The organism is Ruoffia tabacinasalis (assembly GCF_042652985.1).
Lineage (GTDB): Bacteria > Bacillota > Bacilli > Lactobacillales > Aerococcaceae > Ruoffia > Ruoffia tabacinasalis.
Genome location: NZ_JBHSHQ010000028.1, coordinates 57672 through 115342, shown reverse-complemented (window position 1 = coordinate 115342; position 57671 = coordinate 57672). Strand labels below are relative to the sequence as shown.

General features: G+C 34.1%; 52 protein-coding genes and 1 riboswitch (2 of these 53 cut by a window edge). Of the genes, 45 read left to right on the top strand and 7 right to left on the bottom strand.

All coding sequences use genetic code 11. The features are described 5' to 3' along the window. The 19 genes from ACFO5Y_RS04850 to nth form a co-directional block, all read left to right on the top strand. Positions 1 to 599, top strand: the 3' portion of a protein-coding gene (locus tag ACFO5Y_RS04850) for a purine-nucleoside phosphorylase (protein ID WP_197103289.1). The gene continues 202 nt to the left of window position 1, outside the view; 599 of the gene's 801 nt are visible here — the last part of the coding sequence; its start codon lies off the left edge, out of view; the stop codon is at positions 597 to 599. Positions 600 to 829: 230 nt separating this feature from the next. After that, positions 830 to 1237 (top strand): GNAT family N-acetyltransferase, encoded by a 408-nt coding sequence (locus ACFO5Y_RS04845; protein ID WP_197103291.1) that lies wholly within the window; start codon positions 830 to 832, stop codon positions 1235 to 1237. 27 nt (positions 1238 to 1264) lie between these two features. Continuing rightward, positions 1265 to 2011, top strand: a complete 747-nt coding sequence (locus ACFO5Y_RS04840) for a segregation and condensation protein A (RefSeq protein ID WP_197103300.1) — start codon at positions 1265 to 1267, stop codon at positions 2009 to 2011. A 5-nt stretch (positions 2012 to 2016) separates the two neighbouring features. Beyond that, positions 2017 to 2625: an SMC-Scp complex subunit ScpB gene (gene scpB, locus ACFO5Y_RS04835; RefSeq protein WP_138403711.1), complete on the top strand. Its 609-nt coding sequence runs from the start codon at positions 2017 to 2019 to the stop codon at positions 2623 to 2625. A 4-nt stretch (positions 2626 to 2629) separates the two neighbouring features. Next, on the top strand, positions 2630 to 3352 hold the full coding sequence (locus ACFO5Y_RS04830) for a pseudouridine synthase (protein WP_197103302.1): 723 nt from the start codon (positions 2630 to 2632) through the stop codon (positions 3350 to 3352). Between the two features lie 81 nt (positions 3353 to 3433). Continuing rightward, a riboswitch (FMN riboswitch) is annotated at positions 3434 to 3553 on the top strand. 113 nt (positions 3554 to 3666) lie between these two features. Next, entirely contained in the window at positions 3667 to 4272 is a 606-nt protein-coding gene (locus ACFO5Y_RS04825) for an ECF transporter S component (protein WP_197103304.1), read from the top strand. Between the two features lie 374 nt (positions 4273 to 4646). Beyond that, entirely contained in the window at positions 4647 to 5306 is a 660-nt protein-coding gene (locus tag ACFO5Y_RS04820) for a LysM peptidoglycan-binding domain-containing protein (RefSeq protein WP_197103306.1), read from the top strand. Positions 5307 to 5379: 73 nt separating this feature from the next. Further along, entirely contained in the window at positions 5380 to 6048 is a 669-nt protein-coding gene (gene cmk, locus ACFO5Y_RS04815) for a (d)CMP kinase (RefSeq protein WP_197103307.1), read from the top strand. Positions 6049 to 6184: 136 nt separating this feature from the next. Then, entirely contained in the window at positions 6185 to 7522 is a 1338-nt protein-coding gene (gene rpsA, locus ACFO5Y_RS04810) for a 30S ribosomal protein S1 (protein WP_138403716.1), read from the top strand. A 75-nt stretch (positions 7523 to 7597) separates the two neighbouring features. After that, positions 7598 to 8914, top strand: coding sequence for a ribosome biogenesis GTPase Der (der, locus tag ACFO5Y_RS04805; protein ID WP_197103309.1), 1317 nt, complete (start codon positions 7598 to 7600; stop codon positions 8912 to 8914). A gap of 153 nt (positions 8915 to 9067) precedes the next feature. After that, positions 9068 to 9343, top strand: coding sequence for an HU family DNA-binding protein (locus tag ACFO5Y_RS04800; RefSeq protein ID WP_138403718.1), 276 nt, complete (start codon positions 9068 to 9070; stop codon positions 9341 to 9343). Positions 9344 to 9575: 232 nt separating this feature from the next. Beyond that, positions 9576 to 10910 carry a tetratricopeptide repeat protein gene (locus ACFO5Y_RS04795; RefSeq protein ID WP_197103311.1) on the top strand — a complete coding sequence of 445 codons (1335 nt, stop codon included), beginning with the start codon at positions 9576 to 9578 and terminating at the stop codon, positions 10908 to 10910. Positions 10911 to 10914: 4 nt separating this feature from the next. Beyond that, the gene (locus ACFO5Y_RS04790; RefSeq protein WP_197103313.1) at positions 10915 to 11448 is read left to right on the top strand and encodes a YpiB family protein; all 534 of its coding nucleotides are present in this window, start codon (positions 10915 to 10917) and stop codon (positions 11446 to 11448) included. Between the two features lies 1 nt (position 11449). After that, positions 11450 to 12679, top strand: coding sequence for a CCA tRNA nucleotidyltransferase (locus tag ACFO5Y_RS04785; RefSeq protein ID WP_197103315.1), 1230 nt, complete (start codon positions 11450 to 11452; stop codon positions 12677 to 12679). 10 nt (positions 12680 to 12689) lie between these two features. Next, the gene (locus tag ACFO5Y_RS04780; RefSeq protein ID WP_197103317.1) at positions 12690 to 15224 is read left to right on the top strand and encodes an exonuclease domain-containing protein; all 2535 of its coding nucleotides are present in this window, start codon (positions 12690 to 12692) and stop codon (positions 15222 to 15224) included. Positions 15225 to 15315: 91 nt separating this feature from the next. Next, positions 15316 to 15792, top strand: coding sequence for a PepSY domain-containing protein (locus ACFO5Y_RS04775; protein WP_197103319.1), 477 nt, complete (start codon positions 15316 to 15318; stop codon positions 15790 to 15792). 33 nt (positions 15793 to 15825) lie between these two features. Continuing rightward, complete coding sequence (asnS, locus tag ACFO5Y_RS04770) at positions 15826 to 17109, top strand: asparagine--tRNA ligase (RefSeq protein ID WP_231606805.1); 1284 nt, start codon at positions 15826 to 15828, stop codon at positions 17107 to 17109. Positions 17110 to 17197: 88 nt separating this feature from the next. Further along, on the top strand, positions 17198 to 17923 hold the full coding sequence (locus ACFO5Y_RS04765) for a DnaD domain-containing protein (RefSeq protein WP_138403725.1): 726 nt from the start codon (positions 17198 to 17200) through the stop codon (positions 17921 to 17923). Positions 17924 to 17935: 12 nt separating this feature from the next. Beyond that, positions 17936 to 18550 carry an endonuclease III gene (nth, locus tag ACFO5Y_RS04760; RefSeq protein ID WP_197103321.1) on the top strand — a complete coding sequence of 205 codons (615 nt, stop codon included), beginning with the start codon at positions 17936 to 17938 and terminating at the stop codon, positions 18548 to 18550. A gap of 40 nt (positions 18551 to 18590) precedes the next feature. On the opposite strand, the gene ACFO5Y_RS04755 is transcribed toward nth, so the two are convergent. Next, positions 18591 to 19181: an ECF transporter S component gene (locus ACFO5Y_RS04755; RefSeq protein WP_197103323.1), complete on the bottom strand. Its 591-nt coding sequence runs from the start codon at positions 19179 to 19181 to the stop codon at positions 18591 to 18593. Between the two features lie 117 nt (positions 19182 to 19298). Here ACFO5Y_RS04755 and ACFO5Y_RS04750 point away from each other — a divergent pair, with 117 nt between their 5' ends. Continuing rightward, positions 19299 to 19952 carry a hypothetical protein gene (locus ACFO5Y_RS04750; protein ID WP_197103325.1) on the top strand — a complete coding sequence of 218 codons (654 nt, stop codon included), beginning with the start codon at positions 19299 to 19301 and terminating at the stop codon, positions 19950 to 19952. A 46-nt stretch (positions 19953 to 19998) separates the two neighbouring features. Here the strand turns inward: ACFO5Y_RS04750 and ACFO5Y_RS04745 are convergent, their stop codons facing one another. Beyond that, on the bottom strand, positions 19999 to 22542 hold the full coding sequence (locus tag ACFO5Y_RS04745; RefSeq protein WP_197103327.1) for a transglycosylase domain-containing protein: 2544 nt from the start codon (positions 22540 to 22542) through the stop codon (positions 19999 to 20001). A 27-nt stretch (positions 22543 to 22569) separates the two neighbouring features. Then, a complete protein-coding gene (gene recU / locus ACFO5Y_RS04740) occupies positions 22570 to 23163 on the bottom strand; it encodes a Holliday junction resolvase RecU (RefSeq protein ID WP_380706362.1) in 594 nt (197 codons plus the stop codon). 296 nt (positions 23164 to 23459) lie between these two features. Here recU and tig point away from each other — a divergent pair, with 296 nt between their 5' ends. The 6 genes from tig to rpoD all read left to right on the top strand — a co-directional run bounded on the left by tig (position 23460) and on the right by rpoD (position 31085). Next, positions 23460 to 24743 (top strand): trigger factor, encoded by a 1284-nt coding sequence (gene tig / locus ACFO5Y_RS04735; RefSeq protein WP_138403733.1) that lies wholly within the window; start codon positions 23460 to 23462, stop codon positions 24741 to 24743. A 126-nt stretch (positions 24744 to 24869) separates the two neighbouring features. Then, positions 24870 to 26114 (top strand): ATP-dependent Clp protease ATP-binding subunit ClpX, encoded by a 1245-nt coding sequence (clpX, locus tag ACFO5Y_RS04730; RefSeq protein WP_138403734.1) that lies wholly within the window; start codon positions 24870 to 24872, stop codon positions 26112 to 26114. 17 nt (positions 26115 to 26131) lie between these two features. Beyond that, positions 26132 to 26716, top strand: coding sequence for a ribosome biogenesis GTP-binding protein YihA/YsxC (yihA, locus tag ACFO5Y_RS04725; protein ID WP_138403735.1), 585 nt, complete (start codon positions 26132 to 26134; stop codon positions 26714 to 26716). A 20-nt stretch (positions 26717 to 26736) separates the two neighbouring features. Next, positions 26737 to 27993 (top strand): MFS transporter, encoded by a 1257-nt coding sequence (locus ACFO5Y_RS04720; protein ID WP_197103330.1) that lies wholly within the window; start codon positions 26737 to 26739, stop codon positions 27991 to 27993. A 25-nt stretch (positions 27994 to 28018) separates the two neighbouring features. Further along, positions 28019 to 29869, top strand: a complete 1851-nt coding sequence (gene dnaG / locus ACFO5Y_RS04715) for a DNA primase (RefSeq protein ID WP_197103333.1) — start codon at positions 28019 to 28021, stop codon at positions 29867 to 29869. 13 nt (positions 29870 to 29882) lie between these two features. Continuing rightward, entirely contained in the window at positions 29883 to 31085 is a 1203-nt protein-coding gene (gene rpoD / locus ACFO5Y_RS04710; protein ID WP_231606801.1) for an RNA polymerase sigma factor RpoD, read from the top strand. A 68-nt stretch (positions 31086 to 31153) separates the two neighbouring features. On the opposite strand, the gene ACFO5Y_RS04705 is transcribed toward rpoD, so the two are convergent. Then, complete coding sequence (locus ACFO5Y_RS04705) at positions 31154 to 32182, bottom strand: lipoate--protein ligase (protein ID WP_197103335.1); 1029 nt, start codon at positions 32180 to 32182, stop codon at positions 31154 to 31156. 172 nt (positions 32183 to 32354) lie between these two features. Here ACFO5Y_RS04705 and ACFO5Y_RS04700 point away from each other — a divergent pair, with 172 nt between their 5' ends. The 11 genes from ACFO5Y_RS04700 to addA all read left to right on the top strand — a co-directional run bounded on the left by ACFO5Y_RS04700 (position 32355) and on the right by addA (position 47787). After that, on the top strand, positions 32355 to 33368 hold the full coding sequence (locus ACFO5Y_RS04700) for an LLM class flavin-dependent oxidoreductase (protein ID WP_197103337.1): 1014 nt from the start codon (positions 32355 to 32357) through the stop codon (positions 33366 to 33368). A 423-nt stretch (positions 33369 to 33791) separates the two neighbouring features. After that, positions 33792 to 34523, top strand: coding sequence for an amino acid ABC transporter ATP-binding protein (locus ACFO5Y_RS04695; protein ID WP_138404992.1), 732 nt, complete (start codon positions 33792 to 33794; stop codon positions 34521 to 34523). A gap of 18 nt (positions 34524 to 34541) precedes the next feature. Further along, the gene (locus ACFO5Y_RS04690; RefSeq protein ID WP_197103338.1) at positions 34542 to 35369 is read left to right on the top strand and encodes a transporter substrate-binding domain-containing protein; all 828 of its coding nucleotides are present in this window, start codon (positions 34542 to 34544) and stop codon (positions 35367 to 35369) included. Positions 35370 to 35455: 86 nt separating this feature from the next. Next, complete coding sequence (locus ACFO5Y_RS04685) at positions 35456 to 36163, top strand: amino acid ABC transporter permease (RefSeq protein WP_197103340.1); 708 nt, start codon at positions 35456 to 35458, stop codon at positions 36161 to 36163. Positions 36164 to 36193: 30 nt separating this feature from the next. Beyond that, on the top strand, positions 36194 to 36838 hold the full coding sequence (locus ACFO5Y_RS04680; RefSeq protein ID WP_197103503.1) for an amino acid ABC transporter permease: 645 nt from the start codon (positions 36194 to 36196) through the stop codon (positions 36836 to 36838). A 174-nt stretch (positions 36839 to 37012) separates the two neighbouring features. Beyond that, a complete protein-coding gene (locus tag ACFO5Y_RS04675) occupies positions 37013 to 37732 on the top strand; it encodes a tRNA (adenine(22)-N(1))-methyltransferase (protein WP_197103342.1) in 720 nt (239 codons plus the stop codon). Then, positions 37725 to 38534 (top strand): Nif3-like dinuclear metal center hexameric protein, encoded by an 810-nt coding sequence (locus ACFO5Y_RS04670; protein ID WP_197103351.1) that lies wholly within the window; start codon positions 37725 to 37727, stop codon positions 38532 to 38534. The genes ACFO5Y_RS04675 and ACFO5Y_RS04670 overlap by 8 nt, the downstream gene beginning before the upstream one ends. A gap of 12 nt (positions 38535 to 38546) precedes the next feature. After that, on the top strand, positions 38547 to 39779 hold the full coding sequence (pepT, locus tag ACFO5Y_RS04665; RefSeq protein ID WP_197103353.1) for a peptidase T: 1233 nt from the start codon (positions 38547 to 38549) through the stop codon (positions 39777 to 39779). A gap of 20 nt (positions 39780 to 39799) precedes the next feature. After that, positions 39800 to 40159, top strand: a complete 360-nt coding sequence (locus ACFO5Y_RS04660; protein ID WP_138404999.1) for a thioesterase family protein — start codon at positions 39800 to 39802, stop codon at positions 40157 to 40159. Between the two features lie 109 nt (positions 40160 to 40268). Further along, positions 40269 to 43874, top strand: coding sequence for a PD-(D/E)XK nuclease family protein (locus tag ACFO5Y_RS04655; RefSeq protein WP_197103355.1), 3606 nt, complete (start codon positions 40269 to 40271; stop codon positions 43872 to 43874). Further along, positions 43864 to 47787, top strand: coding sequence for a helicase-exonuclease AddAB subunit AddA (gene addA / locus ACFO5Y_RS04650; RefSeq protein WP_197103357.1), 3924 nt, complete (start codon positions 43864 to 43866; stop codon positions 47785 to 47787). Before ACFO5Y_RS04655 ends, addA begins: the two co-directional genes overlap by 11 nt. A 48-nt stretch (positions 47788 to 47835) precedes the next feature. On the opposite strand, the gene ACFO5Y_RS04645 is transcribed toward addA, so the two are convergent. Both ACFO5Y_RS04645 and ACFO5Y_RS04640 read right to left on the bottom strand, forming a co-directional pair. Beyond that, on the bottom strand, positions 47836 to 49194 hold the full coding sequence (locus ACFO5Y_RS04645) for a putative glycoside hydrolase (protein ID WP_197103359.1): 1359 nt from the start codon (positions 49192 to 49194) through the stop codon (positions 47836 to 47838). 33 nt (positions 49195 to 49227) lie between these two features. Continuing rightward, a complete protein-coding gene (locus tag ACFO5Y_RS04640; RefSeq protein ID WP_197103361.1) occupies positions 49228 to 49860 on the bottom strand; it encodes a YkyA family protein in 633 nt (210 codons plus the stop codon). Between the two features lie 140 nt (positions 49861 to 50000). On the opposite strand from ACFO5Y_RS04640, the gene lspA reads away from it, so the two are divergent. The 8 genes from lspA (at position 50001) to ACFO5Y_RS04600 (ending at position 56404) form a co-directional block, all read left to right on the top strand. Beyond that, entirely contained in the window at positions 50001 to 50459 is a 459-nt protein-coding gene (lspA, locus tag ACFO5Y_RS04635; RefSeq protein WP_197103363.1) for a signal peptidase II, read from the top strand. After that, positions 50459 to 51397 (top strand): RluA family pseudouridine synthase, encoded by a 939-nt coding sequence (locus ACFO5Y_RS04630; RefSeq protein ID WP_197103365.1) that lies wholly within the window; start codon positions 50459 to 50461, stop codon positions 51395 to 51397. The genes lspA and ACFO5Y_RS04630 overlap by 1 nt, the downstream gene beginning before the upstream one ends. 75 nt (positions 51398 to 51472) lie before the next feature. After that, the gene (locus ACFO5Y_RS04625) at positions 51473 to 52174 is read left to right on the top strand and encodes a DUF2786 domain-containing protein (protein WP_138405007.1); all 702 of its coding nucleotides are present in this window, start codon (positions 51473 to 51475) and stop codon (positions 52172 to 52174) included. A 169-nt stretch (positions 52175 to 52343) separates the two neighbouring features. Continuing rightward, positions 52344 to 53846 carry a pyruvate kinase gene (locus ACFO5Y_RS04620; RefSeq protein ID WP_197103367.1) on the top strand — a complete coding sequence of 501 codons (1503 nt, stop codon included), beginning with the start codon at positions 52344 to 52346 and terminating at the stop codon, positions 53844 to 53846. Positions 53847 to 53938: 92 nt separating this feature from the next. Beyond that, entirely contained in the window at positions 53939 to 54670 is a 732-nt protein-coding gene (locus ACFO5Y_RS04615; protein WP_197103369.1) for a sortase family protein, read from the top strand. Positions 54671 to 54786: 116 nt separating this feature from the next. Next, a complete protein-coding gene (locus ACFO5Y_RS04610; RefSeq protein WP_197103371.1) occupies positions 54787 to 55068 on the top strand; it encodes a DUF503 domain-containing protein in 282 nt (93 codons plus the stop codon). 18 nt (positions 55069 to 55086) lie between these two features. Then, positions 55087 to 55521, top strand: coding sequence for a pyridoxamine 5'-phosphate oxidase family protein (locus ACFO5Y_RS04605; protein WP_197103373.1), 435 nt, complete (start codon positions 55087 to 55089; stop codon positions 55519 to 55521). A gap of 211 nt (positions 55522 to 55732) precedes the next feature. Continuing rightward, positions 55733 to 56404: a deoxynucleoside kinase gene (locus ACFO5Y_RS04600; protein WP_138403334.1), complete on the top strand. Its 672-nt coding sequence runs from the start codon at positions 55733 to 55735 to the stop codon at positions 56402 to 56404. Between the two features lie 64 nt (positions 56405 to 56468). On the opposite strand, the gene ACFO5Y_RS04595 is transcribed toward ACFO5Y_RS04600, so the two are convergent. Beyond that, positions 56469 to 57671, bottom strand: the 3' portion of a protein-coding gene (locus tag ACFO5Y_RS04595; RefSeq protein ID WP_197103375.1) for an FAD-binding oxidoreductase. Its footprint extends 156 nt past the window's final position; only the last 1203 of its 1359 coding nucleotides appear in the window; its start codon lies beyond the right edge, outside the window; the stop codon is at positions 56469 to 56471.

The following is a 57671-nucleotide window of genomic DNA, read 5'->3' as shown; positions in this document are numbered from 1 at the left end:
AAAAAGTTATCGCTTTAAAAGGACGTTTTCATTATTATGAAGGCTATGACTTAGACAAAGTAACATTCCCTGTGCGTATCTTTAAAGAATTAGGTGTTGAATCAGTTATTATTACAAACGCTGCAGGCGGAGTAAATGAATCATTTAATCCAGGTGATTTAATGATTATTACTGACCACTTGAACTTTACGGGCTCTAACCCCCTGATTGGTCAAAATATTAGCGAACATGGACCACGTTTTGTAGACATGACCGAAACATATAGTCAACGCGGTCAACAATTATTAAAAGACATTGCCAAAGATAATGACTTCCCGATTAAAGAAGGCGTTTATACTTGGTTTACAGGACCAACATATGAAACACCTGTTGAAATAAAAGCAACACGCGTGATTGGTGGAGATGCCGTTGGAATGTCAACTGTACCAGAAGCCATTGTTGCAAAACATTGTGGTTTAGAAGTATTTGGTATTTCTTGTATTACCAATCTAGCTGCTGGTATGCAAGCTGAATTGAATCACGAAGAAGTTGTAGAAGTTTCTACTAAAGTAAAACCAAGATTTAAATTACTTATTACAGAATTAATCAATCAAATTTAACCAATGCATTTGGAAAAAGACAGGGTAAATTTATAATGAGAAGATTTGTTTTGAAAGTGGCCAATTTTATATCTATGTCTACTAAAAAAACGAATTGAATTATAAAGGTATATCATGTCTTTTTTCAATGTGTTTGTTCATATATAGAATCAACTTAATATGCAATTTCTTGAAATAATTATCATTACATGGTAATATCACTCAAGTGATTAAGGGACGAGGAGGTTTCCATGTTAATTAGTTCAAAAAATAAAAACGAAAAAATTATATTAGGGTTACTTTCTTATACTTATGACGATGAGAAAGCGAATTTAAGTGAAATGAGCAATCTATTAGAGTCATACCGAGAGGATCCTAATTTTGATATTTTATTATATAAAAATGATGAAAGTGATAATTTTATCGGATTAATATGTATTGAAAAGAATACGTTAGAGTCTCAAAATGAAGATACACCATCATCGACAACGATTATCGTACATCGAATTGCGGTTGTGCCTTCTTTCAGAGATGAAGGTATCGGTTATAAAATGTATGAATTACTGCGTAAGCAACACCCTAATGCGACGGTTATTGGATCGATGAATACGGTGGATATCTTAGCTAAATGGAGTACAAAATATAATCAGTCATTATAGAATTTACGAATGTAATGGGGAGATTGTTTGCAAAACACAGAATTAAGAATTGAATTAGAGTCATTTCAAGGTCCTTTTGACTTACTACTTCATTTGATTAAGCAGATGGAAGTAGATATCAATGATATTCCCATGACTGCGATAACCAATCAATATATCAAGTATATTGAGGCAATGAATGAGTTAGAATTAGATATTATTGGAGAATATTTGGTTATGGCTGCGACGTTGCTAGAGATTAAAAGTAATATCTTACTTCCGATTGAGCCAAGTCCAGATTATGAAGAAGATTACGATGAGGGCGATCCACGAGATATTCTTGTTCAACAATTGCTTTTATACCAACAATTTCAAACCGTCGCGACTCAATTACAAATCAAACAAGATGAGAGGGCGCGACTATTTTCACGTCCGATGGCTGATTTAAGTTCGTATCAAGAATTTGTCCCATTAGATGAAGATGCACTTTCACTGACTGATTTAGCTGAGGCGATGGCCAGTGTTGTTGAAAAAGCAGCGAGTCGAGAACCACTTGAAAGGCAAATTCAACATGAATCATTAACGGTCTCAGATCAGATGGATAAGATTATGGCCGCATTTGAATTTGATACAGATAATGATTCAGTGACTCTTGATCAATTTTTCCAATACGGAACACGTAATGAAATTATAACGACATTTTTAGCGATGTTGGAATTAGTAAGAAAGCAACATCTAATCTTTCTTCAAAAGAGTAAAGATGATCCAATCCAAATGAAGAAATTAGAGGAGTAAGATTTGTGAATGAGTTAATAAAGAGAGTATTTGGTATATTATTTGTAGCAGGTGATGACGGAGTGAGTCGGCAAGAGTTGGCTCAAAGTTTAGAAGAGCCAATAAGTAACATTGACGACTGTCTTGAACAGTTAAAACTTAATTTTCAAACGGATGATTCATCAGCGCTTGAAGTTGTCAATTTCAATCAAAGATACCGATTAATTACAAAAAAAGAATTGGCAGAAGATGTAGAAAAATATGCTCAAGCTCCATTTTCACAAAACTTAACAAGAGCATCGATTGAAACTTTATCAATCGTAGCCTATCGCCAACCAATTACGCGTATGGCTATTGACGAGATCAGAGGAGTTTCTTCGAGTAGTTTAATCCAGAAACTAATATCTCGAGATTTGATCAAAGAAATTGGAAGGATTGAAGCACCGGGGCGTCCCGTATTATATGGGGTAACCGATTACTTTATGGATTATTTTGGTTTAAAGACATTAGATGATTTACCAGAAATTGAACCCATTGCATTAAATGCAGAACTTTCCTCCGAAGAATTGTTTGACTTGAAAGAATGGCCAATTGAATTATATGACGAAGAAAATAATCAGAATGAGGATGAGTAACTAAATGGAAAGATTACAAAAAGCAATGGCGAATGCGGGTGTCGCAAGTCGTCGTAAAAGTGAAGATTTAATCGTAGATGGACATGTAAAAGTAAATGGTGAATTAGTAACGGAACTAGGTACAAAAGTATCTAAGACGGATGTTATTGAAGTAGATGGCGTTCCAATTTATAAAGAAGAACCAAAATACATTATGTTATATAAACCAAAAAACGTTATCAGTGCTGTGAGTGATCCCACTGACCGTCAAGTAGTTGTGGATTTTATTCATGGTGTAGAAGAACGTATTTATCCTATTGGACGATTAGATTTTGATACAACTGGATTAATTTTATTAACAAATGATGGTGATTTTGCGAACTTATTAACTCACCCACGCTATAATATTGATAAAGTATATATTGCAACGGTCAACGGTATTGTTGACACAAAAGCACTGACTAAATTAGAGCAAGGTGTTATGATTGACGGTAAGAAAACTTCTAAAGCCCGTGCGAAAGTTATTTCAATAAATAAAGACAAGAAAACATCCGTTGTACAGTTAACAATACATGAAGGTTGGAATCACCAAGTGAAAAATATGTTCGAAGCCGTAGGGCATGAAGTATATCGCTTGAAACGTGAAAGATTTTCATTCTTAGATTTAGGTACTTTACAGCCAGGCGAGTGGCGTGATTTAACAGCTTTTGAAGTGGATAAGTTAAAGAAAATTGCTTTAGATGATTAAGCTTCAAAATTTTGTGTGATTATTCACAAAGGACTTGCCATATTCAAATGAATATGCTAAGATATAATTAAATAAAATACAATACGTCTTCAGGGCAGGGTGTAATTCCCGACCGGTGGTAAAGTCCACTAACTCGAGGCATCGAGCTGATCTGGTGAAATTCCAGTACCGACAGTAAAGTCTGGATGGAAGAAGATTAAATGATATACACTTTTTTTGAGTATATTCTTTTAAAGTACGTCTTTTTACCCTGGGAAAAATTAGGGTGAGAAGGCGTACTTTTTTAGTCTTGGGACGAAAAAGGAGAAGAAAAAATGCAAAAAAGATCACAGGTTAGAACGATGATGTTGTTGGCTATATTAGGTGCTTGGGGAGTTATTTTGAGATTCTTTGAATTCCCGATTTTACCAGCTGCACCGTTTCTAAAGATTGATTTTAGTGATTTAGCTGTTCTAGTTGGAATGTTAATTCATGGACCAGTTGGTATCGTTGTAGTCGCGTTTATAAGGGATGCAATTAACTATATTTTACAAGGTGGGCAGGCAGGTTTTCCAATTGGGGCTTTCATGAGTTTCACTGCTTCAGTTGTCATGTTTATTCCGACACACTTTATTTTAAATTCGCTTAAGAAAGTTAATTGGAAATTTAAAGCTGTTTTAATGAGTATTACTCTGACAGTTGGTTTAGTTGTTTCAATGTCGTTTATTAATTATTATGTTGCATTGCCCATTTATACAACGGTGTTGAATTTCCCAATTGATGATTACTTCGGTTATATCCTGGCAGTTGTAGCACCATTTAACTTAATTAAAGGTATCTTTTTAAGTGCAGGCCAAATTTTAGTCATCAAAATCGTTCCAAACTTATTAAGAAAAAGAAATACTATTTATCCTGGATATAATTTATTGAAAACAAATTAAAACAAATAGCATATAAGCAGGCGAGATGTTCACTTAAATTGTGAATTGCTCGCTTTTTATTTGTTTATAGTTAAAGATTGTACTAAAATTATTACATGGAGATATCAATTTAAAACATAAAAAACAGGACTAATAACGAATATATTCATATAGTGGTGGAATAAGCTGAAAATTAATGTATAATGTAGAATGATAAAGCAAACCTGTTTGTTCTATTACCATTGCTTTACAGATTCTTTTCAGTATGATGTTATTGACAATAGAAAGCTATTTTATTGGCAAAAAAAAGATTAAGTTATGGTAATATAATAGGGAAAGTTAACTATGTATTAAAATGAATCATCATTAACTATGCATATTTAGGAGGGATTCTTATGTCTAAGGAACAAGATAAAGATCAAGACGTTTTTGAATCTGAGGTTGAAGAAACTGTTGAAGAAACACCTTCAAAGAAAGAAAGCAAACCTTGGAATCGAAAATTTGGAGAAGATGAAAATTTAAAAAACCGTCAATATTCAAGAACTGCACGCAACCAACCAGCAAAAGAAGCGACAACACTATCTAAAGTATTGTTAGCTATTATTGTTATTACGGTAATTGCGCCTTTCTTATTGTTTATTTTTGTTAATGCACAATTAGATAATGACGAAATACCTAATCGTAGTGCTGAACAAATTAATTTTTCTAGAAATTCTGAGTTATCACAAGTGTCAAGTGCTGACGAAAGTGAATCAAGCTCGGACGAAAGTGAAAGTGAAGAAGAGTCTAGTTCAGAAATTAGTAGAGAACCAATTGAATCAACTGAAGAAGTTGAATCTGAACCGGAATTACCACCTACACCAACTGAACCAGTAGTACCTGAAACACCTGTAGAGACACCACCTACAACGGGCGGAATATATACAGTTCAAGCAGGGGATTCATGGTATGCTATTTCTAGAAATACCGGCGTAGATCTTAATGCGTTATTAAGTGCGAATGGGGCAACAACTGATACAGCAATTTTCCCAGGAGACACAGTCGTATTACCATAGTAAAGAATATAAGTTGATAGAATAGAGATCTGTTAAAGGTCTCTATTTATTTTGATTAAAAGGAGAATTTTTAATGTCGAATTTTCAAATTGCCATAGATGGACCCTCTTCATCAGGGAAAAGTACTGTCGCACAAGCTATTGCTAAAAAACTTGATATTATTTATATTGATACAGGGGCAATGTATAGAGCGGTCACTTTAGCTGTTTTACAAGATAGTATAGAAGTAAGTGATGCTGAACGAGTGAAAAAAATATTACCAACACTTGATTTAACTTTTAAAAGATCAGATGAAGGTATTCAAGAAATGTATTTGAATCGTCAAAATGTCAGTCGTGAAATCCGATCTGATGAAGTCACAGCAAACGTATCAGAAATTTCTGCTTATCCATTTGTTCGGGAAAAGTTAGTGGAAGACCAACGTAATATGGCGAGTACCCATTCAGTTGTCATGGATGGCCGGGATATTGGGACTGTGGTTCTCCCAGATGCTGAGCATAAATTTTTCTTGAATGCCTCAGCTAAAGTACGCGCAAAAAGACGCTTCGATGAAAACATTGAAAAGGGCTTATCTAATCAAACGCTCGAAGAAATCGAAGAAAGTATCATTGCAAGAGACCATTATGATTCAAATCGCGAGCACAGTCCGCTGAAAAAAGCAGACGATGCCATCGAGTTAGAAACGGATCATTTATCCGTGGAACAAGTTGTAAATACAATAATTGATCATATTAAGAAATAAGTACTGTTAAATCGCTATTAAATTGTGATTTTACTAGACTGATGACTGAATATTTGATATGATATGCTTATATACGGTTCTTAAATTATAAGAAGAACCACTATTTTTTAGGTAACGCTTAGGAGGAATTGGGTAAATGTCAGAGTTTGTAGAAAATCAAGAATTAAATGAAAATGAAGAAGTGGTTGAAGAGACAGAATCTACAGAGGTAGAAGAGTCTATGGAAACTATGGAAGACGCTTTAGATAGTGTTAAAGAAATTAAAGTTGGCGATACTGTTCAAGGTGATGTATTAGCCTTTGATGACAATCAAGTACGTGTTTCTATTCAAGAAAGTGGCGGACTTGAAGGAGTCATTCCACGCAATGAATTATCAGCTACACCTGTTGAAGAATTAACAGATGTTGTTAATATTGGTGATGAAATCGAATTAGTGGTATTAAAACCAATTAAAGATAAAGAAAACGGAAACTTTTTATTATCTAAAAAACGTGTAGATGCTAAAAAAGTTTGGGAAGAATTACAAGTTAAATTTGAAAACGAAGAAATTATCGAAGCACCAGTTAAAAACGTTGTAAAAGGCGGATTAGTTGTAGATGCTGGCGTACGTGGATTCGTTCCTGCTTCAATGGTTGAAGATCACTTCGTAGAAGACTTCACACCATATGTTGGACAAACTTTAAAATTCGTTATTGTTGAAATTGAACCAAGTGAAAACCGTTTAATTTTATCACATAAAGAAATTGCACGTAAAGAAAGCGAAGCAAAACGTGCTGAACGTTTAGCTGATTTAGAAGAAGGATCAGTTGTTGAAGGTACAGTAGCTCGCTTAGTAAACTTTGGTGCATTTATCGACTTAGGTGGAGTGGACGGATTAGTTCACATTAGCCGTATTGCTCACGAGCATGTTGATAAACCAAGTGATTACTTAACACCAGGCGAAACTGTTAACGTTAAAGTTCTTTCTGTTGATGAAGAAGATGGCCGTGTATCATTATCTATTAAAGATACATTAGCAGGACCATGGGATAACATCGAAGAAAAAGCTCCAGAAGGTTCTGAATTAAAAGGAACTGTTAAACGCTTAACTAGCTTTGGTGCATTTGTTGAAGTATTCCCAGGAGTTGAAGGGTTAGTACATATTTCACAAATCGCTCACGAACACATCGCGACACCTCACGAACGTCTTGAGGAAGGTCAAGAAATTGATGTTAAAGTATTAAGTGTAGATCCAGAACAAAACCGCTTATCACTTTCTGTGAAAGCATTATTGGATCAACCAGAAGGTATGGAAGAAGCTCCAGCTCCTGCAGCTAGCTCTAACAAACCTCGTCGTGAGAACAACAAACGTAACACAGGAAACAAAAAACAAAACCGTCAAAGAAACTTCCAAGACTCATCTGATGACAGCGATTCAGGATTTACATTAGCTGACATGTTAGGTGATCAATTAGACCAATTCAAAGGTGAATAGGAATAATATTTGACTTAAAGAACGAGGCTGACTTTTCATTAGTCAGTCTTTTCTTAATTTATGGAGGTGAAATGAATGAGTAAAGTGCCAGTAGTCGCTTTAGTAGGTCGACCGAATGTTGGTAAATCAACCATATTCAACCGACTCATTGGAGAGAGAGTATCGATTGTAGAAGACCATCCTGGAGTAACTCGTGACCGTATTTATGCGACAGGTAAGTGGATTGGTAAAGAATACCGTTTGATTGATACCGGTGGTATTGATATGAGTAATGAACCATTAATGAATCAAGTGCGTTACCAAGCAGACTTAGCCATGGATGAAGCGGATGTCATTGTAATGGTGACGAGTGTCAGAGAAGGTGTCACTCTTGAGGATGAAGAAGTAGCCCAAAGATTACATCGAACAAAAAAACCAGTTGTTCTAGCGATTAATAAAGCAGATAATCCTGAACAACGCCAAATGATTTATGATTTCTATACTTTAGGCTTAGGTGATCCTATCCCAATATCTGGTTCACATGGTACTGGAATTGGTGATTTATTAGATAAGATAGTGGAAATGTTTCCAGAAGATTCTAGTGATACAGATGACGATGATTCAATTAAATTCAGTTTTATTGGACGTCCTAATGTAGGTAAATCTAGTTTAGTGAATTCAATATTGAAGGAAGAACGGGTGATTGTATCAAATATTGAAGGAACCACCCGTGAGGCAGTTGATACTAAGTTCAAGACAGCTGATGGTAAAGAATATACAATGATTGATACCGCAGGGATTCGTAAAAAAGGTAAAGTTTGGGAAAACACTGAAAAGTATAGTGTTATGCGTGCCTTATCAGCAATTGAACGAAGTGATATTGTTTGTATGGTATTAGATGCTGAAACTGGAATTATCGAACAAGATAAACGTGTCGCAGGTTATGCTTATGAAGCAGGTAAAGGTATTATTATTATTGTTAACAAATGGGATGCCGTTGACAAAAGTAATAATAAGTTCGACGAGTTTACTAAAGAAATTCGTAAAGAGTTTCAATATTTACGTTTTGCACCTATCTTATTTGTGAGTGCAAAAACAGGACAAAGATTAAATAAACTACCTGAACTAATTAATATGATTCACGAGAACCGCGCAAGACGTGTTCAATCTTCTGTATTGAATAACGTAGTAATGGATGCTGTTGCGATGAATCCAACACCAACGGATAAAGGTAGACGCTTAAAAATCTACTATATGACACAAGTTGCGATCAACCCACCAACATTTGTTGTGTTTGTGAATGATGTTGAGTTAATGCACTTCAGTTATGAACGCTTTTTAGAGAATCAGTTACGTGAAAGTTTCTATTTTGAAGGTACTCCGGTACATATAATTACACGTGCGCGTTCATAATGCTTAAATATTAGTTTAGATTTACTCAAGAATAGTGTAAAACGTTGTATTATAAGCTTTTATGTGTTATTCTTATAAATGAAATATCCGTTAAAGAGATGTCGTATATTTCAAATATCTCAAATATGAGGATTTATATAAGGAGGAATACTAATGGCAAATAAAGCACAATTAGTAGAAAAAGTAGCAGAAAAAACTAACTTAACTAAGAAAGACGTAACAGCAGCGGTTGAAGCGTTATTCGAAACAATCGAAGAAACTTTAGCTTCTGGCGACAAAGTTCAAGTTATCGGTTTCGGTACATTTGAAGTTCGTGATAGAGCTGCTCGTAAAGGTCGTAACCCACAAACTGGAGAAGAAATTCAAATTCCAGCAAGTAAAGTACCAGGATTCAAAGCTGGTAAAGCATTAAAAGAAGCTGTAAAATAATTCAAGCTTTTAACCCCTAGAGCCACAAGGCTTTAGGGGTTTTCTTTTTGATTATTGATAATTTTAGTGGACCGCAAGTGACTAAATATTTCCACTTTACATAATCAGTCAATTCCTCGCAATTTCCAATTTAAATATACGACACATAATATTCAATTATTCGCCGATTAATTTTGGCAACAATACATGTCGGTGGTATAATAAATAAGAATGAGTAAAGGAGGGTTTGATAATGACAATCCTAGATGAGATTTTAGAAGAATTAGGAAATGTAGATACCATTGAAGAACAACGGTTAGTTATTATTGATTATATAGAAAGAGCAAGTGAAGATAGTAGTTATATACCTGCACTAGAAAGCCTAGCAGATATTTTATTCAAAACAGGATCAGTCGATCAAGGACTGACTGTATTAATTGAATTATTTGAATTAAAAAAATATAAGAAATATGCTAAGCAAATTGTGAGTAAATTGTACCAATATGAAGCCTATGATAAGGCGTACTTTTATTGGTTAGATTTAGCGAAATCTGACAAAGAAGATCCTGAACTCAAATTATTGGAAGCAAGATTACTTAAAAAGTTAAATCGTCATACAGAAGCTATTGATATGTATCGCCAGATTATTAAAAGTTATCCAACACTAGGGGAAGCCTATGAAGATTTAGGAGATATATACTTAGAACAGCAAAATATTAGCCAAGCAGAGAACTATTATAGAGCGGTTTATGATTATTTAGATGATTATGAAAATATTCGTGATGTTCGACTGAAACTAGTTGAAGTGGAGTCCTTAAAAGAAATTATTGACTTAGCAGCTGTTGAAAAACTTGAAAAAGATGAGCGAATTCCATTAGAAACTGAAGATGAATTCTTCGTATTTGCAAATGTATTTAAGACGTTATTTCAATTTGATAGAGCAATCGATTACGCAAAAAAAGCACTTCAAAAAAATCCAGATAATATAAATTATTCAATTCTTTTAATCGAGTTATATAAAACAACTGGACAGAAATCAAATTTATATAAAGAATTAACATGGTCAGCTAAAACATTACCACCCTTAGATCCAATGATTTTAAACATAGCAAAAGTAGCCGATGATGTTGATCATTTAAATGATGACATCATAGAAAAGCTCGTTGATTATACAAATTTAATTGATAATAGTGAAGATTTTTATTTAGCAATTAACATTATTGTAAATTATTATTTAAGTAAAAGTGACGCGGCACAAGCCTTATATTTTTTACGGGTCTTTGAGGGGGAGCAAATTGATCATGAATATATGAGTTATCATTTTGCGCTTGTTTATGAAGCCTTAGGTCTTAATGATAAAGCAGAAGAAGATTATTTAATCGCACTTGATTACTTACTTCCTCACGAAGAATTAGCTTACCGTCTTGCTAACTTTTATTTTACAAATAAAGAAGTTGAGAAGGCATTAGAAGTCGTGAATCAATATAACAATACGTTTTATGATATACCAAAATTAAAAGCTTTGAGTAAAGAAATTCAATCTAAAAATGACTTATCTGACTTAGATGAATATAAAGAGTGGGAGTAAGAAAATGGAGAGAAATGAAAGGAAAAGACAATTTTTAAAATGGTTAATTTCAAATTACCAACATTCTAATCCATCTGTGAATTATTTATTGCAATTTCTATCAACAAATTCTGAGCTAATGAATAATATACTATTCTCTGAAGGGGCAAAGTATGCTCCTCGTGGAATTTACATTTCCTTTAATCCGAATACACAACTGCCTTTTATGTATTATAAAGATCAGCTAAGTTATACATTGAGCGACCAAGCCTTTCATGATATTCGCTTGAATCATCGTTTTTCAAAGCAAGATTTTTATGTCGAAGTGGATATTCCTCATCTTTATCAACAACTGTATAGGTTTGATGTTTTTGAAGATAATCCGTATATCCCGGAAAATCTACAATTTTTGATGGACTTAGAAGATAGTCTATATCAGATTTCATTGGAGACGAAACTGTCTTTATTAAATAAAGATTTAAATACCGCTTTAGAGAAATACGACTTTGATAAAGTGAGTTATTATTTAAAACAAATTGAAAAATTGAAAGGTGAATAATATGTTTGTATCACTGACAGATCCATTATTTCAAGAAGCAATTCCTGTATTAGGGCAAATTGAGTCTCATGGATATGAGGCTTATTTTGTTGGGGGTTGTGTAAGAGATATATTATTAAATAAAAAAATTAACGACATTGATATTGCAAGCAGTGCAAGACCAGAAGAAGTTGAAGCTATGTTTCCGATTACCTTTGATGTCGGTAAGGAACATGGGACAATTGTTGTTGTTGTGGATAAAGCGCCTTATGAAATAACAACATTTAGAACGGAAGGCGACTATACTGATTATAGACGGCCAGATGAAGTAAATTTCGTTCGTAATTTAAGAGAAGACACGTTAAGACGTGATTTTACAATTAATGCGATGGCATTTGATCGCCAAGGCGAATTATATGACTACCACGGCGGTTTAAAGGATTTAAATGACCATCTAATCAGATGTGTTGGTAATGCGCAGGAGCGCTTCTTAGAAGACGCTTTAAGAATGATGAGAGCGATTCGATTTGCCTCTCAGTTAGGTTTTGAGATTGAACAAGAGTCATTTAATGCGATTCAAGCTTTAAAAGCAAATTTACAACATATTTCAATTGAAAGAATTAGAATTGAGTTTAGTAAATTTTTACTTGGGCATTCATTTACCGAAAAAGCTCAATTACTAGTGAACACGGGTTTAGCTGAATACTTGCCAGGATTTACGCAAGAGTTAGCAGGAACAGTTATGTCTGAATTAAGTAAAGATTTTAAAGACACACCAAATGCTTTACGTGATGAGCGCTTAGTCTGGGCTAGAATGTTAAAACATATGGGAATCATTCAGCCAGAAACAATCCGTAGTTTTTTAAAAGAATGGACACATAGTAATGCTTTTATCAAAGATGTGATCCAAATGATTCAATTGTTTGACTACTTTAAAGAGGAACATGTCACAAGTTGGGAAGTTTACAATTATGACTTCTCAAATATTCAACGTGTTGAGGACTTTTTATTTGAAACTCAACGTATTGACCATAAATTTGTCGAAGATATTTACAACGCATTACCAATAAAAAGCAAAAAAGATATTGCCGTTAATGGGAAAGATGTTATGACAATCCTTGATCTTAAAAAAGGCGGTCCAGAAATTGGGGCATGGTTAGATAAGATTGAACGATTAATCATTGAAATGGAACTAGAAAATACTTATAGTATGATTGAAGCTTATATAAAAAATAGTGGCAGTATAGATTAGGAGTGTTTGTATGCCTAGGTTAAAGAATAAAATTGCAATCGTTGATATTGAAACAACCGGGCCCAATATTGACGAGGGTGATCGAATCATCCAAATTGGAGCAATTATTATATCTGAAGGCAATATTGTTAATACATATTCGATGTTAATAAATCCTAATCGTGAGATTCCAGAACATATTGCAAAGTTAACAGGTATTAAAGAAGAAGATGTGGCCAATGCACCACAGTTTAATAGTGTAGCGACTTTATGGCATGAGAGGCTGAAAGATTGTGTCTTTATTGCTCATAATTTAGGCTTTGACTTACGCATACTTAAAGAAAGTTTTGAAAGATTTGATTTAGAATTTGATCCTATCGCACTAGATTCAGTGGTCCTTGCGAAAATCATCGTCCCAACAGCAATCGGATTTAATTTAACGGATTTAAGTCGTCATTTTAATTTAGAATATAGTGAAGCTCATGATGCCTATTCAGATGCATTAATCACTGCAGATATTGTGAGTGAGTTAGCTAAAATTGCGAAAGAAATTCCGGTTGAGACTCTTGGTCGAATGGAACCATTTTTAAGGCATTTGAGATATAACGAAATAGAATTTTTCACTAATCCAGATAAGTTTATTTTAAACGACATTGTTAGTGACAAAAGAGCGGATGTAGATTTAGAAAGTGAAAACTTACCTAAACAGAATCAAACCCTTTCAGAATTTATTTATGAAAAATGGCAAAACCATCCTTATGCTGTCTTAGAAGATACACATCGTCCCATTCCATATGATGTGATATTTAATGAAACGATCTTAAAAGAGGGGCGTTATTTATTATCTTTGCCTACATTAGATGAATCAAATTATTGGAGTGACGTGATCATAAGGCAAACTACTTTAGAAAAGATTGCTTTATTAAAGTCACAAGGAAATTATTTACATGAAAAAGCTTTTGAGAATTATATTCTTCAATATAATTTCAAGCGTAATAATCAACAGGAATTACTCGTTATAGCGGCATCTATACATTGGCAAGCTTTGTCAAAATTCGGTGATTTTAGCGAAATTAATAAAGAATTGTCTATTAAAAACTTGTTAAGTAAGCACCAAGCGAACGATTTATTAGTAAAGAACCATTCTAATTTCCATAATGTGATTAAAAATGCTAAAAAAGCAAATATCATCATCACTTATGACGCTAATTTACACAGTATGATGCAAAAAAACAGAGAACAGACAGAGTATTTATTCAATCGACATCTGATTATAGGTAATGTTAATTCCTTTATTGACTCTGCTCGCTATATTCAACAGAGTAATATTGAATTGAGTGATTTGAGTAATCATTTACTTAATTTATTTGATGATATGCAACAAATTTACAGTGATAATCAATATGTTGTTCATTTAAGCAAAGAGATTCAATCGATGAGAGATTTAAGTAATAACTTAATCTCGATAATCAGCAATATATTAAAAGAAGAACCGTTTGATAACACAATCCAACAAGAAAATGTTCAAACTTACGTGAATATTGAATCCGATGACGCGAAGAAGATCATGGACTTTGCCAATAAGATTAGAACTAAATTAGCTGGCTTTTATAAGCAATTAGTTATTGAGTCAGAAAAGCTGAAGAAAATGAATCAACAAGTTCTACCATTACACCGTTTTATTAACCAACTAGAACAAATGAATTTGATGAATGACGAAAAAAATTATATGACAATCAGCGCAACACGAGTGAATAACAAGTTTTATAATATATCAATTCAAGTGAAGCCTATTCTTATTAAGAAAGAAAGTCTTACTTGGCTGCTTGATATGCAAAGTGCATTATTAGTCAGTTCAGGAAACTATTATAATTCTAGAATGACTGGAGATTCCAATTGGATCCAACTCGACTCAGCATTTGATTATTTAAAACTACCAACATTATTTAAAGAAAATAGACATATTCTAAATCATCCAGTTGAATTTATTCAAGGTGAAGATAATGCAACACGAATTTCTGATTTATCTGACTTTATAAATAGTGATCGTAAGCATTTAGGCGATAAAATTATAATTATTATGCCGAATCAGTTTCTAGTTTCAGATCTTTTCCATAAGTTAATTCTTAATGACGAAATTTCTCAAGATTATCATATCTTAGCTGAGTCCATAACTGGAAGTTTAAATCGAATTAGAAGGCGGATATATGAAACTGAAAAAGTTATTGTCATTCTCAGAGAAAGAAGCTTTACTGAACTTCTTTGGGGAGATAATCAAACTGAAATTTCAGTTCTATTATATAATTTACCTTTCCAATCTCCAGGTGAAACTAAAATACAAGCGAAGTATCATTATCTAAAGAAAACAAAAGATCAAACGGAATTATTTGATGATATATTGCTACCACAAATGATTCAAAGAATTAAAACCGTCATCAATTTTATTAGTAACAATTATGCGAATGAAAAACTTTATATTTTAGATAAGCGTTTATATACAAAGTACTATACAAAAGAAATATTAGATCAATTAGAATCAATGGTTGAAATTAATATATTGAACTAACTACTTCATGTGTTTATTCAATTTACATCAAAAATATGTTATTATATAACGGTCATGAAATTAGAAAGAAATATCGGAAGGAGGCCAAACGTTGAACCGTAAAGTAGTATCAGGATTAACAGTTTTACTGTTAATTGTACTTGTTGCATTATTATTTATCTATTCGCAAAGTATGGGTTCGATGGTGCAAGCTCAGGAGGAAACTGTCGAGTTAGTTTCTTTAGATTATAATGTCGAAGAAGTTAACGATTTCTATTGGGTAACTATTGATGAATCATACTTTACACTGGATTTTACAGATGAGAATGGTAATCAAATATATGCAATTGTTACGCAAGACGGAGGAGATATTCAATATTATACTTCTCAAGATATCATATCTCATCAAGATGCCTTATCGATTACACTCAGTGAAAATGAACCAACGAAACTATTACAACCTCGACTTGGGATGATGAATAATCAACCCGTTTGGGAGATTTCATTTAAAGCTGAGAATAATACACTATCGTATTATTATATTAATGCGTCAAATGGCGAGTGGATTCAATCTATCGCTAATATTTAAGAATTTAGGGGGAATATTGTGGATACAATTACAATGCGTCAAGCAGGCGACTATGTAGATAAACAAGTAAAAATTCATGCGTGGGTTACAAACAAAAGAAGTAGTGGGAAAATCGCTTTCCTACAACTACGCGATGGACACGAGTACTTCCAAGGTGTCGTGTTAAAAAACCAAGTAGGTGAAGAAACATTTGAGTTAGTTAAACACTTAGGACAAGAAACAAGTGTTGAATTAACAGGTGTTATCCAAACAGATGATCGTTCAAGTTTAGGTTATGAACTGTTAGTTGAATCAATTAAAGTGATTGGTGAAAGTCATGAATACCCAATTACACCTAAAGACCACGGAACAGATTTCTTAATGGATCACCGTCACTTATGGTTACGTTCATCAAAACAACACGCTATTATGCAAATTCGTAATGAAATCATTCGTTCTACATATGAATTTTATAATGACCGTGGTTTCATTAAAGTGGACCCACCAATTCTAACTGGAAGCTCACCTGAAGGAACAACAGAGTTATTCCATACTAAATACTTTGATGAAGATGCTTTCTTATCACAAAGTGGTCAATTATACTTAGAAGCTGCGGCTATGGCTTTTGGTAAAGTATTCTCCTTTGGTCCTACGTTTAGAGCAGAAAAATCAAAAACACGTCGTCATTTAATTGAATTTTGGATGATGGAACCTGAAATGGCAAACTACAATCATGAGGAAAGTTTAAAAGTACAAGAAGAGTATGTTGCTTTTGTTGTACGTAATGTGATTGATCATTGTGGTTCAGCTTTATCTACTTTAGAACGTGATGTTGCTACCTTAGAAGAATATACGAAATTACCATATCCACGTGTATCTTATACAGAAGCAATTGAATTATTAACAGAGAATGGCTTCGATGATATTGAATGGGGAGATGACTTTGGTTCACCTCATGAAACATTTATTGCCAGCAAATACGATCGACCAATCTTTATTGTTAACTATCCAAAAGCAATTAAACCATTCTACATGAAGATTAATCCTGAAGATCCTCGTACAGTATTATGTGCCGACATGATTGCACCTGAAGGTTATGGTGAAATCATTGGTGGTTCAGAGCGTGAGAATGATTACGAAATCATGAAAGAAAATATTACTAAATTTGGTTTAGACTTAGATGCTTACCAATGGTATTTAGATATTTCACGTTATGGTAGCGTACCACATAGTGGGTTTGGAATGGGTCTTGAACGAGTAGTGGCTTGGTTATCTGGAATTGAGCATATTAGAGAAACAGCCCCATTCCCAAGATTATTAAACCGTTTATATCCATAAGACAAATTATTTAATGTGTAAAAGCCATTTTCAGATGGCTTTTATGCGTTTATAGGGAAAATTTTAAAAGAAGGGAGTTAAAGACTATATGAGAAGCACTGCCTATGATTGGATTAAAGACGGTTTTACTTCAGTACCTAACATTCTTTTTGATCAATACCATCAACTTGAATTAACCGGTGATCAGATGGTTTTATTATTATATATTTTTTCTCAAATCAATCGAGGAAAATCATCTGAAGATATGAACCGTCTATCCATCGATCTTGGTTGGAGTAGCCACAAAGTGAGCGACACACTAAGTCAACTCATGAACAAAGACTTCCTAGAAATCGAATTGGTGCCAAATAGTGAAGGCAAACAAACGGATCATTATACATTAAGACCGTTGTTCGACAAATTAGATGAGATAAACTTCCAACAAAGTGCCCAAAGCGCACAAAATACGAAAAAGAACCATTCGGCTCCCCAAAATGAAGGGCTGAATATAGTCACATCATTTGAACAAGAATTTGGAAGACAATTAACTCAGATTGAATTAGAAACATTAAATGACTGGGTAAACATTTCTAAATATGATGAAAAGTTAGTTCAATTAGCTTTAAAACAAGCAGTTTTAAACCAAGCGCTGAGTTTAAAATACATTGACCGTATCTTACTTAATTGGGAAAAGAAAAATATTCGAACAGCAGATGAAGCTCAAAGAGACATTGAGCGATTTGAGAATCGAAATAATCAGAATAATTCACAAATGGTGGATGATTCACAATATGAGCATATCGAAATACCACTTAATTACTGGGACAACAATTAATAGGAGAGACATATGACCTTAAATTCAGAAGAAGTACTTGATATTATCCACCGTATGGATCGTTTAATTCCAGATGCAAAATCTGAATTGGATTATGAAGATCCCTTCCACATGTTAGTTGCGGTAATGTTAAGTGCACAATCAACAGATAAACAAGTGAATAAGATAGTTCCTGCCTTATTTGAAGCTTTTCCCGATCCAGAATCAATGAGTCAAGTCACAGCACAAGAAGTCGAACCATACATTAAAACACTGGGACTTTATCGTAATAAAGCAAAGTATTTAGTAAGTGCGGCTAAAGATATAGTTGATAAATTTGATGGAAAGATCCCTGATAATCGAAAAGATTTGATGTCACTTTCTGGAGTAGGACGAAAAACAGCAAATGTTGTCCTTTCAGTTGTTTTTGATACACCAGCAATTGCTGTAGATACCCATGTTGAAAGAGTATGCAAGAGGTTAAATATCGTACCTGAAGATGCTACTCCAGTACAAGTTGAGAAGATATTAATGGAAAAATTACCTCAAGAATATTGGAGTCATGCACATCAGTTGCTCGTTTTATTCGGAAGATATTACTGTACTGCTAGAAGTAAGAAGTGCTATGAATATTTAGAAGACGTATAAAAAAACAGCTTCGAAGTGAAATCACTTTGAAGCTGTTTTTTTAACGTCTTGAGCGATTAACCCCAAAGAAGATAATTGGTGTAATAATTGTTGCTAAAATCGCTTCTGGAATACCATTGGCTGTGACAATTCCCCATAAAATCGGCCATATTTGACTAACATTTGCGCCATCAATGGCTCCGATATATTCTGTAGGTTTGAAGATTCCAATAGCGCCAAGAACTAAAATTGTATTTAAGATACTACCAACAAAGCCTGCAACAGCACCTTTAGTAGAATCAGGAAAACGATCAAGAATATATTTAATACATAATCCTAATAGAAGAGGCATGAGAATTCGTGGTAAAACACTAACTAAAGGCGAAGTGAAGATCATTCTTTCAATTGGATTCCCAATAAGCCATGCACGAACGAGTGAATTTAAACCAAAAACTAGGCCTAAAATCATACCATCGCGTGTACCGAGCCACAATGTACTTAAAATTACCGTAATGGGAATAATAGTCATGGCAATAGGGCCAATCGTAATAAAGCCAAGGAATGGCACCCAACTTTGAATGATGATTAATGCAATAAAAAGACCTAGAATAACTAGTCTTCTTGCGTTATTATTAGAATAACTACTTTTCATGATTTAACTCCTTATAACTATCATGTAAATTATTATATCACATAGTTATAAAATTATACTAGATAAATTAGATGACTTTAGATTGGGGACGGCAAAATGTTTGAATAATGGCTCGAAATGGAACAGTTTTATTTTACGGATATGTGGATATTTGTCACGATTAGTTGCGTATTAGGTATTATATTTTTTGCTTCAATCGCTTATATAAAAAAAAGAATCGTACAAGTTATCGCTTTAGTAACGATTATTTTCTGGTTTATAACTGGAGTATTTGTCTACCGAGGTTACGAAGAGCATCATGAAATGATTGATTTAAATAGTTATATTAATGCTGCTAATCGCACATATGAGAAGAAAATATTTTTTGACTTTCCTTATTCCTATTCAGAACTGTCTCTTTATAAGCAAGGTTATATGAAGAAGTATTTTGAAGCTTTACCTTTTTATGATGAAGATCAATTATCTGAAGAGGTCGAATACAAGGGGAGTGATGGTACTTATTATTATATAGAAGCTAAAGGGGATATATACTATACTTCCCAACGTATCTTAAGTTTCTCTGATCAGGTAGATGAACCGCAGAGACTAGGAGTTCAATATCATCTAGATGATCAACAGTTTGAAACCATTGGTTTTATTAATCCCTCATCGGTATTTTTAGAATCATATATAATACCTCAAAGTTTAAGTGACCTTGAAGTAAGTGAAGAAGATAAAGAGAATGCTGTTTATCATTCCAACCAACAAATTGGTCGATGGTTATCACCATAAAAGCAAAAAAGAGTGAATGAGATTTTATTCTCATTCACTCTTTTTGTTACCAAGGATTATTTTCTGATTCAGATTCCGTACCGAAAACACTCGGACTTTCTTCTTCAGGTAATTCATTCCCATTTGGTTCGGATTCAGTTCCTTCTGGCGTAGATTCTTCTGATTCATCATCGGAAGAAGTTGTTTCATCTTCACTTTCAGATTCATCCTCGGAAGAATCTTCCTGAGTTGTTAGCGTTAGTGTAATGACCATTACGTCAGAACTACTATTACCATCAACGATTCTTAATCTTAAGACATATTCACCATCACTTGCTGCAGGAATTTGGAATGCAGTGTTCGTTCCGGTGTAAACAATTTGTCCATTAACAGATAATTCAAACTGTCCAGATTCAGTCAATGGTCCCCATTGAGCATTAATCACTTGATTCTCTTGATCATATTCTGCATAAAATCCAGTTGGTGGATTAATATAACGACCGTAAGCGAGTGATTGTTCTGTAGGTTCTTGACCTTTAATAAACAATTCGTTTGATTTAGCTTCAGCAGGCGTATATGGTCCAGGTAATAATATTGGATCAGTATATTTTTCAATTTCTACTTCAACAATACTTTCTGGTTTCTCCCAATCTGTTACTGGTACATCTGCCATTAGATATGTCATCATTTCACGATAGATATGCTGAGGAATAGCAGTTTCTTCAAGGGTTAAGTAATTACCAGGTTCATTTGGATTATCATAACCCACCCAAGAACTGATTGAATACTGTGGACTCATTCCAACATACCAACCATCAGGAGCAGCATATGTTCCTTGGTTTAAACCAAGGGCTGCTAACTGGTCCTCAGTATAATTCGTTGTCCCAGTTTTACCAGCATGGTAAATACCTTCAATATCAGAACTACTAGCAAATACACCAGGCACACCTTTTAGAATGTCTGTTAACATATAAGCGGTAGTATCTTTCATTGCTTGACGCGTTTCAGTTTCGAATACTTCTTCAGTACCAGCAGAAGTAACAACACGATCCACCGTATATGGCTTATTGTATTCACCATAGTTTGCAATGGCAGCATAGGCTGCTGACAATTGAATAGGTGTAATTTCTCCACCTAGAGCGTTTGCTTCGACTAATTCACGTTTGTTGTCATTGAGGATATTGATATCCATCTTTTGTAAAAAGGCATAGGCATTATCTAACCCAACCGCTTGAAGCACTTTTAAAGCCGGAATATTACGTGAGCCGGCTAAAGCCTCACGAAGTGTCATATTACCTTCATATTCAAAGTCATAGTTATAAAATTCTTGACCGCTTGAGTACGTATATGGTTCATCAACGACCAATGTACCTGTAGAGAAGTTTAAGTATTCTAGGGCAGGGCCATAGGCAGATAAAGGTTTCATAGTTGAACCAATTGAGCGATTCAATGTATTGGCACGGTTTAAGCCCATCGCAACTTCTTGTTTACGACCACCGATCAGGGCAACTAATTGTCCATTATCGACATCTACAATCGAAGCAGCCGTTTGCATTTGATCATCAGGGAAGACAACCGCTTCATTATTATTCACCGTATCGTAAAGTTTCTCTTGAGCTTGATAGTCCATATTCGTATAAACTTCAACGCCATCGGTATAGATGTTGACATTCATCTTATCTTGCACTTCTTGAGCTACAACATCTAAGTAAGCATCAATGACTAAGTCAACTTTATTCGTTGAGCTGTCAGATAATGGTACTAACATTGATTCAATTGAAGTATTAACTGCTTCATCATGTTGCTGTTGAGAAATCATTTCTCTATCTAACATAACTGCTAGTACTAAATCTCGACGTTCTTTAGCTTCAGCAGGATTCGTATAAGGATCATAATTAGAAGGTGCTTGAGGAAGACCAGCTAAGAGGGCAGCTTCAGCTAAATTAATCTCTTGAATATCTTTACCAAAAAATTCTTTAGCAGCTGTTTTAGCACCATACACATTATTAGAATAGAAAAGTTTATTTAAATATAAAGTTAAAATCTCATCTTTACTATATTCTTGTTCTATTTGCATTGCGAGCCAAGCTTCTTGAGATTTACGCTCTAGAGTTTGGTCTTGAAAATCAGTTGAGAATACGGATAGTTTAACTAATTGTTGGGTAATTGTACTACCACCTTGAACGATACCTCCAGCTCGAAGGTTAGCAATTAGTGAACCAACAATTCTTATCGGGTCGACACCATTATGATTATAAAAACGAGTATCTTCAATAGCGATAACCGCATCTTCTAATACTTGTGGGATTTCTGAGGCTTCCATGACATCTTTATTTTGCCCCCCAAGTTCCTTAACTAAGTCACCAGACTTATCATATATCTTACTCGAAACTTGACCTTGTAAATCACTAAAACTAATTTCAGGGGAATTCATTGCGTAATAACCGAAAACTCCCGCACCACCAATGACGGCAATGAAAAAAAGCATAATGAGTAAAATGAAAATTCGTTTGACGATTTTCTTAGGTTTTCGATTGCGTTTATTTTTGTTTTCCTTATTATTATTTTTATTTCTATATTTTTTGCGTTCTACACGACTTCCAGTTGCCATTTACGACATCCTTTCTACAAAGTAACTTTAATTTTTTTCTAACAAGTATTTATCAAGAGCTTTTAAGTAATCAATCATTGGAAAAATCCCCGTAGGGCATGCATAACCATTTTCCTTGATAAAATCATAAGTTAGACTTTGTTTGTCATTATTTTTTATATATTGATGTATATATTGATAAGGTAGTAAATAAATTTCATCTAATTCACTAAACGATACAATCAAAAAGGCGATACCGCCTTGATCTAAACAAGAAAGCATATGTTCTCGTTGATGTTCTGGTAAGTTAGATAAAGGAAAGCTAGTTTTGTTTTTAGTTTCCTTTGCTTCAAAATCGATGTACTTGCCTTGATATACACCGTTATAATCCGTAGTGGAAGCATGACGGTAATATGCTTCTGTAATCCGAGCAGCACTTCGCTTTGGATAATCTACGCGAACAACTTGAATCGGAGTGGGCTTCTTATGAATAACTGCTAAATTATGAGTCAGATAATACTCATTACTTTTATTTAAGCGTTCTTCTAAAGACATTCCCCGACTTCCATAGTTTATTTTCTTGTTTCGTTTTAACTTGATTTGTTTTTTAGGACCATGTCCCATTGGATATTTCACCATGATGTCACTCCTTATCACTATTTTTCATTATAACTAATTATTAAACTGTTAGATAGGTAAAATAGAGATAAAATATAAATTTAATCCAATTGACAAAAATAATAAACATTTATTCAAACATAGATTTTATTTTATCATACGTTGCATGTTGAAATATGAATAATATGTGATATTATATTGAAAAAAGACTTGCGTATGCTATATCTGTACGAATTGTTGAGTAAAACTGTTTACAAAAGGGCAATTATCGGTTAGAATACAAAGGTATGTAAAACAAGAAGTGTTGGAGGGTTAACTTAATGACTACAAATTTTGAAAAAGCAACAGGCAATGAAGGTACATTAACTTTTGAAATTCCTCAAGAGGAAGTAAAAAAAGGATTAGACCAAGCCTTTAAAAAAGTACAAAAAACTGTATCAGTTCCAGGTTTCCGTAAAGGGAAAGTTCCACGTCAAATTTTTAACAACGTGTATGGTGAAGAAGCTTTATATGACGAAGCTTTAAACGCTGTATTACCGGATGCATATGAAGCTGCTGTTAAAGAAGCAGGTTTAGATGTGGTTGGACAACCAAAACTTGATATCGAAACAATCGGTAAAAAAGAACCTTGGGTAATGAAAGCAGAAGTTACATTAAAACCAGATGTTGAACTTGGTGATTATAAAGGACTTTCAGTAGAGAAACAAGATACTGAAGTCACTGAAGAAGACGTTCAAAACGCAATCAAATCTCGCCAAGAGAAATTAGCAGAATTAGTTGTTAAAGACTCAGAAGCGGTTGATGGTGATACTGTCGTTATCGATTACGAAGGTTTCGTAGATACTGAAGCATTCGATGGTGGTAAAGCAGAAAATCATTCATTAGAATTAGGATCAAATTCATTTATTCCTGGTTTCGAAGAGCAATTAGTTGGAACTAAAGCTGGCGATAACGTAGATGTTAACGTTACTTTCCCAGAAGAATACCAAGCTGAAGAGTTAGCTGGTAAAGAAGCTGTGTTCAAAGTAACAGTACACGAAGTTAAAGCTACTGAATTACCTGAATTAGATGATGAATTTGCTAAAGACGTAGATGACGAAGTTGAAACTTTAGCAGAATTAGAGAACAAAATTCGAGTTCAATTAGAAGAAGAAAAACAACAAGCAGCTAAAGAAGTCTTTGAAGACTTAGCTTTACGCCAAGCTGTTGACAATGCAGAAGTTGAAGGTGGCGTTCCATGGGCTATGGTTCATGAAGAAATTCACCGTCAAATGGACTACTTCTTAAATAACTTAAGTCGTCAAGGTATTCAACCTGAAATGTACTACCAAATTACTGGTACAACATCTCAAGACTTACATGATCAATTCGAAGAAGAAGCTGAATTACGTACTAAGACAAACTTAGTATTAGAAGCTATCGTTAAAGCTGAAAATCTTGAAGTAAGCGACGAAGAAAAAGAAGAAGAAGTAAAATCTCTTGCTGAACAATATGGTATGGAAGTTGACCAAGTTCGTGGATTTGTTTCTGACGACATGTTAGATTCAGATATCAAGATGAAGAAAGCAATGAGCATCATTGTTGACTCTGCAGAAGAAAAGTAAGATAGTAAGGATTAAAGATTAATATTATAGAGGGATTGCAAGAGTCACTAGTGTTTAATTTGGGGCTTCTTTGCATCCCTCTTTTGATGTTATTTATATATTGAAAAGAATTAAGGAGGATAATAAATGGCAAAAAAAACATCGGATATGACTAATTTCTATTGTTCGTTTTGTGGAAAATCACAAGATGAGGTTAATAAAATTGTTGCAGGACCAGATGTATATATTTGTGATGAGTGTGTCGAATTATGTAAAAACATTATCGACGAGGAACTGAAAAGTGAAAGAACTCATGAACCTGTAAAAATGTTAATTCCAAGCGAAATTAAAGACGTTTTAGATGATTATGTTATCGGACAAGATGCAGCTAAAAAATCACTTTCAGTTGCTGTTTATAATCATTATAAAAGAGTGAACCAAAACATGATGGATGATGATGAAGTTGAGTTACAAAAAAGTAACATCGCTTTAATCGGGCCAACTGGATCAGGTAAGACATTCTTAGCACAAACAATGGCGAAAACATTAAATGTTCCATTTGCGATTGCTGATGCAACGACATTAACTGAAGCAGGCTATGTAGGGGAAGATGTTGAGAACGTTCTATTAAAATTAGTTCAAGCAGCTGATTATGATATGGAGCGCGCTGAAAAAGGAATCATCTATATTGATGAAATTGATAAAATTTCTAGAAAAAGTGAAAATGTATCAATTACACGAGATGTCAGTGGTGAAGGTGTCCAACAAGCCTTATTAAAAATATTAGAAGGTACAGAAGCAAATATACCTCCTAAAGGTGGACGTAAACATCCAAACCAAGAATTCTTAAAATTAGATACTAAGAACATCTTATTCATCGTTGGGGGTGCCTTTGATGGGATCGAAACGATTGTGAAAGAAAGATTAGGAAGCAAAGTCATCGGTTTTGGGAAAACAACTGGGAAAGTTGATGAAACGAAAAGTTTAATGCAACAAGTAACTTCTGAAGATTTACTTAAATTCGGATTAATCCCTGAATTCATTGGTCGTATTCCTATTACAGCAGCTTTAGAGAAATTAACAGAAGAAGATTTAATTTCAATTCTAACAGAACCAAAAAATGCACTTGTTAAACAATACAAAAAACAATTATCAATGGATAATGTTGCCCTTGAATTTGAAGAGGAAGCTCTACAAGCCATTGCGCAACAAGCGCTTGAACGTGGAACGGGTGCACGTGGTTTAAGATCAATCATCGAGAATGTGATGTTAGAAATTATGTACGAAGTGCCAAGTCGTGAAGATATCGCTAAGATAATTATTACGAAGGAAAATGTCGAAGGTGCACATAAACCTGAATACTATAATATTGACAATCGAAAAATTTCATAAAAGCGAGGCAGCATAATATGAAAGTACAAAATCCAAAACTCGAAATAACTGCAGTAAAGCTTGATCAATATCCTTCTATGGATAAACCTGAGATAGCTTTAGCAGGAAGATCAAATGTAGGAAAATCATCGTTTATTAATACGTTGATTGAAAGAAAAGGCTTAGCTAGAACATCTGGCCAACCAGGGAAAACACAAACGTTAAATTTCTATAATATGGATGATAAATTTCGATTTGTAGATGTACCTGGTTACGGCTATGCGAAAGTATCCAAAACAGACCGGGCTAGATGGGCTAAGATGATAACTGAATATTTAACAAACCGAGATAATTTAGTGACGCTCTTGTTATTAATGGACTTCCGTCACGAACCGACAGAATTAGACATTCAAATGAAAGAATTTGCTGATGAATTAGACATTCCATATGCAATTGTTTTAACCAAAGTTGATAAAATTAAAAGAAGCCAACGAAATAAACATATTTCGATGTTTACTAAAAAGCTAGAATTACCAACGAGTGATGCATTGTTTTTATTCTCTTCAGAAACAGCTGAGGGGAAAGATGATATTTGGGAAGTAATTGAAAGTCAAATCAACTAACAAGAGAACAGGAGAATAAAATGTTTAAGCAACTAAAAGGTCAGTTTAATAAAGTAGAGTGGAGTTGGATGTTTCAGGATTGGGCAAACTCAGCCTATTCCTTAATGATCACAACAGCCATATTCCCAATATTTTATAAGTCTGTTGCCGATGCAGCAGGTATAAGTGGGGCAGATTCAACGGCTTACCTTGGTTATACTAATGCGATCGCAACGGTTCTAACAGCTGTTTTAGCCCCATTTCTTGGGACGAGTGCTGATTATAAAGGGTATCGAAAACCTTTATTCACAATTTCAACACTCTTAGGTATCACAGCTGTATTTTCAATGATGTTTATTGGAAATGGTAACTGGTTATTATTGCTAGTTGTTTATGCGATTTCTTCATTTGGTTTTCACGTAGCGAATATATTCTATGATAGTTCGATTATGGACGTAACGACACCGGAACGATTAGACCAAGTCAGTTCAACTGGCTTTGGTTTAGGCTATATCGGAAGTGTGTTTCCGTTTTTAATATTTATGGTGTTCCAATTAACAGGGATATTCCCTGCGAATGTTACTGTCAATATTGGATTTTTACTTACAGCGGCTTGGTGGTTTATCTTTACTATTCCGTATTGGAAGAATGTAAATCAAGTGAATTACTTAGAAAAGACTGAAGGTATTGTTCAAACGACGGTGAAGTCATTAACTGCTACAGTAAAAGAATTAAAGAAATATCCACATATATATTTGTTTTTATTTGGTTATTTCTTTTATATTGATGGTGTCGGAACAATCATTGCGATGGCCACTTCAGTAGGTACTGATTTAGGCTTATCAGCAAATGAACTCATTATCATGTTGTTAGTTGTTCAAATCGTCGCATTCCCGTGTTCAATTATGTACGGATATTTAGCTAGACGATTTGGTACTAGAACGATGTTATTTGTTGGTATTGCTACTTATATAGTTATTTGTATTTTCGGATTAAGCTTAGATTCATTTACTGATTTCATGATTTTAGCTGTACTAGTTGGAACGGCTCAAGGTGGAATTCAAGGTTTAAGTCGATCATACTTTGGCCAGATTATCCCTAGAGAGAAGAGTAATCAGTTTTATGGTTTCTATAATATTTTTGGGAAATTTTCTTCCGTATTAGGTACGACTATTTTAGGAGTTGTAGCGCAGATAACAGGTGATTCTTTAAAAGGATTATTTGCTCTAATCGTGCAATTTATTATCGGTGCGATTCTGTTATACATGGCAAAACCAAGCAAAAGTTACAATAATTAACTTGAAATAATAGAGGTGATTTCAATTGAGTTATATTCCAGAGGAAGTTATCAACGAGGTTAAAAGTAATGTTGATATCGTTGAACTCATTGGACAATATGTTCAATTGAATAAGCGTGGAACTAACTACATGGCCTCATGTCCTTTTCATGAGGATAACAATCCTTCTTTTTCAGTATCACAGCCTAAACAAATTTATAAATGTTTTAGTTGTGGGAGAGGGGGGAATATCTTTGGTTTCTTACAAGAAATTGAAGGTATTTCTTTTACTGAATCTGTAGCAAAAGCAGCTGAGTTTGCGAATATTACTGTTGATGAAAAATATATTCAAGCTCAGCCGTCAAAACAGCAAGAATTCAGTTATTTATATGATATACACGAAAAAGCAAACGATTTTTATCACTACTACTTAATGAGTACAAATAATGGTGAAGAAGCTTATGATTATTTAATTCAAAGGCAGCTAACAAAAGAAGTGTTAGAAGTGTTTCAATTTGGCTTAGCGCCAAATAACTCACAATTGTTAGTCCAATATTTACAAAAGGCTGGATTTACATCCGAACAGCTTGTTGATTCTGGTATTTTTTATATGGCAGACTCTGGCGAATTAATCGATCGTTTTCGTAACCGTATTATCATTCCGCTTCGTAATAGTCGCGGAGATGTTGTGGCGTTTTCTGGGCGTGTCTTTCAAGAGAATAGTGATAAGTCGGCCAAGTATTTGAACTCACCTGAGACGAATATTTTTAAAAAGGGTAAGTTAATTTATAATTTAGACAACGCAAGATTACCCATTCGTAATCAGAATAAAGTGTTAATTGCAGAAGGTTACATGGACGTCATTAGTTTATACCAAGCTGGATACGAGAATGTAGTTGCTTCGATGGGGACAAGTTTGTCGGAGGATCATTTAAAACAATTAAGTAAAATGACGAACACTTTAATCTTTGCCTTTGATGGCGACGATGCTGGGCAAAAAGCAACAAGTCGAGCTTTTCAGACTGCTCAAGGGATAACGAATGCAGAAATCAAAGCAATTCAAATACCTAATAAACTTGACCCTGATGAATGGATTAAGGAACACGGGCAAGAAAGTTTCCAACAATTAATCAATCAAAGTATTTCACAATTTGAGTTTAATCGAGAGTTTTTTAAGAAAGATTACAATTTAAACGATGAATATGAACTTGCACAATATATTGAAAAAGTTATCGAATTAATTAGCCAAATCAAATCACCTATTGAACAACAATTAAGAATTAATGATTTAGTGAATGAGTATCATCTTTCGGAGACGATTATTACCGAACAGGTCAATCGCGCTCGTGATATTCGACCGAATAATTACAATCAACCTACTGAACAATATAATAGTGTGGAACCACCTCAATCTAGTTATTCTAATGCGCCAATTACTACGCAAGAACCTGCTTTACAAATTAAATCAAAACGAGCATATAATAGTGAGAAACAAATTATATTTTATTTGATTTACTTCGAAGAGGCATGGGATTATATGGAAGAGTTAAGTAATCCTCCAGTGTTTTTTCATGATTTTACAAGTAAAGCATTTTTTGAGCTAGATCGATATTATTATGAAGGAAATCATTTGCCACTCACTGGTATCATTGATAGAATAAACGATACCCAAGTAAGTCATTTTTTAACTTCGTTAATGTGGGAACAAGAATTATTCGATTTTACACGTCAACTATTAGATGATTGCTTCAAAGTTTTACAGCAAGAATTTATTCAACAAGAGATCAATGAATTAAGAAAGAAAGTTGTTCAATATCAAAAACAACAAAATTATTCAGAAATGAATCATACTTTAACAAGAATCATGAATTTAACGCGTCAGATTAAAGAAATTTAGGGGGCTTACTTATATGACTGAAAAAGATCAAGTTCAAGAAGAACAGCAACAACAGCAAGATGGAAAAACAATTGAGCAAAAAGATCCTCAACAAGAGCATGTAAAAGAAGAAAGAAGTAATGAGTTATCACTTACGTTAGATCAAGCAACGAAACAATTAATTGCTGAAAAGAAAACGTTAGGTCAAATTCATTATGATGAATTAACGAAATCAATTGCAAGTCCATATGAATTAGATGCAAATGCTATTGATAAATTAATTCAACAAGTAGAAGATAGTGGTATTGCGGTCGTTGGTGACGATGGTGGACCAACTAAACAACAAATGGTACGTGCAGAAGAAGGGGACAAGTCTACAACAGCGTCTTCAGCAGCCGTATCTAAGATTAAAGTAAGCGATCCAGTTCGTATGTACTTAAAAGAAATTGGTCGTGTTGATTTACTTACTGCAGACGAAGAAGTATCGATTGCAAAACGAATTGAAGATGGCGATGACTTAGCTAAACAAGAATTAGCAGAAGCAAACTTACGTTTAGTTGTATCGATTGCAAAGCGTTATGTTGGGCGTGGTATGTCTTTCTTAGATTTAATTCAAGAAGGTAATATGGGATTAATGAAAGCTGTTGAGAAATTTGACTACCATAAAGGATTTAAATTCTCTACATATGCTACATGGTGGATTCGTCAGGCAATCACAAGAGCAATTGCTGACCAAGCAAGAACAATCCGTATTCCTGTACATATGGTAGAAACAATTAATAAATTAGTACGTGTACAAAGAACATTATTACAAGATTTAGGTAGAGAACCGACACCAGAAGAAATTGGTGCTGAAATGGATCTACCGACTGAAAAGGTCCGTGAAATTCTTAAGATTGCTCAAGAACCTGTTTCCCTTGAGACACCAATTGGTGAAGAAGATGATTCTCACTTAGGTGATTTCATTGAAGATGAAGGGGCTATGAGTCCAGAAGCATTTACTTCAAGTTCTTTATTAAGAGAACAATTGGAAGATGTCTTAGATACATTAACTGATCGTGAAGAGAATGTTTTACGTCTTCGTTTTGGTTTAGATGACGGTAATATTCGCACTTTAGAACAAGTAGGTAAAGTATTTGGTGTGACACGTGAACGTATTCGTCAAATAGAAGCGAAAGCATTACGTAAATTACGCCACCCAAGCCGTTCTAAGCAATTAAAAGATTTCTTAGAGTAGGATACATAATTTAAGATAAAGAGGCTATATCGTTGGATATAGCCTCTTTTTACTATGTTTTATTCTGTTTATTGTTCTAAAATCAAATCAACGATATTTTCGGCTGTAATCTTACCAAAATACTCATTAAGTTCAATTGGTGTAAGAGCTTCTAATAATTCTTTACGTTCAACACGTGTTCCGATTAAAGTATTTTCAATATCTTTTATATCAGCTTTTCCAAAAAAGTCGCCATAAATACGGATTTTCTGAATTTTCCCTTTATCTACACTAAGTGTCAACGATACTGTACCACCTTCAAAACGTCCATCAGCATTATAATCGTAACGTGGTGATTTGCCATAATTCCAATCCCAATTAGCAAATTTTTCTTCTGCAATCTTATCTATGGCAGCCCATTCTTCGTCTGTTAGACGGTAATACTTAATGTCATCAGGATGATTTACTTCACACAGATGCATTAACATTGTTTTTTCGAAATCTTCTACCGTAATATCTTGATATTCTTCGGCTAGATGTGGTCGAATTGGTGTAACACGACGACGCACTGATTTGATTCCTTTAGATTCTATTTTTTTACGATTAGGTCGCAGGGCACTTTCAACGGCATCAAAGTCGATATCTAATAAAAGAGAGTAGCCGGCATATAGTCGACCTTTTTGAATTGTAACAGCCGCACCAGAAACCTTTTGTCCATCAATTTCTAAATCATTTCGCCCCTTACGACCGACATTTTTAGCACCTAACTGTTTCAAACCATCGATAGTTGGTTGATAAATACGATCAAAGTTCTCATCAAAATTTGTAGAAGGATCATCTATAATAAAGACAAAATTCGCGTGGTTTCTATCCATATAGATTGCACCACCACCGGTTTCTCTTCTAACGATATCAATATTGTTTTTTGTTATATATTCTTGATTCACTTCTTCAACTATATTTTGATATTTTCCAATTTGGACGGAAGCACTTGGTCGATATGGGAAAATTAAGGATTCATCCAACTTAATGTTTTCTAAAGCGTAAATATGCATAGCTAATTGAGTAGCATGATCTAACACCTCAACACCGTTTCGAATATGTTCAATCACGTACATGATACGACCCCTTCATAAGTTTAATAAGGTCATTATATCATAGTGCATATTATATGCTATAACAGACAAAATCATGATATAAACTACTTTAAAAGTAATTACTATTAGAAAGATAATAATTATGATACAGTAATAATAATAAATTATAACAGTTATTTGAGAGGAGAAAACATTGGTTAAATTAAGTGTATTAGATTATGCTCAAATCGATGAACTGAAAGATGCACAATCTGCGTTAAAAGAGTCCACAGACTTAGCAAAAGTTGCAGAAAAATTAGGTTTTCATCGTTATTGGGTTGCTGAACATCACAATGTTCCAGCTTTTGCAAGTAGTTCCCCTGAAATGTTAATGATGCATATTGCTGATTCGACAAAGAAAATCCGAATTGGATCTGGAGGCGTTATGATACCTCACTACAGTCCATATAAAGTAGCAGAAAACTTTAGAATGTTAGAAGCATTTCATCCAAACCGTATTGATTTAGGTATCGGTAATTCTTTAGGAACTAACTTAGTTAACAAAGCGTTAAACGAAACGAAAGAACGAAAATTACCCTATAATCAAAGTATTCAAGATTTATATAAATATGTGACAGATACAAATGACGCTGAACATCGTTTAAATGATATTACTGCCAATCCTAAAGTCGATACAGTGCCCCAGATGTTCCAGTTAACAACAAGCACTAGAGGAGCAAAAAACGCTGCTAAAAATGGACTTGGATTGACCTTTGGTTTATTTCCAAATGCAAGCAGTGATAAATTGAATGTCGGGAAAGAAGCGGCGGAAATATACAGAAGTGAATTTAAAGCATCAAAAGCAGTAGAGCGACCAATTGTCATGTTCTCGCCATTTGTAGTTGTTGCTGACACAGATGCAGAAGCAAAAGAACTTCAAAAAGCATTAGATGTTTGGCTACTTGGTAAAAACCACTTTGATGAATTTAAGCAATTTCCGTCAGTTGAAACTGCGAAGAATTACCAATTTACTCAAGAGGATTTAAAGATTGTACAAGCTAATCGTTCAAGAATGGTTGTCGGAGATATTGATTCTGCTAAGGTGCAATTAGACCATCTAGTAAATCAGTTTCAAGCGGATGAAATATTAATCATTCCATTAATGCCAAAAATCGAAAATCGAATCAAAGCATTAGAGTTATTAGCGGATAGTTTTTCTATAAAATAAAATTAAAAATAAATAAGTATTTAAAAATTTCCATATTAAATATATGGAAATTTTTTTATTTTTTTTGAAAAAAGAGAAGCTAACATATATTTGTAATAAACTTTGAATTTATCAGGAAATATAACAATTTAGAAGAAAGTGACCAAGTTATTATTTTTTGACTATGATTCAAATTTCATGTGCAATAGCTTTCAAATCAGTGTCCATACCGTTTTTATATTGAAATCTAATACTTTTAATTAAATCAAGTCATGTCATATTATATGACATGACGCGTATATTAAAACATCAGAAAAACAGTTGTAAACTTGTGATAAATTAAAAATAACATTAAATAAATGTAAAAATAATACTAGTTTTATCAAAAAGTTTATGATAATCTTCTAATTAAGCTTTAATAGCTTTGCGAAAGGATGTGAAAAAATGATACATATGAAAGACGTCAATAAGTATTTCGGAGATAATCACGTGCTAAAAAATATCAATTTGGATATTGAAGAAGGCGAAAAAGTAGTTATTATTGGTCCTTCTGGATCTGGAAAGAGTACATTAATACGTTGTATGAATCGTTTAGAAGAGATTACTGATGGCGTCGCTGAAGTTTACAATGTCGATTTAACACAGAAAAACGCACCTATTCAGAAAGTGCGACAAAAAGTTGCGATGGTGTTTCAAAACTTTAATTTATATTCTCATAAGACTATATTAGAGAATATAACTTTAGCACCAATCAAAGTTCAAAAGGTGGATAAAAAGCAGGCGGAAGAATCCGGAATGAAGTATTTAAAACGGGTTGGCCTAGAAGATAAAGCACATGCTTATCCTGCTCAACTTTCTGGAGGGCAACAACAACGTGTTGCGATAGCGAGAGCATTAAATATGCATCCTGAAGTCATTTTATTTGATGAACCTACTTCAGCATTAGACCCAGAAATGATTCAAGAAGTGTTAGACGTAATGATCGATTTGTCTCAATTAAATATTACCATGGTAGTTGTGACACATGAGATGGGCTTTGCCAGATCAGTTGCTGATCGTATTATTTTTATGGATAATGGTTCAATTGTAGAAACGGGTACACCAGACGTATTCTTCTCTCAAACAGAAAACCAACGTGCACAAGAATTTTTAAGTAAAATCATTAAACATGCTTAATTAAAAGGAGAACAAACTATGAAAAACTGGAAAAATAAATTAGTTGCATTATCACTTTTAGGAACAACGTTACTTGGAGGATTGGCTCCTAATACAGCTTTTGCGCAAGAAGAACTGCCAGCTCAAGTTCAAGCAATTAAAGATGCCGGTGTGTTTAGAGTGGGGATTAAAGAAGATGTGCCACATTTCGGATTTTTAAATCCTGATACGACTGAACATGAAGGATTTGAAATTGATTTAGCAAAATTAATCGCAGAAGAAATTACTGGTAGTGCAGATAATATTGAATTTACTGGTGTAACACCTAAAACACGTGGACCATTATTGGATAACGGTGAAGTAGACGCAGTGATTGCGACGTTTACAATTACACCGGAACGTAAGGAAACTTATAACTTTACTGACCCATATTTTATTGATGAAGTTGGCTTTTTAGTTCGTACAGAAGAGGGCATTACTGATTTTGCTGGCTTAGAAGGAAAAACGATTGGTGTTCCTCAAAGTGCAACAACGAAAGATTTAGTTCAAGCAGAAGCAGATGCTCAAGGTGTTACGGTTAATTTTAGTGAATTAGCTACTTACCCAGAATTAAAAACAGCCTTAACTTCTAAACGTATTGATGCTATGTCAGTTGATAAATCAATCTTAGCTGGTTATGTGGATGATAATAGCCAAATTTTAGACATTGGTTTTTCTCCGCAAGAATACGGTATCGCAACGAAATTAAGTAATGATGAATTACACAATTACTTAAATGATTTAATCAATGGTTGGTTAGAAGACGGTACTTTAGCTGAATTACTTGAAGCGAATGGCGTAGAAGCAACTAGTTCTGAAAGCGAATAATATATTTCAAAATCATAACCTAAAGTGTGTGACGTATTTCAATGCATATGTCACACATCTTTACGGTTAATTAGAGGAGGGAAAGCATGTCAGTGTTATCAGGTATCTCATGGTTACAAGAAGGGCCCTTTGCGTTATATCGTTGGGGTGATCTATTTGAAGACATTCCCCTTTTCATGGAAGCCTTTATTTACACTATTGGGATTTCAATATGTGCTTTAATATTCGCATTTCTATTAGGAACGTTTTTAGGAATCAGTTCTTCATCAAGAAGTAAAGTACTTTCGATATTCACACGTATTTATGTTGAGTTATTTCAAAATACACCTTTATTAATTCAAATATTCTTTGTTTATTATGGCTTACCAATGGTAGGGATTGTTTTAGACACGTATATTATTGGTATTATTTGCGTTGGCCTTTATCACGCAGCTTATATTGCAGAAGTTATAAGATCCGGTATTGGTTCGGTGGCAAAAGGACAAATGGAAGCAGCATTATCCCAAGGGTTTTCTTTTTGGGAAAGTATGTGGTTAATAGTATTACCACAGGCTTTTAGAATTATGTTGCCGGCATTAACAAACCAAGTCGTAAACTTAATCAAAAACACTTCAGCCATTGCTATTATTTCTGGAGCAGATATTATGTTTACTGCCAATAGTTGGTCGTCAATGAATTTACATTACGTGCCAGCCTTTGCATTTGCTGCCTTTTTATACTTCCTACTATGTTTCCCACTTACGCAATTATCTGTGCGTCTAGAAGAGAAGAATAAGAAAGCTTACACTAGGTAGAGGAGGATCAGAATGAGTTTCATGGAACAAATGCAAGAATTATTTACAGTGAACAATATGGTTTTCCTTTTGGATGGTTTATACCTTACGCTTTATATTTCTGTTATCGCCATATTTTTAAGTTCAATATTTGGAACAATACTTGCCATTATGCGTAATCAAGAAAGAGGATTACTAAAATGGATCGCAACGATTTATATTGAAATTGTTCGTAATGTACCGAATATCTTATGGATATTTGTAATTTTTTTAATTCTTCGACTAAAATCTGTTGATGCAGGTGTAGCAAGTTTTACAATCTTTACGACGGCTGCCTTAGCTGAAATTATTCGAGGTGGATTAAACAGTGTCGCCAAAGGTGAGATTGAAGCAGCTGAATCACAAGGCCTAGCAAATTCACAAATCATGTGGCACATAATACTTCCGCAAGCGATTCGGAATATGTTACCCGCGATTATGTCACAATTCGTGACTGTGATAAAAGATACGAGTTTCCTATGGTCTGTACTCGCTTTACAAGAATTACTAGGTAAAGCGAATATACTGATGGGAAGATATACTGCAACTTCGCAAGTGTTCGTATTATATGGCTTGTTAGCCTTAATTTACTTTGTAGTAAACTTTACGATTTCACAAATTGCACGAAAATTAGCAAAGAATACTAGTAACAGATAAATTTTAAAAGAAATACATATAATCAGAAGCGATTAGTCTCAGATACTAATCGCTTTTTTGATCTAAAAATTTTATGAATAAATATAAAAGATATGGCTAGTATAATTTACTTAATTAATTTGGTATTTAGTGATAAAATTAAAGTATTATCTATAAGAAGTTAAGAGGGAAAATATGAATTCAAATACATTATCAAAAAGACTCGATCGAGTCGCTCAATTCGTTGAAAAGCATGGAGACAATCCAATACGTTTAGCAGATATTGGAAGTGATCATGCTTATTTACCGTGTAATCTCGTATTAAACGATGCGATTGAATACGCCATCGCTGGAGAAGTTGTCCAAGGACCCTATCAGTCTGCTCAAAAAGAAGTGCGTCTACAAGGATTGAACGATTCCATTGATGTCCGTTTTGGAGACGGCTTTGATGTTGTTAATTTAAATGATTTAATTAACTTAGCGACGATCTGCGGTATGGGGGGCATTTTGATTCGCAATATTCTTGAAGCAGGTGTGAATAAACTTGTATCAGGACATACATTAATTCTTCAACCAAATGTTGCTGAACCGCAACTCCGTTCGTGGTTAATCGAGAATCATTATCATATTATCGATGAGGATATTATCCAAGAACATAAACATAATTATGAAATAATTGTTGCTAGACATTTACCTGATGAAGAGAAGCAAGTATTAAATGATGAGGAATTGTTATTTGGACCCATTAATTATCAAAAACAATCCAAAGAATTCTTTTCTAAATGGAAGAGTGAATTTGAAAGCACGGAGTATATTATAAATTCCATAAAACTTGCTACAAACGACAAGAATGATAAACTTGAAGAGTTAGAAAAAAAATATCAACGGATTAAGGAAGTGTTAGAAAATGACTAAGCAGTTGGTACAATTAAATGAATTAACGGATAACTTGAATAAATTATACCCAAGTGAATTAGCTGAAGAATGGGATCAAGTGGGACTTCATTTTGGACATAAAGATGCCAAAGTTCAAAAAGTGATGACAACCTTAGATGTTAGGCCTGAAGTGGTAGAAGAAGCGTTGAAACTTGGTGTGGATACAATTATTGTGCATCATCCGATTCTTTTTAGTCCAGTCAAACGTTTCGATAATTCAACGGCTGATTTAAGAATGTATACTGACCTTATTAAAAATGACATCAATGTCTTTGTCTTACATACTAATTTAGATAAAGCATTGAATGGGATGAATGATTGGTTAGCTAATGCTTTAAAACTTAATGACATTAAAGAACTTGAACCATCTGAAGACGGTTTAAGTGGATTAGGGCGTGTAGGTAATTTACCAGAAACGCTTGAACGTCGAGACTTAATTTCTTATATCAAAGATAAATTGAATGCGAACAATCTCACTTTAATAGAAAGAACGCCAAAAGAGGCGTACAATCGTGTCGCAATTGTTGGAGGGTCTTCCTTTGATTCGCTTTCGGCTGCTATAGACGAGGAAGCGGACGTATTTATTACAGGCGACATAACATTCCATAAAGGGCAAGATGCTTATGAATTTGATATACTAACAATTGATAGTGGTCATTACATTGAACACATCTTCAAAGAGAAAATGGCTACAGTTATTAAAAACTTAGCTCAAGAGAATCAATGGGATATTGAAGTCATTGAGAGCACAACAAACACAAATCCATTTATGTACGAATAGAAAGGTGATATTATGAGTATTTTTGAAAAAACAAAAGAGAGATTAATTAGATATGCCAAGATAGATACACGTTCAGATGTATTTAGCGAGACAATTCCTTCAACAGAGAAACAATTCGATTTATTAAATTTACTAGTTGAAGAATTAAAAGAAATTGGTTTGGAGGAAGTAGAACTTAATCCAAACAATGCCTTTGTCACAGCGACATTACCAGCAAACACATCAAAAGATGTCCCTTCAATTGGATTTATCGCGCACGTTGATACGGCAGATTTTAACTCTGTAAACGTGCAACCAAATGTGATTGAAAATTATAATGGACTTGCCATTATCTTAAATGCTGAAGAAGATATCGTCATGGATCCAGTTGATTTTCCAAACTTAAATAATTACATTGGAGAAACATTAATTACAACAGATGGAACGACCTTACTTGGTGCGGATGATAAGGCAGGGATCGCTGAAATTATAACAGCAGTTGAATATCTAGTGAACCATCCAGAAATTGAACACGGTAAAGTGCGTGTTGCATTTGGTCCAGATGAAGAGATTGGCCGTGGAGCAGATCACTTTGATGCCAAAGGCTTTGATGTTGATTTTGCTTATACTATGGACGGAGGTCCAGAAGGCGAATTAGAATATGAAAGTTTTAACGCGGCTGGCGCAACCGTTACAATAACTGGTAAAAACATTCACCCAGGTACTGCCAAAGGTAAGATGTTGAATGCAGTAACAGTTATGAACGAATTTATGAATGAATTCCCAGAACTTGAAGTACCAGAACACACAGAGGATCGAGAAGGTTTCTACCATATTTCTGACGTTGAAGGAACAGTGGATAAGGCTGTTCTAAGAATGATTATTCGTGATCATGATCGTAAATTATTCGAAGATCGTAAAGCATTCGTTCAATCAGCTGTGAACAAAATTAATGATAATTATCCATCTAAACCACTAGAACTTGAGATGGAAGATCAATATTACAATATGGGTGAAATTATTGAAAAAGATATGACGCCGGTTGATTTAGCCCAAAATGCTATGGAAACTTTAAATATCCAACCAAGAATTTATCCAATTCGTGGAGGAACTGATGGGTCTAAAATTAGTTTCATGGGAATACCTACACCTAATATCTTCGCAGGTGGCGAAAATATGCACGGTCGATTCGAGTATGTTTCAGTAGAAACAATGGAGAAAGCAGCTAATGTCATTATTAAAATTGTTGAATTAAACGCAAAATAATTTTAAGGGGTAATTAGATAATGAAGACATTGACCAAAGAATTCAAAGTGCAAGATGTTGTAACAGCAGCTTCTGTTGGTTCAGGTGGCTTAGAAGTTCTATCGTCACCGAGTATAATGGCCTGGATGGAAAATGTTTCTTATGAATTATGTCAAAATTACACTGACAATGACGAAACAACGGTTGGAATTGAGTTTTCTATGAAACACTTAGCGCCAACAGCCGTTGGGAAATTGGTTAGCATTACAGCTAAAATAACGGAACAAAATAAATCTATATTGACACTTTCACTTGAAGCTATGGTAGATGGGCAATTAATTGCTTCGGCTGATCATAAAAGAGCGAAAGTGAACAAAGAAAGATTTTTAGAAAAATTATAATAATTATCGAAGAAACGGAAATTATACCAGGCATTTTGGTTATATTTCCGTCTTTTCTTAGATTAAATGAGTTTAAAGCGACAGAATAGTTTATTGAAAGGAGTAAAGAATGGGATTACAAATTATAACTGGAGATCTCTCAGTAAATAAAAAACGCGTTATAATTGAAAAATTATTACATATTCTTGAAACCAATCCGAATGCAACGATTTATTATATTGTTCCTGACCATTTGAAGTTTGATATGGAGACTTTTGTCCTAAATACCATCGAAGAGGTCAAAGGGCAGGAAGAAGCAGCGATGATGTCATTACAAGTGGTTAGTTTCACGCGACTAGCATGGTTTATGATTCGACCTCAAAGTCCCAATCATCAAACAATTTCTGATGTTGGTTTAACGATGATTATTAGACAATTGCTTAGTGAATTAAAAGATGAACTCATTGTATTAAGAGGTCAAATTAACCATCAAGGTTTCATTGATAAGTTATTATCATTATTTAATGAGTTAATCGAAGGAAATATTACACCTGAAGATTTGTCACGCATAACGACTGATACACATAACGATGTTTCAGATATAAGTGAAGGTATACCTAATTTAGAGCAACAAAAAATCGTCGAGATACAACTGATTTATACGAAATTTATTGAGAGAATTGACCTTTTAGATGTCTCACAATACAGCACTTTAGAGCAATTAGAAGCCTTTATTAAAAGTGAAGGACGATTAGATGACCATTACGCGATTATTGATCATTATTATTATTTTAATGCGCAACAGATGAGCCTTTTAATGCAGCTTTCAGCCTCTTTCAGTGATGTATGGCTCACATTGCCTATTACTCATTCATTAGCCAATAGCCAAACGTTTCAGCCGATTCTGGATACAATTCGCTATACATACCATCAAGTAAAGGCGTTAGCACAGTTTAATCAAATTAAGGTGTCACCGGATTGGGACATTAATAAACCACTTCATACAATTGGAACTGATTTACTAACGACAGCGAAGCTATTTAAAGATATTCAAGAAATTGGGACGAGTATAGATGATGAGAAAACGAAGTACTTAAGCCCACCGATTGAAGTTTGGCAGGCGGATACCATTCAAACGGAGTTACGTCATGTAAGTAACCAAATTCACCATTTAGTAGCTACTGAGGGTTACCGATATCAAGACATTGTTGTTATGACACGTGAATTTGAAAGATATCAAGTGATAGCAAAACCGTATTTTGATGCGAACGATATACCTATTTTTATCGATAATGTTGCTAAGATGAATCAGCATCCTTTTGTTCTATTACTTGAAAGCTTATTGAATTTAAAACTTTATAATTGGAAATACGATGATGTGATGGGCTTCTTGAAGTCAGGTTTAATTATTCCTAAATTTCTAAAAGACACACCAATAGAGCAACAAGAGAAGATTAAAGACCAAGAAGTAAATTACTTTGAAAACATTATTTTAGCTAATGGTTATTTTGGTTACCGTTTAATTCAACCAAATTTTACCTGGCATTTTGAAGATGAATCCAAACTTGTTCAAGACGGTGATCGTACAGCTCACTATACAATGAAAGAACTTGCTGAGAGATGGAGACAATGGATAATTTCTGACGTCAGCCAAGCCTTTAAAGCTTGGAAAAGTCCTATGACGGGCCAAAAGGCTGGAGCATGGCTCTATCAATTGATGCTTGATTTAGGCGTTCGTGATGAGTTTGTTAAACAACGCGATATTTCTATCGATACGGGTGAAGTAGAATCTTCTCGCCGAGATGAGCAAGTGTGGCAAGTATTCGTCGATCTATTAGATGAGTTTAATGAGATTTATCAGGACCAAACCATTTCATATGCTTTATTTGTTGAGTTATTAATCGCTGGTTTATGTGAATCAAGTTACCATATAATCCCTGCAACACTCGATCAAGTTACGTTAACGAGTGTCGAAAGTCCGCAGGTACAGCCATTTAAGATTGCTTTCTATATTGGTATGGACGACAAAACCTTACCGCTGAATCGACCAACCTATTCTTTATTAGATGAAGCATCTAGAGAGTTACTTCAAAAAGATTTACTCCCTCATCAATACTTAATGAAGCTTAACGAACAACAATATAGCCAAGAATTATTATTAGCGTACCAATTATTACTTAACGCTTCCGAACGAATTTACTTTAGCTATGCTACGAGTGTAAATAATCAAAGTATGCAATTAAGTCCATATATCATGCAAATAGTGAAACAATTGAAACTACCAAGTTACATATTTACGCACGATTTAGTTTCTGAATTGGAACATCTTCACCCAAGTACTTTTGGAAAATATAGTATGGAACAAAGTTTATTACTACAATTATCACATTACCTCACTCAAGATGAAGGTCTACTTAATAATCTGCATAAACAAGTATTTTTAGTTATGGATGACTATGATGGCGAAGAGAAAGAAACGCGTCAATCCATCGAAGCGATTGTTGAAGCAGTGGCGAAATTCAATGAATTACCAACTAATATCGCTCCAGAAATTGCGATTCAATTATTTGGTAAAGATATCAACGCTTCAGTTTCAAAAATTGAACAATATTTCCAAGATCCTTTTAGCCATTTCTTATTACATGGTTTAAAGATAAAAGAAAGAAAATTATTTGAACTTGATTATGCACGGTCTGGGGATTATTTCCATGACTTTTTAGATTCATTTACTAGACTATTGATTGATAAGAAATTAGATTTAAGACAAGTTGATATGAGCAATTTAAAGCAATTATTTAACCAAGTCAAAGGAAAATTAGAACAAGACGAACGATTTAATATTATGTTTAGTCATGCGAAGTTTAATGCGATTAAAACGCAAATGGACGAGCAACTGTTTCGTTTTATAAAATTTAGTCAAGCACAACAAAAACGAACGAAGATGACTTCAATTCAATCTGAAGCAGTATTTGGAATTTCACCATCCCCTGACCAATTAAAAGGATTCATTTACCCATTAAATAGTGGCGGACATCTAAGTATTAGCGGGAAGATTGACCGGGTTGATACAGCTAAAACTTCAAACAATACTTTTATACAAATTGTCGATTATAAATCAGGTAAAAAGGAATTTAATGTAGTTGATACGTATTATGGGCTCGATTTACAAGTATTAACTTATTTAAGCGTTGCTTTAAGCAATTACTCAGATACAAAGGCTTTCGGTGCATTTTACCAACCATTAATTCACTCCTACACAGCTTTTAAAGAGGCATCGCTGCCAGAATCTTTAGAAGCTATGGAAGAGTTACAATTATCTGAGAATACCTTTAATGGTTTTGTCAGTGTTGATGAAGAACAATTAACCTATATTGATTCAAGTATAGAAGTAACGAATAATAGTCTTATTTATCCTGTGAAGTTTAAAAAAGGTGGACTTTACAATGCTTACAGTCGAGTATTTACGGAAGAAGAGTTAGATATCCTCTTAAAATACGTCCACATGAAATTTAAACAAGCAGCGAATCAAATTCAAAATGGTGTGATTGAATTAAAACCATTCAAAGAAAATCAATACACGACATCATTACAACCGGAATACCGGGTAATAAGTGGGTTTGATTCAACTGAAAATTATCAGGCATACCGTGAAAAGACAATTAATAAAAAGAATATCATACAAGAAATGTTATTAGAATTGGACGAAAGTGGGGAAGATGAAGAAGATGATGAATAAGATAGAACCTAAACCGCTTAATTCGAATTTTAACGATGAACAATGGGAAGCAATCCAACATAAGGGAAGTAATATCCTTGTTTCAGCTTCCGCCGGTTCAGGAAAAACGACAGTATTAATTGAACGGATTTTTAATCATATATTGCAAGGATTTGCGAATGTTGATGAGCTTTTAGTCGTTACCTTTACCGAAGCTGCAGCGAATGAAATGAAAGAAAGAATGGAGAGCAGATTAAAAGACGCAGTGAACGAAACACTGAATCCTGAGGAACAAAGACGATTAACACACCAATTATCTCTTTTACCTAAGGCAAATATTCAAACACTGCATTCATTCTGTCTAGAAATCATCCAAAATTTCTTTTATTTAATCGATTTTAACCCTAATTTCTCTTTAGTGACGGATCAGACGCAAGTACAGTTAATTTATCAAGATGTCTGGGATGACATGATTGCTTCAATCCATGATTCAAATTCTGAAATTGAAGATATTTCGCCTGAAATTTACCAATCACTTTTAGCGCGATACGGAAGTGTGCGTTCCGATGAAGCATTATTTGATACGATCATCGATATTTATAAATTTGCCCGCTCACAAACGAATCCAACTTTATGGTTAGAAGATGCAAATAACGCAAGTGCTAACTTTGAAGCATTTAAAGATAGTTTATTATATAAACAAACAATTAAATTTGCGCTTGAAACCAATAGCCTACAAGCCATTAAATTACTAGAAACAGCGACAAATTTACTGCATTCACTTTCTGACGAGGGCGTTTCTAAGTATGAGCCAATCATTCAAGAAGACTTACAACAAGCAAATTTTTTATTTGAATTGTCGAGAGAAGATAAACTTGAGGATTTATTCTCACAAGCGAGTTCAATTCAATTTGGCAAATGGAAAGCAAATAAGAAATCTTCCGAAGACTATGAAATAGTGGCTGAACTCAAAGAATTACGAGATGAAGCAAAAGACATTATCACTAAAAACATAGTGCCAATCTTTACTTATGAATATAAGTTAACTGAAAAAGTGGAACAAGAGCAGGGAAACATTATTTATTCCTTATCTCAATTAGCTAAACTATTTATGGACCGATTAGCTAAACATAAAACATCGATAAATATGATTGATTATAATGATTTAGAACATCTCGCCTTAGATATTTTAGCGCCATTAAACCAAGAAAATGAACAAAGACAAGTCAGTTCAGCTGCAATGTTTTATCATGATAAATTTAAAGAAATAATGATTGATGAGTACCAAGATATTAATGATATCCAAAATGACATTTTATACTTTTTATCACATGAGACACGAACTGAATTAAACGATAACTTATTTATGGTAGGGGACGTAAAGCAATCGATTTATGGTTTTAGAATGGCAGAGCCGAGTTTATTTTTAAATCGGTATTTAAACTATGCAAATTCTAGCGAAGATAAGCTCATTATCTTAGATAAAAATTACCGTTCAAGAGATGAAATACTGCAATTTACAAACTTCGTATTTGAGCGGGTGATGGATTCAGAATTTGGTGAGATGAATTATGGAAAAGCAGAATCACTTACAACTGGGAATAAATCTTTTGAACCAGCAGCGCCACATGAAGACTTTAATATTCAACTACTCTTATATGAAAAAGAAAATCAAGAGAGTGAAGAAATCGATGAGGCAGCCAGTGATGAGATTGCATTAGCAGATACTTCATTAGAAGCTGAAAGCCATATTATCGCTCAAGATATTCGAAATAAAGTAGCAGAAGGTTACTTAGTCTATGATAAGAAGTTGAAAAAACAAAGACCCGTAACATTCTCGGATTTTGTTATTCTTACGCCAACACGAAAGCCTTTCTTAATTGCACAACGAATCTTAGAAAGTTATGATGTACCGATTTATGCTCAAAAAGTTGAGAATTATTTTCAAAGACAAGAAGTTCAATTAATGTTAGCGTTATTAAAACTAATCGACAATCCTTTACAAGATATCCCATTAGTTGCGATATTACGATCATATTTTGTTCAATTAGATGATGAAGCCTTAAGTAAGATTAGGATTCATTCTCCCAATGGCTTGTTCTATGAAGCAGTCATTGCTTACTTAAATGACCCAGAAATCCAAGAGAGTAATAAAGATATCCATCAGAAATTGAGTAACTTCTTCAAGCAATTGACACATTGGAACGCCTTGTCAAAACGCATTTCCTTAGTGGATTTAATTTGGACGATTTACCAAGAAACATCTTTCCTAGATTATGTAGCAGGTTTAAATAACGGAGTCCAACGCGAGGCGAACTTACATGCTTTGTACGAGAAAGCATTGGAATTTGAGCAAAGCCAATATAAAGGCGTCTTTGGCTTTATTCGCTACATTGAGAAAGTAATGCAACAACAAAATGACTTAGCAGAGCCAGTTTTACTCGATGGGGAACAAAATTTTGTGAGACTGATGACTGTACATGCTAGTAAAGGTTTAGAGTTTCCAATTGTATATCTAATGGATACAGCTAAAAAATTCAATTTACAAGACGCAAGGTCGAAATCATACATCGCTTCAAAACACTTTGGGATTAGTTCTGATTACTATGACTTTGAAAACCGTATTAAATTTGACTCCTTTACAAAACAAGCATTTAAGATTGAAAAGGAAAATATGTTAAAAGCGGAAGAAATGCGTAAATTATACGTAGCCTTAACGAGATGTGAGCAAAAGCTCATGATTGTTGGAACGATTAAAAATGAAGAAGAGTGGCATACTAAACAAGAAGCGACGCAAGATAAAAGTAATCATGAGACATTAATGGTTCCTTTACAGGAGCGCCAAAGTGCTTCAAGTTGGTTAGATTGGATTAGACAAGCCATCGCTAAAGGTCAAACTGATTCCGGTTTAGCTGAATTTAATCTATCGCAAATCAATATTGAGTTTATCGATTTACAAAGCATTGCAGATTTACAAATTCAATATCAAATACCAGTAAATTACTCAAAGAAACCCAATTTAGCTAAGCAAATTGGACGTCTTGACGTCAATGATTTAAGTGATCAAAGCGTCTATAATCATATGAATCAGTTATTTAATTATAACTACACATATGAATTAGCGACGAATACCTCAAGTTATCAATCTGTATCTGAATTGAAACGCTTATACGAAGAACCGCGTATCGATAAAATTGCTTATTTCGAAGACCGTAGTGGTAACTCGAACGAAAGCCAAAATGTTGAAGAACACGAAAGCTCTTCGTCTATTCAAGGAATTCGCTATACTGAAGATACGTTTCAACCACCTAAATTCATAGATAACTTAGAAACCAAACCAAATTATGCTGAAATAGGGAGCGCAACACACTTCTTATTACAACAGTTAGACTTTTCGATTTTGGGAGAGAAAAATCAAACACAATTAAAAGAAATATTAATTAAAACTAGCCAATCTCTCGTTGAAACGAAACACATTAGTAAACAATTGGCCGAATTAATCAACTATGATAGTGTCATCACTTTTATTCAAAGTGAATTAGGACAGTTAACGATTGAACATGCAGATCGAGTTAAAAAGGAACAAGCATTTTCTTATTTAACTCCAGCATTAAAATTATTTGAAAATAATATTGCAGCAGAGAACATGAAAGAATTGTCTGAAGATCAGTTGCTAATTCATGGGGTTATCGATAACTTTATTGAATTTGATGAAGATATCGTCATCTATGACTACAAAACGGATCGCTATAAACCTTATGCCAATATGACAAAAGAAAAACAAATTGAACAAATTGTAAATAAATATCGTTTCCAAATTAGTTTGTATTCAAAAGCACTGACAATTGCTTACAACAAACCAATTAGGCAAGCATATATAGTACTATTGGATTTTGGGGTATCCATTCCAATCGATACAATGTATCAACTTTAAGAATATAAAAAGAGCTCGACTAGCAAAACTAGTCGAGCTCTTTTATCTTTATTCAGTTACTTGTACCGTCTCTACATCAGGAGCATAATCAACACCCGTTGTATATTCACCAGCTGCATTCCAAAGTAAATACTCATGAATGCCGTTTTCAGCTAAGGCATTAATTTGTCCTTGAACTTCAGTTGGACCGTACTCCATGAACATCGTAAAGTCCTGTAACCAAGGTCTTGAGACAACATTATTTTGAACGGGACCTAACACATATAATTCTTCTTGAATGTAAGTATTAGTAAATTCATAAGGGTAATAGTCTGGTACATCAAATCCAAAGAATCCAGAAGTCCAGTGAGAAGGGTAAATCATAGAAGATACCACATCTACACGTTCAGCCATTTGGGTGAAGTTTTGCCCAATACCACGAACATCCGGAGCATCTCCAGCAATCGCTGTATATCCGAAGATATCCGCACTTATATTAACTCCATAAGGCGTTAGTCGGTTATCAGCATAAGTTAAAAAATCATTAATGGCGGCAACACGCTCATAACCTTGTTCTTCAGGATTATCTGATTCAAAAACCGAATATTCTCCCACTTCATATTCTAATTGAGTATGGAAAGTTTCGAATCCTTCAGGGAAACGAATGTAGTCAAATTGAATATCTTTGAAGCCCATTTTTGCAGCTTCTTCAGCAATCGTAAGAACATAATCCCAAGCTTCTTGACTGAATGGGTTAATGAACTTAGAACCATTTCCATCTGTCCAAGTTTCACCTGTGGTAGAATCTTCAAATGATAAGTCTGGACGCGCCTCAGCTAATAAATTATCTTTAAAAGTTGTGATACGAGCAATCGGATAAATTTCGTTCTCTTCTAGGACACCCAATACCTCAGCGTAGTCTACCGATCCAATCACGTTTTGTTGAACATACTCATTGTCAGTTTCAATGGGTGGAATAACGTTACCCCAATCATCTTTAAAGTCAATAACTACAGCATTTAATTCTGTTTCATTGATGTAATCAATGATGTAGTTAAAATATTCTTCATTGGCAACATTCTCAGCCGTTAGGTAAACACCTTTAACTCCATCTTCGGGATAAGGAATAGAGATTCCACTATCATAGAAAAGAGCAGATGGTAATTGTTCGGGTTGAGATAACAATGGCTCATCCGGTATCACTAAACCTTCATAACGATTTGTATCATTTGTAGCAACTCGGCTATTGAAATCAGTGACCGTCTCACTGTCATACTTTGGTGTTACTTCTGGTAGCGTATAGTACTGCGGTTCTTGTTGTTCAGCAGTATTTGACTGCTGACAACTTGCCAAAACAAATACCGATAGCAAAAGTAATGCAAATACTTTGGTATAAGAGTTGACCTTTTTGTTTTTTAGGTTGGACATATTAAAAACTCCTCTTGTCTTTATTACAAATTCCTAATTTGATTCTTGTAAATTAGCTAAATATACTTTAAAATTAATTAATTGCGCATTGATAGGTTCAAAGTACCCTAAGATACGCTCTAAATTAATTTGATTGGTCGTATGTAACTGCGACACTCTATCAAATACAGCAAAGAAAGATGAGTAATCCGTTTCTGGATTTGCAATCGATTTGTAAACAATTGATTCAGTTTCAATGTTTTCTCGATAATCAGATATGTAAGTAACGATTTCTTGAGACAATTCCTGTAACTGAGTAATTTGATTTGTCACTTGTTCAGTTGGAAGCGGGCTATTATCAACTTGATTAGAAAATTCCTCAATCATTGTATCCAATTCACCACGAACTTCTTCCAATTTTGTTAAATGCTCTTTACGGCGTTGAATATTTTGTTGGATGGGTGAATCATCACTTGCAAAGTAAGTAAGATCATCTCCAGCGTTAGCAATGGTACTTTCAAATTCTGCTTGTAGGTTTCCTTCAGCAAGTTGTATTTCTGTTAACTCATTAACAATACTCGTAACGTTCTCCTGAACGAGACTGACTGTTTTATCAGCTCTTTCTAATGAGTTATCACAACCAGCAATAAATAGTGTTGTTATTAAGAGTATTACAATTTTATTCAAATGTTTCATAGACTCTCCTTAAAAATGTTTAAATTGTTTAAAAAATAATAAATTTAAATTTTACTTAGATTAGTATATAATAACACTATTAGCAATTCAAATATTATTAAATATTTAGAACCTAACAACAAGGAGTATCTATGTTTTTATCTTTTTTCGTTGCAATATTATTAATTGTTTTTGACCAAATTGTCAAGTTTTTGACGGTAACAAATTTACAAGTAGGGGAATCAGCTAGAGGAATTGCGAATGTTTTCGATTTTTTCTACTTACGTAACGATGGTGCTGGCTGGGGCTTGTTCTCGGGTCGAGTGAATTTCTTTTTAATTATTACCGTGTTGGCTGCTGCTTATATTATTTATTTGATCTTCAAGAATCGTGACCATCATTTTATAACTCGTTTAAGTTACGGTTTAATTCTCGGTGGAGCCGTTGGTAATTTTATCGACCGAATTCGTTTAGGTTACGTAATTGATATGTTTAGACTCAAGTTTATAGATTTTCCGATTTTCAATGTAGCGGATGCTGCACTGACAATCGGAGTCGTATTACTTATTATCGTAATATTATTTTTTGAAAATACAGAGGATGTTTTATAATGACAAAAATTAAAGAAACAAAAAAATTTGAATTACAAGGCGAAGTAGGTCGTTTAGATAAAGTATTAGTAGACTTATTATCTGAAGAAACTTACAGCCGTTCTACCATTCAAAAATTATTAAAAAATCAGCATATTACTGTTGATGGCGTGCATCAAAAAGCAAATTACAAATTAAATGGGAGTGAAGTAATTAACGTTGAAATTCCCGAAGAAGAGCAAATGGATATCTTACCTGAGGATATCCCATTAGATATCGTTTATGAAGATGATGATGTCTTGGTTATTAATAAACCGATTGATATGGTTGTTCATCCGTCAAAAGGACATCCAAGTGGAACTTTAGTGAATGCTTTAGTGTATTATTTAGATGATAATTTATCTAATAATGAAGATACTGTCCGTCCAGGGATCGTACATAGAATTGATAAGGATACTTCTGGGCTCATCGTTGTAGCTAAAAATAATCATGCACATCAAAAACTTAGTGAGCAATTAGAAGACCACTCAATGGGACGTACGTATGTTGCTTTAGTCAATGAAGTGATTGAAACACTTACAGGTATCATAGAAGCGCCAATTAATCGTGATCCGAGTAATCGTATTAAATACACGACCAATCATGCAGGTAGATACGCGCTCACTCATTTTGAAGTACTAGAAACTTTTGCACATAATACACTCGTTAAAGTTGAGTTAAAAACTGGACGTACACATCAAATTCGTGTCCATTTAGAGTTTATTGGGCATCCAATCGTCGGTGATCCCTTGTATCGTCAAGGTGTAGGCCAAATGAAAGGGCAATTAGCGAGACTTGATGATGGCCAGTTCTTACATGCCCAGTCGCTTCATTTTGTACATCCAACATCTGGGGAAGCAATGAATTTCGAAACAGATTTACCAGATCGATTTGAAGAAGTTTTAAGAACTTTACGTTAAATTAGGCATTGTATTTATATTTTGTCTCAAAATATGATAAAATTAGTTATATTGCCATAACAAGGGGGTATTAATGTGTCAATCAATGATAAAATTCTCGATAAAATACGTAATTTGTTATCACTTGCTGAAGACGGTGGTAATGACGAGGAGAGTCAAACAGCCTTATTAATGGCCCAAAAATTAATGCTTAAATATAAAATTTCTCAAGATGAGTTAAATGAAGGTGGAAAGCAAGAGATTATTATCAAATCCCTTTCTGTATATAAGCGATTATATTGGTGGGAGAAAGTGTTAGTTAAGATCATTTCTGAAAACTTCAGAGTGATGTTTTATGTGCAGAGTAACCGTCTACCACATCAGAAGAGCGTGCAAAGAAAGCTTGTTCTAATGGGTTACCCTGAAGATGTTGAGTTGGCTTATGAAGTGTTTTACTTAGCTGCTGAATCAATGAAGCATTATGCAGGAATTCATATTAAAGATAATAATGAAGATTCTACACTCGCTCAAGCTCAAATTCGAAAAGCCTACTATCAAGGGTTTATGGATGGTTTAGACCATAAATTTGCCAAGCAAAGAGAAGAGATGGCAGATGATAATGAGAAGTTTGCTTTAATTATCAAAACTCCTCAAGATGTTGTAGATAAGTTTAATCAAGAAATTAATGGTTCTTTAGCCTTTAAACAACCTGATTTAAGTCGAAATAGCCATGCCTATCATGATGGTTATGACCGTGGACAAAATGTTTCTTTAACGAATAAATACTTAGACCAATAAATGATAGACTAGATGTTTAAAGCACTGCAATTTTTGTAGTGTTTTTTTGTATTTCCATAAAATTTTATACCTATAAATATATATGTAGTAATAATAAAGGGTAACGTTTTCAAATGTCGATGAATATTGTTATAATCACATTAACAATAATATATTATGAGGTGAACAAATGACATACTCAAGTATTGAAGAACAAACTCAAATTTATGATGATTTAACAGAATTATACCAACAAATAAAAGCTGAATCTGAAACTGAATTTAAAGCCATTGATAAATATATCGAACGAAACGAATTTCGTGAAAGTGCTAGGAATTTGTTTGCTTATCTTGCTTTAAGAAGACGAGATATCCGATCATTACAAGCAGATTTATCTTCATGGGGTCTATCAAGTTTAGGTAGATTAGAGTCTAGAACGTTATTTACTTTAGAGTCTGTTATTAGACGTTTAGGAAATACAATTGGCAAAGATATGGAGATTGAAGAACCTGAATCAAAACAATCAACAGCTGGAAGAAACAGACTTGCTCAGAATACACAATTGTTTTTTGGAGATGCGCCAAGAGAAAGAAATACACGCATTATGGTGACAATGCCTACAGAAGCATCTGAAGACAAGGTGCTTTTGAAAGAATTAATTGAGAGTGGGATGAATGTTGCTAGAATTAATGCAGCGCATGACAATGAAGATACTTGGAGTGCCATGATAGACAATATTCATGAAGTAGCCGAAGAATTAGATAAAAAAGTAAAAATATTAATCGACATTGCCGGTCCTAAAATTAGAACGGATTGGGTCTTTACAAAATTTAAGAAACCCAAAGTAAAAGCAGGTGATTTAGTTCGTATGACTAAAGATTATGTAAATTTACCAGCTCTTGATGACGATATTAAAGTGACTATCGGTTGCAGTATACCTCAAATTTTTGAGCAATTATCAATTGATGATCCGATTTTGATTGATGATGGGTCCATTGAGCTTGAAGTGAAAAAAATTGGGGAGTCAGAAGCTTTACTACTAGTAAAGAGAGTCAGAGGTGGCTCTGTAAGAATAAAGGCTGAGAAAGGCCTTAATTTCCCTAAAACAGAGTTTGATATCGATGTCCTAACTGATGAAGACCGAAAAGCGATTCACTTTGCCGTTGAACATGCGGATATGATTGGTTGTTCATTCATTCGAACTACGGATGATATTGAAGAAATTCAAGCAGAAATTGAAAAAATGAATCGACCATTGAATGACATCCCATTAACTTTAAAAATTGAAACAGTTCAAGCAATGAATAATTTACCAGAAGTGATTCTAAAAGCTGGAAGTCGAAACCCAGTATCTGTCATGATTGCCCGCGGAGATTTAGCGGTAGAAAGTGGTTATGTGAGACTTGCTGAATTACAACAAGAAATCTTATGGATTTGTGAGGCAAGTGATACTCCTGTGATATGGGGGACAGAGGTAATGGCTTCAATGCTGGATGAAGGAATTCCTTCTAGAGCAGAGGTGACCGATGCCGCTGAAGGGAGCCGTTCTGAGTGTGTCATGCTTAATAAAGGCTCTTATATGTCAGATACAGTTCAGATGCTTAACGATATCTTAATTAAAATGGAAGAACACCAATATAAGAAAACACCTACATTAAGATCATTAAATGTCGCAAAGATTAAATTACCATAATAGATATACTAAATATTAACGGAAATTTATAATATATTTAGTATTAAATTAGACACTTTTAGTTATAATATGATTACTAGACTAATTTTGAGGTGATTTTTATTAAACGCTTTCTACTATTAACATCAATACTCGCGACTCTCTTGCCTTATACAAATTCTTATACGCCAAACACGGCAGTACTTGCTCAAGATACTTTGTCAGTACAGGAAAGAAACGGAGTAGACGAGGACGAAACAGAAAAAGATAATGAAGATGACAGCCTGAAACCCGAAGATATTGAAGGTGCGGTCATTCATGAACCAGTTTTACCAACTGACTACGATGAAGAGGAAATCGAATCCTTGCCAGAAGATGGGACAGAAGCAGGCTATACTGAAGAAAGCCTAAACGTGAATGGTTATGAGTTTTCTTTTAAAGACATGCGAGGAAACGAAGGCTTCGGTGATGATTTTGATGAATTAAATGAAGTCTTGAATGAAAACCGAGTGGCTTATGTAGGTCAAAATAATATCAATACATTTTTTGGTCATTACTATGATTTATCGGGTACAGGCGTTTTTAATCCATTAGCGGATCAAGGTCTGCTAGAGGTTGGAACAGAAGTGGTCATTACAGATGAAGATGGTTTAAGTAAAGGTTATGAAATTACTCAAACGATTGAATTTCTACATGAAAATCAACAAAAGCAATTTTACGGTGATGATTATATGCCTGATTTAGCCTACTACGGTAATGGTGATGATATGGTATATATTCAATATTGCCGTTGGGATATTCAGACTGGCCTATTAATAACAAATATCGGCTACCGCATTTGGTAATATTGTCATAACCAATATCAGAGGAATGAATCATGTTTTATAACGTGATTGATTTCTTTTTCTAATTCATTATCAATGTGAGACATTGAAATATTTAATTTAAAGTAGGGATATAGATGCATGTACATGTCTTGACAATCACCTTTATAATTAATGATGCTTATTCTTTAAAAGATAAACGCCGCATCGTCAAAAGTATCATTCAAAAGAGTCAAGGTCGATTTAAAGTTTCAGCAGCAGAAGTTGCATTTCATGATATATTAAATCAAAGTGAACTTGCTTTCGGGATTGTTACAAGCGATGCAAAGTTAGGCAAGAAGCGTTTAGAAGATATATTTGCTTTTATAGAAAGTACTTATCCAATTATGGTCACAGAATATAATATTACAGAAATGTAACTTTTTAGGAGGAAGAATATGGAATACAAAAAATATTTAACTTTATTACAAGATGACATTGGTGCAGCTGTTTTTTCAACAGTTGACAGTGAAGGATTACCGCAAGCACGTTATATTAATGTAGGCGTCGGGAATGAAAAAGGAATCTTCTTCATGACATCACCTAAAACTGGCTTTTACCAGCAATTAGAAGCGAAACCTGAAGTATCGATTACGGGCATGGCTAAATCTGAGAAGGGTATAGAAGTCATTCGCGTGAGTGGATCTATCCGCAAAGTTGGAAAAGAACATTTAAAAGAAATTCTAAAAGATAATCCATATGTTAATGATGTGTATCCAGATGAAGCAGACCAACAATCTGTTCAAGCATTTCAACTATTTAAGGGACATGGTAAATATCAACATCTACAAAATAAAATCGTCGAACATTTTGAATTTGATGTAAAAGATTAGCTATTCAGGGCGTCACTTTTTAACGAGAGTGACGCCTTTAATATTATAAATTTATGTGGAATAATTAACTTGAATCCATCGACAAAATTCTGTATAGTTTCATAGGTGCGTCTAAGACAATTTTAAATATTTACTTGATAACACAATATATAGTGTTATAATTTGTAAATAGACACAACATGTTGTTGTATGGAATAAAGGAGAGGAGTCGATGGCGATTATAGTTGTTGGTGGAATGATTGGTGCTGGAAAGACAAGTGTAGCAAAATTAATTGGTAATGCACTTGGTTCAGATATTTTTTATGAAAATGTGGATGACAATGAAATACTTCCATTATTTTATACCGCATCAGAGGAAGAACAAGAATTAAAAAGATATTCATTTTTATTACAGTTAGAATTTTTAAGTAGCCGTTTTTATAGTATTAAGGAGGCACTTGTTCACCGTAATAACGTATTAGATCGTTCAATCTATGAAGATTGGTACTTCGCGAAAGTAAACAACGACTTAGGTCGTATTTCAAATCTTGAGTTTAGTATTTACGAAAAGCTTTTGACAAATATGCTTGAAGAATTGGATGAACTACCTAAAAAATCTCCCGATTTAATGATTTATTTAACAGGCTCATTCGATACAATCTTAAAGAGAATCGGCATTCGTGGTCGTGAATTTGAACAAGATATCAATTTAGTGAACTATTATGAAACACTTTGGAGTGGCTACGATGATTGGGTAGATAATCACTACCACGCATCACAAGTAATCAAAATTGATATTGATAAATACGATGTCGTTAATAACCCTGCTGATGCAGAAGTGGTTATTGAACTAGTAAAAAATAAACTTGTTGAGATGGGTCAATTAGAACCTGCGACAAAATAAATACATAAAAAATCACCTTAAAGAGTTAATCTTTGAGGTGATTTCTTTGTTTAAGGATGAAGTATTAATCAAAAATTTTACCTGGATTTAATCGATTGTCAGGATCAAATGCCAATTTAATTTGTTTTAAGTAATGCAAATATTCGCTACTCATCACTTGTTTAAAGTATGGCTTTTTAACTAAACCAATACCATGTTCTGCAGAAGGTACACCACCGACTTCAGAGACATAAGCATATAAATTCGTCAGTATTTCATGTTTTTTCTCTTGCCATTCATCTTGGGTTAAGTCGCCTCGTAAGATAGAAGAGTGAATATTACCATCTCCTGCATGGCCAAAACTAATGAAATTTAAACCACTATTTGCTTCGACTTCATGTGTATATTTGAAAAAATTCACAAATTCATTCACAGGAACGGAATAATCTAGAGGCTCTTGTTCAGAAATTGTTAGTATTCCTGCTAATATATTATCGCGTAAATCCCATGCAGTTAAACTATCTTCTTCAGAAAGCACTAAAAACTCAACTGCATTATGATCATGAGTAATTTTTTCTAATCGCTGAGCTTCTTCTTGAATGACCGCTTCTTGCATCCCATCAAAGGTCATTAATAAGTAGGCAACTCCTTTTTCACTTGGGAATGTTTTATTCAAGAGTTGTTCACTATATGCGATGGCACGACGTTCGAAAAACTCAACAGCCGTGATATCCAAACCATTCCGCAAGATAGAAAGTACTGCTTCCGCCGCATCGTCTAAAGAAGGGAAGGCGGCGATATAGGATTGTTTAAACTTAGGTAAGGGAATCACTTTTAAGTAGACTTTAGTAATGATTCCTAAAGTTCCTTCCGAACCAATAAATAGATGATTTAAGTTATAACCTGAACTGTTCTTAATCGCTACACTACCTGTCTCAATAACGTCACCGTTAGCAAGGACGATTTCCATTTTACGAACGTATTCACGGGTTGTACCATATTTAACCGCGCGCATACCACCAGCATTTGTAGCTACATTACCACCGATCGAACCGTGTTTTGCTCCAGGATCTGGTGGGTAGAAATAACCTTTGGATTCAACAAATTGTTGAACTTCACCATTAGTGACACCAGGATCTACAACTAAAGTTAATGTATCTAAGTCGAAGTCAATAATCTGATTCATCTTGCTGAGATCAATGATTAACTCACCACCGAAAGCTGACGTCGCTTCAGCTAAACCAGTATTAGCTCCATAAGTAATAATTGCTAAATCATTTTGGTTGGC

Bases quoted from the DNA above. Each gene is read 5' to 3' on its own strand.
- ACFO5Y_RS04620 (WP_197103367.1), top strand. From the start codon at position 52,344: ATGACATACTCAAGTATTGAAGAACAAACTCAAATTTATGATGATTTA.
- ACFO5Y_RS04670 (WP_197103351.1), top strand. From the start codon at position 37,725: ATGACTAAGCAGTTGGTACAATTAAATGAATTAACGGATAACTTGAAT.
- ACFO5Y_RS04645 (WP_197103359.1), bottom strand. From the start codon at position 49,194: ATGTCCAACCTAAAAAACAAAAAGGTCAACTCTTATACCAAAGTATTT.
- ACFO5Y_RS04685 (WP_197103340.1), top strand. From the start codon at position 35,456: ATGTCAGTGTTATCAGGTATCTCATGGTTACAAGAAGGGCCCTTTGCG.
- rpoD (WP_231606801.1), top strand. From the start codon at position 29,883: ATGACTGAAAAAGATCAAGTTCAAGAAGAACAGCAACAACAGCAAGAT.
- ACFO5Y_RS04750 (WP_197103325.1), top strand. From the start codon at position 19,299: ATGGAACAGTTTTATTTTACGGATATGTGGATATTTGTCACGATTAGT.
- lspA (WP_197103363.1), top strand. From the start codon at position 50,001: ATGTTTTTATCTTTTTTCGTTGCAATATTATTAATTGTTTTTGACCAA.
- asnS (WP_231606805.1), top strand. From the start codon at position 15,826: ATGCGTCAAGCAGGCGACTATGTAGATAAACAAGTAAAAATTCATGCG.
- ACFO5Y_RS04605 (WP_197103373.1), top strand. From the start codon at position 55,087: ATGGAATACAAAAAATATTTAACTTTATTACAAGATGACATTGGTGCA.
- ACFO5Y_RS04825 (WP_197103304.1), top strand. From the start codon at position 3,667: ATGCAAAAAAGATCACAGGTTAGAACGATGATGTTGTTGGCTATATTA.
- ACFO5Y_RS04755 (WP_197103323.1), bottom strand. From the start codon at position 19,181: ATGAAAAGTAGTTATTCTAATAATAACGCAAGAAGACTAGTTATTCTA.
- ACFO5Y_RS04630 (WP_197103365.1), top strand. From the start codon at position 50,459: ATGACAAAAATTAAAGAAACAAAAAAATTTGAATTACAAGGCGAAGTA.
- ACFO5Y_RS04705 (WP_197103335.1), bottom strand. From the start codon at position 32,182: ATGTACGTGATTGAACATATTCGAAACGGTGTTGAGGTGTTAGATCAT.
- cmk (WP_197103307.1), top strand. From the start codon at position 5,380: ATGTCGAATTTTCAAATTGCCATAGATGGACCCTCTTCATCAGGGAAA.
- addA (WP_197103357.1), top strand. From the start codon at position 43,864: ATGATGAATAAGATAGAACCTAAACCGCTTAATTCGAATTTTAACGAT.
- ACFO5Y_RS04820 (WP_197103306.1), top strand. From the start codon at position 4,647: ATGTCTAAGGAACAAGATAAAGATCAAGACGTTTTTGAATCTGAGGTT.
- ACFO5Y_RS04695 (WP_138404992.1), top strand. From the start codon at position 33,792: ATGATACATATGAAAGACGTCAATAAGTATTTCGGAGATAATCACGTG.
- tig (WP_138403733.1), top strand. From the start codon at position 23,460: ATGACTACAAATTTTGAAAAAGCAACAGGCAATGAAGGTACATTAACT.
- ACFO5Y_RS04780 (WP_197103317.1), top strand. From the start codon at position 12,690: ATGCCTAGGTTAAAGAATAAAATTGCAATCGTTGATATTGAAACAACC.
- ACFO5Y_RS04675 (WP_197103342.1), top strand. From the start codon at position 37,013: ATGAATTCAAATACATTATCAAAAAGACTCGATCGAGTCGCTCAATTC.
- ACFO5Y_RS04765 (WP_138403725.1), top strand. From the start codon at position 17,198: ATGAGAAGCACTGCCTATGATTGGATTAAAGACGGTTTTACTTCAGTA.
- ACFO5Y_RS04600 (WP_138403334.1), top strand. From the start codon at position 55,733: ATGGCGATTATAGTTGTTGGTGGAATGATTGGTGCTGGAAAGACAAGT.
- ACFO5Y_RS04610 (WP_197103371.1), top strand. From the start codon at position 54,787: ATGCATGTACATGTCTTGACAATCACCTTTATAATTAATGATGCTTAT.
- ACFO5Y_RS04845 (WP_197103291.1), top strand. From the start codon at position 830: ATGTTAATTAGTTCAAAAAATAAAAACGAAAAAATTATATTAGGGTTA.
- ACFO5Y_RS04690 (WP_197103338.1), top strand. From the start codon at position 34,542: ATGAAAAACTGGAAAAATAAATTAGTTGCATTATCACTTTTAGGAACA.
- ACFO5Y_RS04785 (WP_197103315.1), top strand. From the start codon at position 11,450: ATGTTTGTATCACTGACAGATCCATTATTTCAAGAAGCAATTCCTGTA.
- rpsA (WP_138403716.1), top strand. From the start codon at position 6,185: ATGTCAGAGTTTGTAGAAAATCAAGAATTAAATGAAAATGAAGAAGTG.
- nth (WP_197103321.1), top strand. From the start codon at position 17,936: ATGACCTTAAATTCAGAAGAAGTACTTGATATTATCCACCGTATGGAT.
- ACFO5Y_RS04795 (WP_197103311.1), top strand. From the start codon at position 9,576: ATGACAATCCTAGATGAGATTTTAGAAGAATTAGGAAATGTAGATACC.
- der (WP_197103309.1), top strand. From the start codon at position 7,598: ATGAGTAAAGTGCCAGTAGTCGCTTTAGTAGGTCGACCGAATGTTGGT.
- ACFO5Y_RS04830 (WP_197103302.1), top strand. From the start codon at position 2,630: ATGGAAAGATTACAAAAAGCAATGGCGAATGCGGGTGTCGCAAGTCGT.
- ACFO5Y_RS04660 (WP_138404999.1), top strand. From the start codon at position 39,800: ATGAAGACATTGACCAAAGAATTCAAAGTGCAAGATGTTGTAACAGCA.
- ACFO5Y_RS04745 (WP_197103327.1), bottom strand. From the start codon at position 22,542: ATGGCAACTGGAAGTCGTGTAGAACGCAAAAAATATAGAAATAAAAAT.
- ACFO5Y_RS04790 (WP_197103313.1), top strand. From the start codon at position 10,915: ATGGAGAGAAATGAAAGGAAAAGACAATTTTTAAAATGGTTAATTTCA.
- ACFO5Y_RS04720 (WP_197103330.1), top strand. From the start codon at position 26,737: ATGTTTAAGCAACTAAAAGGTCAGTTTAATAAAGTAGAGTGGAGTTGG.
- ACFO5Y_RS04655 (WP_197103355.1), top strand. From the start codon at position 40,269: ATGGGATTACAAATTATAACTGGAGATCTCTCAGTAAATAAAAAACGC.
- yihA (WP_138403735.1), top strand. From the start codon at position 26,132: ATGAAAGTACAAAATCCAAAACTCGAAATAACTGCAGTAAAGCTTGAT.
- ACFO5Y_RS04680 (WP_197103503.1), top strand. From the start codon at position 36,194: ATGCAAGAATTATTTACAGTGAACAATATGGTTTTCCTTTTGGATGGT.
- ACFO5Y_RS04800 (WP_138403718.1), top strand. From the start codon at position 9,068: ATGGCAAATAAAGCACAATTAGTAGAAAAAGTAGCAGAAAAAACTAAC.
- pepT (WP_197103353.1), top strand. From the start codon at position 38,547: ATGAGTATTTTTGAAAAAACAAAAGAGAGATTAATTAGATATGCCAAG.
- clpX (WP_138403734.1), top strand. From the start codon at position 24,870: ATGGCAAAAAAAACATCGGATATGACTAATTTCTATTGTTCGTTTTGT.